Genomic DNA, 57,671 nt, shown 5'->3' with positions numbered 1-57,671 from the left:
TCAATATCTATACCGGTATGCTCGCGACAGAACATACGCATAAAGCCTTCGATATCGATACACTCTGCGGCCAGACCCCATTTCGGTTCAGGACAGGTCAATAACCATTTTGCACAGGCGGCCGTGCAAGCAGCCGTTAACTGAGAGATTCCGGATGCCTTCAAAAGCAGCGTTGACGTTGTTTTCTTTCCCTTACGCATTCCCTCAATTTCAATAAGGAAATTAACCCAGGTTTGACGTCCCGCAACATCCAGCGCCGATCCATCAACTACCGCCTGAATCGCCTGCTCACGTGGGATTCCACGCGCGCACTCCAAGGCTTTTGACAAATGTTCTCCATCAAGGGCCAGATACCATTGGCTGCAATTCAGACCTAGTCGCTCATTTACCTGGCGAGACTCCTCATCCTCGTAGGGCTGTAAAAGAACCGGACGCGGGAAAAATGGGAGGTTCACATTGGTTTGACGTCGAGCAGTTTTATGATGGGGCGGTGGCATATTCAATACGCCATCAAGGTAATCTTCTGCGCCTCCTTGCGAAAAGCGGTCAAAAACACCATAGCAGCATTTAAGCGAATCCACTCGTTCGACATTGCTTGCCAGCCATACAGGTAAAATTCCTGAAAGACCGGGCAGCGCACCAGCAGCAAACAGCATGCTGACTGGGCGCATGTTTTGCCGTGAGGTTAGCTGTTTTGGACAGTCTACTCCTCCGGCATCCACCAGAGGGATACCTGCAGTGTGAAGTAAATCAGCTATTTTTTGTGACAATCGCACAGAGGGCGCCGCGCAGTTAATGATGAGCCTGCAGCCCTCTGCAAACTCCATCAAACTCACTGTGTCACTGACATCTACATAACAGCTTTGTGCCCAGGCCACTGTCTGCGGATGCCGGCCCCCCAGGCGCAGTGAAGTTTCTCCCCAGGACAGTAAAATACGTGCAACCTCACTGCCTACAGAACCAAACCCTCCCAAGATACCGATCACAGAGAACCTCCTTCCATGGTTGAGGCTATAGACAGTTGAATATCGATGGCTTCTGCCATTGCCTGAAGGGTCGGTGCATTGAAAATTTGCCGTAAAGCAATATCGACGCCAAACATTTGCCGGATAGAATTAATAAGGCGCGTTGCCAGCAGGCTGTCGCCACCCAGTTCAAAGAAGCCCTGATGACGGCCAATACCCGATTCAATTCCCAGCAAAGAAGACCATGTCTCAGCCAGCTGCGCTTCGGTATCACTCAGGATCTCGTGATGTTGCTTGAGCTTAGGCAGATTGTCGTACATCGCCTGCAGGCGTTTACGATCGACCTTTCCATTAGCGGTAAGAGGCAGATGCGTCATCAGAATTATTCGTTCTGGCACCATCGTTTTTGGCAGATGCTCACTAAGCTGTGCTTGCCAGGTCACAGGCAGTGCCGTGTTGTGCGGGTTGATCATTTTAAGCATTGAGGCCAGGCCTTTGTTGTTCAACGTGACATCGATGAAGCCCGCGCGCAGCGCGCGCTGCAGCCAGACGTCACCAGGCATTAAAGGATCCTGCCCTGCCCTACCATAGCCTCCGGCTAACTGGCCAGCGCTGATCATGGCAAGCGGCGTTAAACACTGACGTTCCATGATCCAAAGCTCGCCCGTCCCTTTGAGTAACTGACGTGCTGCAATCAGTCCATGCGTAGGCTGTTGATAGCGATGGAGCGCATTGGCGGCAATCACAATATCTGCTGAGTTTATTAATTCATCCGGCAGGCAAAGTTCATTGAGCAAGGTAAAGCTGATGTCGTGACCACAATTGGCCAGACGCGAGCGTGCTTGTTCAAGTGCCAGCGGAGACGACTCAAGCAAAGTGTAACGAATACTGCCCTGCGGCAGCCTTGCAAGCAGTGCAGCACTGTGCTGACCACTTGCGGCATTAATTTCCACAATATGAATGGGATCCCCACGCATATGCTGCAAACTGTGAACATGAAGTGCCAGCTGAGCCAGCCACTGCCGGGTTTCTTCATCCGATGCTGACAAGCTTGCTGGGGCGAAGGTGTCATCTGTCAGGAGTACACTGCTATCCTGATCACCACTGAGCATTGCCCGCCATGAGGCGTAACGGGAGCGCGCCTCCAGCACCAATGGTGTCGGTGGTTGCGTATTGGCGCACGCAGCAGCTAATTTTTCAGTTCCGATGAACCTATTTTTATCCGCCAGAAGTAGTGAGCGTGCCTGGAGCCAGTCCAGCCACAATGTCAGGATATTTTCGCCCGTTTCGTCAGGCTGGAGCTGTTTCATTTCCCACGGCATACCCTCCTGTGCAGGAAGATCCAGTAACTCGATTAAGATCTGTTCCGCTATCGCAGACTCATATTGAAGTGGCCCTCGCTGCAGCTCAGTGGGACTAAATTTTTGGCGCTGTTCGACATCATTTACCAAACGGGGAGCCACCGCTGCCATTAGCCGGGGTGCAACACCGTCATGCCATAGTGACACGGCGGATTGCTCAACTCCCGGCAACGCCAGCAATGCTTGCTCAACTTCGCCAGCCTCAATGCGGTGGCCACGCAGTTTCATCTGAGTATCAATACGCCCCAGGAATTCCAGTGTTCCGTCCGGCCAGTAGCGACCGCGGTCGCCAGTGCGATACCAGCGCTCATCGTTGAGTACAGGGAACCGCGCTTTCGTCAGTTCCGGATCCCCCAAATAACCTTGAGCCAGTCCAGCCCCCCCGATCAGCAACTCACCTTCAACCCAGTCAGGGCAATCGGCATCATTAGTGTTCACCACGCGCCAGCGCTGGTTGCGTAATGGATAGCCATAAGGAATTGAACGCCAGGTAGGCTCTATCGATGTTACCGGGAAAATGTTGGACCAGATTGCCGCCTCAGTCGCGCCACCCAGCGCCAGGAACTGGCAGTCAGGTGCGGATTTATGCAAGCGGTCAGGAAGTGATAAAGCAATCCAGTCGCCCGAAATCAGCACTGTACGTAATGAAGGAATGGCAGTCTCGTTCGCCGATGTCAGTAACATGTCCAAAAGCGCGGGAACTGAGTTCCATACCGAAACGCCATGATGCTTAATCAGACTCAACCAGTGGGCGGCATCACGGCGATAGGCTTCATTAACCATCACGATAGCGGCACCCGAACTGAGAGGCGCAAAAAGGTCAAATATTGAGAGGTCAAAGTCGAGTGCTGACAGAGCCAGCACGCGATCGCCAGATTGCAGATCAAGCTTTTGAAGGAGATCCTGCAGCGTGTTTTCCGTGGCGGCATGGCTCATTTCCACACCTTTTGGCTCCCCTGTGGAGCCAGAAGTGAAAATGGTGTAGGCCAGTGCATTCGGTTCAACATCTACCGGCGTTTGCAGTGGGACCACTTCGTATTGAACCGCTTCTGCCCCGGAAACCGGCGTCCGCTCGTCAATAATCAGACGGGCTCCTGCACGACGTAAAATTGCCTCTTTTCGGCTGTCAGGCTGATCAATGCCAACCGGCACCCAGCTGCCGCCTGCTGCAAGAACGCCTAATACCGCAATCACTTGCTGTGGTCCCTTAGGCAACGATATGACTACCCTATCACCGGTTTGGATCCCTTTATCCATCAGCCAGCGTGACAGTTTGAGAGCTTCGTTTGCCAGTTCACCATACGATAACTGACGGTCTTTTCCTGATTCCTGCCAGATGAGGGCCGCCTGCTGCGAAACCTCCGCTGCTTTAACAAAAAATGCCTGATGAAGTGTTTGCGGTTGCAGGCCCTGCTGCGCATCAGCATTACGGATGTCACGTACCTGTTGTTGTGTAACCGGCAATAAATCAGGAAGGGGTTGCTGCCATTCCTCCAGACATAAATAGTTAATAAGGTGCTGGTAGGCATCAAACATAGCGTCCAGCATGCCCAGGGGGAAAAGTGCTTCAACCGCGTCCCATACCAGTGAAACCTCTCCGGCCTGTTCTGTGATCTGGTGATCAAGCCAGACCTGTGGAGTCTGCGACAGTCCATAAACAGGCTGACCAAACAGCCCATCATTCATCTCAACATCGAGCCCCAATGCGCTGGTGAAAACAACCGGCATGACCAGTTCTGGCTCATGGTGCAACCGTGCCAGCTCACGAAGAACATCAACGGCAGACAGCACACGGTGATCCAGCGCGCCCCACATGTCGCGCTGCACCTGGCGGACTTCATCAAGCCAGATACCTTTTGCCTGACGGCAGGGCACCAGTACCAGCGAGGTAAAATCACCCATCACGCGCGCAATATCTTTGTGTCCGTCTGGACGGTCAAATAGTGTCAGATTCAGTGTAAAATCGGGCTGATTACTCCAGCGTCGCAAAACCGTAGCAAACGCGTTGAGCATTACCGCAGAGGGAGTAACGCCAAACTGTCGCGCTTTTTTCTTCAGCTTTAACCAGAGAGCCGCATTAAGCCGATATTCACGTCGGGTAAACTTTGGCAGATCAATGGAATCGGGTTGCACTGCAATCGGTAGTTGTGGTGCTAGCGGAAGTTCTGGCAGACGCGGATGCCACCATGACCAGGCTGCATCACGTAAAGTTTGGTGTGACTGGCTCGCCAGTAGTGCATCGCGGAACTGAATGGCTGGAGCATCTGGTAACAGGCGTTGATGGTAAAGTGCGTCAAGCTCATGATAAAAATGAAGAATACTTAGTGCATCCAGAATCAAATTATCAATAGCAATAGCAACGCGGCTTGCAGCGCCATCCCGCGCCACACTAACGCTGAACAGCGGCCAGTGCTGCGGGTCAAAACTACGGGAGGCGTATTCTGTCCGTTGCAGCATGACGTTATCAGCATCAGCCATTTGGAAGATCGGAATGGCGTAGTGAGGAACCTGCTTGCTAACTTGTTGATGGCCGTCGTTGAAGACTGCGCGCAGCATGTCATGACGCTTTATTAACGTATTGACAGCCGTCTCCAGACGAACAATATCCAGGTCTACACACTGAAACTCACGATAGAAAGTGCAACCGATCCCACCAAGTGCAAACTCACTTTCCCGTCCAAACAGATAAGCCTGCTGAACATGCGTTAATGGGAAAGCGTCATAACGCCCTGCGGCATTATGCGTGAGTTCCTCCACAGGCGTGACTGATGTTCTCAAATGTAAGGTTTGGCAAAATGCAGCCAGCGTGGGCTGAACAAAAAGCTGAGTGAGTTTGACGTCGGAGAAGCCCTGTCTGCGCAACTCTGCGACAGCACGGGTAGCCAGGAGTGAATCTCCTCCGAGTTCGAAGAAGTCATCATGGCGGTTCGGCGTTTTGCCTAATACGTTCTGCCATATGTCCGCCACCTGTTGCTCCACTCCCGGCAAAGCAGGCTCATTCTGACTAAGGTGGTGAGGAACATTTTCGGCTAAAATCAAACGCAGCGCGGTACGGTCTATCTTACCGTTGCTGCTCAGTGGTAATGCAGGAAGTCCGACTATCTCTTCAGGTATCATTTCCTGTGGCAGATAACGCTGCAAATGACGACGAAGCTCTGCGACATTGACCTGTTGTTTAAGTGAGGTGAAGGCCGCAACCAAGCGGCGATGATCATCAAGCAATACGATGCCGCGAGCAACGCCTGGATGTGCAATCAACGCTGATTCAATCTCTCCAAGCTCAATACGGTAGCCACGGATCTTGACCTGATGATCACGACGGCCCAAAAACTCCAGTGAACCATCTGGATGGTAACGTGCCATGTCACCAGTGCGATACCAGCGCTCACCGTCCTGTGTAACAAAACGATCAGAAGTTCGAACAGCGTCATTACGGTAACCCTGGGCAACACCCGCTCCTCCAATCCATAATTCACCGCTGACCCAGTCAAAACGGTTTCGCCCCTGACTGTCGACTACACGGCAACGTACGTTATTCAGCGGATACCCATATGGAACTGAGCGCCAATTTTCTGGCACCTCCGTAATTTCCTGTATGGTTGAATGGATAGCAGTTTCCGTAGTCCCCCCGAGCGCGATCCCGCGGCACTGAGGTGCAACGGCACGTAACCTTTTCGACAGATCAAGTGGGACCCAGTCTCCGCCAAGCAGCACTATCTGCAGGGGCAGTCTCAGTGCATCTGCCGCTGCACTGATAAATGTCATCTCTGCAATTGCCGGTACGCAGTTAAGTACAGTCACCTTATGCTTTCGTATCAACGCTACCCAACGCTGAGCATCACGCCAGCTTTCATCGTTAATACAGACCACCGCACCGCCTACCGATAACGGAGCAAAGATATCGTAGACGGCCAAATCAAAGCTCAGCGCAGAGATTGCAAGGGTGCGCATCGCATTACCCAGCGGAAACCGACGATTCAGATCGTCTATGGTATTTTTTGCGGCAAGATGACTAATTTCCACGCCTTTGGGCGTTCCGGTTGAGCCGGAGGTATATATTACGTAAGCCAGTTGCTGGTTATCACCGGTGATAACGCGGGCAGGAAGAGGCAACTGCGCATAGTCTGGCACTTGGTCTATTACATGTTTTACGCCGGCGCTTTGAAGAATGGTGGCGATACGCTGTTCCGGCTGCTGGTGGTTCAGCGGCAACCATGCGCCACCACTGGCGAGAATACCCAGCACGGCGACGATTTGATCAGGGCCTTTTGGTAAGGAAACACCAATCGGTTCACCTGGCTTTACTCCTCTATGTTGCAGATCGGCAGCAAGACGGCGTGCCCGCTCAGCAAGTTCGCCGTAACTCAGGCTTTTTTCATCCCAGAAAACCGCTGGAGAATCGGGTTGCTTTTCTGCCAACCGGAAAAAAGCATCATGCAGGCGTTCAACAGGCATCAAAACATCAGTGGCATTCGCTCGCAGGCGAGCTTCACGTTGCGCTAGAGGTAACGCAGCCTCAACAGGCAGCTGCCAACTGCGGTCCGTCTCGGTCAGCTGCTTCAAGAGTGCAATAAACTGATTAAACATCAGGTCGAGCGTCCCTGACGGGAAGCTGGCTTCTCGCGCATCCCAGTTGATCAGAATGCCGTGATTGAGTTCGGTGATTTGCGCATCCAGCCATACCTGGGGGCCCTGCGAAATAATCCAGCCTGGCTGACCAAACGCCTGCTGTACCCGTTCGCTAAAGAGTTCACCCAGTCCCAGGGCGCTGGTAAAAACTACAGGAGCAAATTGCTGTTGCCCCTGAACGCGCGCCGCTTCGCGAAGCACTTCCACGCCTGAAAAATGCGCATGTGATACATCCTGCCGAAATTGCTCTTGCATGCGATGGGCACGTTCAAGAAAGCTGCCCGGGCGACTACCCTGCCAGGCAAGCAACACCGATGAGGTGAAATCACCTACCAAGCCACTCACACTCTGATGTAACATCTGCCGGTTAAAGAGCGGTACATTGAGAATGAAATCTTCTTCATCACTAAACTGGGTAAGGACTTCCGCAAATGAAGCCGCAATCATCATTGGCAATGTCAGATGGTGTTCGCGCGCCCGGGCTTCAAGACGTTGACGCATTTTGGCATCGAACCAGCGATAACGACGTACAACAGTGTGCTCGCCGTTCATCTCCACGCGCCCTGCGCCAGGTAAAACTGGGGCACCAGGCAAATCATCAAGGCGCTGTAACCACCACTTCTTATCTTCTTCAAAACGTAACTTTTGCGGTGTCTCTTCAGACCATTGCGCCCGAAGTTGCTGATAATGTCGGAAGGAAAGCTCAAGGGCAGGTAAAGGATGTTGTGGATCAAGATATAATGAGGCCAGGTCATCAAGCAGTATGCGAAGGCTCATCGCATCCGCCGCAATCATGTCCAGGTTAAAATGAAGCCTGCAGCCTCCACCCATCGCAGCAGGTTTATACGTCAGACGTACGTCAAAAACTTCTCCTTCAGTGATATCCATCTGACGGTGTGACAGTGCTGCACGGATCGCCTCAAGTCGAAGCTCACCCCTTGCTGATTGCTCCTTGCGTAAATCGTATTCTTTTAATCCCGTCCAGCGAGGCTCCGACAAAATTTGCTGTTGCCCATCCTCGAGGATCTTCACCCTCAGCATGCTGTGGCGGGCCAGCAACTTATGCACCGCGGCTTCCAGCCTCGTGGCATTAATATCGGGCACATCAAACTCGTGATAAAAGTGTGCTGCCACCCCTCCCAGGTGCTGACTACCGTCGCGACCCACCCAGTAAGCATGCTGCATTAAAGCCAGGGGAAACGGCTCGTGCTCATTTACAGGATTAATTAAGGGATTCGACTTTTTTTCCTCTTGAGCAACTTCCTTATCTTCCATCATCGTCAGCCACGCCTGAAGGCGTGGTTGCTCAATCAGGCGGGCAAACGACACGTTATATCCCTGCCGTCTCCACATTGCGGCAAGTTTCATCATTGCCAGTGAATCAAGTCCGAGTCCGATCAGGTCGCAGTCATTGGGCATTGGCTCCGGGATGCCGCCAGTGAGAAAAGATGCAATGTCGGCGCAGATTTTATGCTGAAGGGTGCTTGCCATAGTCTGTTTCTTTCCCTCATTTAACATCAAAGCCTTTAAAAAAATTTAAGTCTCAGCGTAGGCTTAACGTATTTGCGTAAAAATTTGTATGTTATAACATAACAATAAAAGGCGATGAATGATAATCATTACCAAAATCTTTTTTGCTTAATCATACTCATGAATACACTGATAAGAGGATTGACCGTATGTCAGAGGACAGGAGCCGCGTTCAAAACCGTAAGTGGACAACACTGGTTGCGGCATTAAGTGCCGCTATTATGACGCTTGATATTACAGTGGTGAATATTGCACTGCCTAAAATAGGAGAAGATTTTCTAACCAATCTTGCACACTTACAGTGGGTAATTAATGGATATACGCTTAGCTTTGCTGCACTATTGTTATTAGCGGGAGCCATGTCAGATAGGTTCGGACGGCGTCATATATTCCTCTACGGAAATGGACTTTTCTTACTAGCGTCACTCGTGTGCGCGTTAGCCCCCTCAATAAATATACTGATTATCGCCCGTATCGTTCAGGGCACCGGCGGCGCGATGGTGCTTGGTACGGCGCTGGCGTTAATTGCCAGTGCATGTGAAGGAGAACCCCCACAGGTCCGCGCGAGCGCGGTAGGGTTGTTTGCCGCAGGTGGAGCTATTTCTGCCGCTAGCGGCCCTCTTGTTGGAGGCGTATTAATCGAATGGGCAAGCTGGCCATGGCTGTTTGCAATTAACATTCCTGTTGGGTTGCTAATTATCTTTTTAACCCTGCGTTTTGTAGTTGAAAAACCCGTTTCGCCTCCGCGCTATCCCCTGGATTTGGCAGGTTCGTTTTTAATAACGCTTTCCTTATTTAGCATGAACTATGCTGCACTGACCTTTTCAAGCGGCGCCTATGTTCTTGCGGAAGTCCAGTTTACGCTGGTTGTAGGATTCATAAGCGCAGCACTTTTTATCTGGCTGGAGGGCCGCCGCGGAGAGAGAGCACTGCTAAATCTTGGTCTTTTTGGTATCCCAACCTTTATCGGAGCAATACTCTTGAGCTTTGCCGGTCGAATTTTCAGTTTCGGCCTGCTTCCATTCATTACGCTGTGGCTAAGTGGAATACTTCATTATTCGGCCTGGCATACGGGGCTGATACTGCTATGCCAGTCTGTCGCCATGGTTATCGCAGCCGGTCTGAGTAGTCCGCTCTCACGACGCATTTCTGTTCGTGTCTTACTGGCCGCTGGCATGTTTATCGTTGCTGCAGGACTTGCGATCAGCAGTCATGTCACTACTGATAGCGACTGGGAGGTTATTCTGCCTTTACTGCTGATGCTTGGAGCGGGTGCCGGTCTGACCATGCCACATCTGATGGATCTTGCCGTCAGCGTCGTTCCTCCTCATCAGGCTGGTGTCGCTTCTGGAACCGCTAATACGTTCTTCCCGTTGGGGACAGCGGTTGGAATCGCCTTTTTTGGTCTCATCCTTAGTCATGTGCTTCATCAGGCATTACCGTACTCTCTACTGAACGCCTCCGGAATCAGCCAACCCGCATCAACATTGCAGGAAGTCAGCAGTGCACAATTTGGTGCCCTGCAGTCAGCGCCTGCGTTGCAATTACAGGCAAAACAGGCTTGGGTCGATGCGCTTAACTTGCTGTTTCGCCTAGCAGCTATGGCGAGCATTTTAGCGGGATTAGCCGCATTCTGGCTTATTCGCCCACCCCCACACCAACCCGAGCAGATTCAGGAAACCGTCTGATACTGGTATAGGCGTTCCCGCAGCCGTTCTATAAGCGGCTGTGGGTTATCACTGAAGTAAAAATGTCCACCATCAAAACGGTCAAGCGTAAAACCCGTAGACGTCCAGCTTGACCATCCTTGTGCGTGCTGCACTGAGAGCTCTGGATCCTCATTACCCACAAACGCTGCAATAGGACATTCTAGCGGCTGAGACGAGCTCAACTGCCACTGTTCAATCATGGCGTAATCACCGCGCATTGTTGGAAGAATAAGTTCTCGTATCTCGGGCATTGCCAGCAGGACAGGATCAGTACCCTTTAGCCGTAACAATTCATTGCAAAGTGCATCGTCGTCCTGCTGGTGCAATATACCCGGCTTATGAAACTGCGGCGCTTCACGCGCTGATACGGCCAAAAGTATTGGTGATGCCCTTCCCCTTCGCTGTAATTCCAACACGGTCTCATGGGCAACTACTGCCCCCATACTGTGCCCCAGTATGGCCCAGTTTTTATTGAGAATGGGGGCGATCGCATCCGCAAGTTCTCGCACAAGTTCACTCATTAACGTGGGCATTCGTTGCTGTAAACGATCTAGGCGCCCCGGATAGCAGATCAGATTCAACTCAATTTCCGGCGGAAGTATTTCTCTCCATCCACGATACAGCGCAGCGTTACCCCCAGCATGCGGCAAACAGAATAATTGTATTTGTGGTGAAGAGTGTCGCGCTAGAGTTTTAATCCAGGAAGAGGTCATAAAGCGATACCTGTTGTCAGTTGTGCTGCCTCCACCAGCAGGCGGGTAATGGGATGCACGGGATGAGCAAGAATTTCTGCAGCGCATCCGCGTTCGACCACCTGACCTTTATCAATAACCATGAGCGCCCCCCCCAGATGTGCGGGCAGCGTTAAATCATGAGTAACTATCAGCAAGGCAATCCCCTGTTGATGTTGTAAACTTTGGAGCAAGCGCAGCAGTTCTGTTCTTACAGCGCCATCGACAGCACTGGTTACCTCATCACACAGCAAGATATTGGGGCGGGTAATCAAAGCCCGAGCTAAGGCTACCCGCTGCTGCTGTCCGCCTGAAAGTGTTGGTGGGCGACATAACAATATTGCCTTTGATAATCCAACCTGCTGCATGACCTCATAAATGCGCTCATTACGCTGTTCAGCATTAAGTTCCGGGCAGCACAGACGAAGAGGACGCTCGAGTAATGAATATACTTTATAAAAGGGATTGAGAGAGCTGGCGGGGTTTTGTGCGACGTATTGCAATTTACGCTTTTGCATAAAATTGCGCGCGCGTGATATCAAAGGAAGTGAGCTCCCCTGTAATTCAAGCGTACCGCTGGCTTTGGAGTGCAAGCCGACCAATGTGCGTAGAAGCGTGGTTTTACCTCCACCAGAGGGGCCCGCAATCGTAAGTGTTTCGCCGCATCCCAGGGTTAAATCTATTGGTTCAAGCGCCACCTTGTTGCCATGCCAGGCTCTGAGTTGTTCACATTTTAATATGGGCTCTGAAATCTGCATGATTGCAGGGTCAGGCGTGACTTGCCTACAGGCTTGAAGTAAAGCCTGCCCCACCCGGCTTTCTGGTGCGCGCACAAAGTCAGCTGTTGCTTGCCGTTCCGCTAACTCACCTTCTGACATTACTGCGATCGTGTCTGCGATTTGACATGCCTGCGGTAAATCATGCGCCACAAACAATACCGTCATCCCCTCTTTACGCGCGGTGACCGAGATCCATTGCATAACAGCACGGGCGCTTATTGCATCGAGAGCACTGGTTGGTTCATCCATCATCAATAATCTGGGATAACCCATAATAGCGGCAATCACCATTACACGCTGACGCTGTCCGCCTGAAATTTCATGTGGATAACGATGCAAGAAATCAGGTTCATCTGGCAGCCCCAACTGTCGGAAATGGGTCTGTATATGATATTCCCGTTGTTTAGCGGAAAGCCCTCGATTTTCTCCCATGACGCGCAGATACGATGCCAGTGTCATTGATGGCACCAAACTTAATCGCGGGTCCTGTGGTACAAACCCCACTGTTTTTGCACGCAAGTTACGCAGGCATGTTGCGCTCAATGGTGACACAGCCTTTCCTGCCAGCCATACTTCGCCACTAGTGCTTACAACATCATCAGAATATTGACCCAAGGCCGCTCGCAGTAATGTGCTTTTACCACTGCCTGATGGACCAACCAGCGCGACGATTTCTCCGTGCCTCAATTTGAGGTTGATGTTATGCAGCAAAACCTGATCTTTTAATCTCAATGTAAGCTGATAAATTTTTAAGATATCAAGTTCAGTAGAATCAGCTTTCATAGAAGGGATTTGGCGTTTTAATTTTTTTCTGAGAACAGGGTGAAACATATTATCAAGGCTAAGATTCAGAGGAATTAACACAAGTAATATGGCGATAACCGGAGCTAGGGTAGCCCAAGGCTGGAATGTTAAGCCCTGCCGGTTTTCCATTATCATTAGTCCCCAGTCAGCCAGAGGCTGCTCGGCACCAAGCCCCAGAAAGCTTGCTGTAGCAAGGATGAATATGGCACTCAACAACCTAATACCAATATCAGCGCCCATTAACGGCAGCAGATTAGGCGCAATTTCACGACAAAGAATTGCCGTGAGCGTCTCTCCTCGGCAACGTGCAAATTCTACATAATCCTGCTGCAGTTGTTGCAGAGTCACCGCTCTCACCAAGCGGAAAATATCTGGCAGCATCACAAGTATTGCGGCAACGACGGCCGCTAAATATCCACGGCCGCTTACGGTCGCCACCAGCGTCAGCAAAAGGAATCCAGGAACGCTCAGCAATATATCTGCACCTGCGAGTAACAGTCTGTCAATCCATCGACCGTATAGCGCAGCAACCATTCCCAGCCCACCACCCAACAGCCATGCAAGCAGCACACTCAAGCAGGCAAGGATCAATATTTGCTGGCCACCACTGAGAACTCGGCTTAATACGTCCGCGCCAAGATAATCCGTACCTGCTATCGCTCCCGCATTCGGCGCTGCAAACGGCATATTGCGGATTTCGTCTACGGCAAAGGGTGCAAGCCATGGGCCTATCAAACTAATTATTGCTGCTAGCAGAAATAGCCCTAACCCAGCAAGTTGCCGTTTACTCATCAGCATGCCTCCTGTTTAAACGCGGGGTTCAGGAGTGCCGTAATACAATCGGCAATTAAATTGAGCACCACGGTAATCGTACAAATCAACATTGCTATACCCATAACTACCGGTGTATCACGTGACAAGGTGGCATTGAGTAATGTTGCAGCCAGGCCAGGCCAGCCAAATAACGTCTCAGCAACTAATGCGCCTCCAAACAGATATGTGATGTAACGTGCCAAAACTGGCAGGCAATGACCCAATGTTGCGGGAAGGATCCAATGCAGCAGAACCTTTGACTCCGGTACTCCGTTGAGCCTTGCATTCTCACAGGCAGGGGACTGCACGGCACGTAATACACCCAAGCGGATCAATTTAATATTCTGCGCGAGGCAAACGCTGAGCAATGTCATAATTGGCAGAACGAATTGAGGCCACTGAGACCATAAAGACCTGGAAGGTGTGATTAAGGAAAGGGCTGGCAGCCAATGAAGGGTCAAAGAAAAAAACACAATAAGTAGTGTACCTGTTACAAACTCAGGCAGCGCCACAAGCATTAATGAAAAAACACTGATTAACCTGTCCAGTAAATTGCCAGGGTTAAGTCCGCAGTAAATGCCTGCCGAAAATGCCAGAACGATCAGCAGTGAGCTGGCACTCGCTCCCAAAGCAAACGAATAGCGTCCGCGCTCCCACAGCAGGGTACTTACCGCTCGGCCATTTATATAGCTGGTCCCCCAGTCACCCTTAGCTACGCCAGATATCCATTTCAAATAGCGAAGGCTGGCTGGTTTGTTAAGACCTAGCTGATTACGTAGCGTGTTCACCTGTTCGCGACTACCGTTTCCAGCAAGCCTTGCCGTAGCAGCGTCCCCTTTTACCAGCGACATAGATGTAAAGATAATCACTGATAATAGCCAGAGCGTGATAATGGCTTGCCCCGACCGTAAGAGTAAAGGTTTACCTTTGCTCACCAAAATCATGAAGGCCGCAACCAGGCATCGCGCAGAAGCGGATAATCAAAGAATCCTGCTGCCCGTACACCTGATACTAAGGGTGTTGAAGCTGCTATAGAGGGTATGCGCGCAAAAATTGCATCTCCACCATGTTGCCACAACCACTGTTGCACCTCGGCTGTACGGGTTCGGAGTTCATCTCCACGGGCTGCTTGCATAGCGTTTATCAGCTTGTCGAGCTGAGGCGAAGCGGGTCCTGTAAATGACCAGGGAGCTTCGGACCCGTAATAAAATGGCAATGCTACGGGTAGAGGCATTGGACGATAGAGATTAGTTTGTAGAGGAGTATTTAATAGCAGGTTAAAGTCACTGTAATAGTCGGCGGCAGGCACGCGATTCAGACTGAGATTGAAGCCCGCCCCTTTGACCTGACGCAACAGCAATGTCGCACTCTCAGCAGTCCCGTATTCATAATCGCTGGTGCGTATAGAAGCATTCACCGAAGCTAAACCGGCTTTTTTCAGGATAGTTTTGGCGCGGTCAACGTCATAATGTCGAACCGGCAATTCAGTGTTGAACCACGGTTGCCCCTCTCCCAGAGCGTCATTAGCCACTTCTCCCAAGCCCATCGTGACAGCACGTACCATTGCCTCACGATCAATGCTGTATTTCAATGCTTCAACCACTTCGGGATTGTTAAAAGGTGCTTTGCTGAGGTTCATGCTGATAGCAAGATTACTCATTTCTGCCTTGGAAGAGTGCCAAAGTTTTAACGCCGGATTAGACTGCTCGGCGCGAGCGGTCAGAAGTGCCATACCGCCGGCATAATCAAACTGGCCTGCTTTAAGCCCATTCAGGCGTGCTGATGTATCACTGATAGCATGCAGGTGGATCTCATCAAGCCACGGACCGCCATTGGCACTGTCCCAGTAATCCCGACGTGCCTGCAGGATACTTTCATCTTGCGACCAAGACTTGAGGCTATAAGGACCGCTGCCAATAGCAGCGCTAAAATCCTGAGTATTTTCAGGAAAGATGAAAATAGACTGGGCCAGTAGTAAATCAAAAGTTCCTACAGGTTTATTGAGCTGCAATGTGAGAGTGCTTTCATCCTCTACACGTGAAGCACTAAGATTCAGCGGTTTTAACCACCCACTCTGGCTACCGGGTTGACTCATCCAGGTTCGTAGACTGAATATGACATCTCTGCTGGTCAGTTTTCGTCCATCACTAAAGGTCACCCCCCGGCGAATTTTAAGGGTCCAGCGCGTAGCATCGCTATTCGGTTCAGCAGACTCCATCAACCGCCAGACAATTTTTTGATCGTCTATTTCAGCGAGGGAATCCCAAATTAATCGGGCTCGGACATAATCTATATTGCTATAGGTGGAACGCAACACATTGGTCGAATCACTGCTGGATCCAGCAAAAGCAGCTTTTAGGACCCCCCCTCTAATCGGTTTGACTTCATCAGCCCAAGCATAAGGGGCAAATGAATTGGTCATCGCTATCCCTGCGGTAATACCCATTGCTTTGATGAGTGTCCGTCTGGTTAATCCTTGGTTCATTCCCCTGCCTCTCCGTTCTAAAACCTTAAATTTCCACTTCATTAACACTTACGTGATATGTTATATCATTACAATATCATGTGCGCTATTGATAATCATTATCAGGATCGTGATGTGATTTTTCTTCCTGCTCACGATCAGAGGAATGCTGAAACTACGTAGCGTGGTTTATTGAGGAGTAATTCAGATAGCGCAACGTAATCAATACTTTACAAGCAATGCCAGTTCGCGATCCAAAATTTGCTATCGATATCCCTTTCGAGGCCCGGGGGATGCAAATCGGTAATCAGGACCACTCAGTGCGATTACGCCCGACGAATTTGATTAAACACCGGAGTCGTAGTTCTCATGACTCAGAGCCGATTCATGAGAAACGCAGTTATCGCCATTATCCATCCAGTCCATATTCAGCAGCACTGCAGTGTGCCGCGACCGCTGCGTCTACAAATCTTTAACTGAGACCTTTTTGTGTCCGTCGACACAGCCACCATACTTTTTTAGGTAAGGAGAAAATCATGAATGAGAGCCTGCGCTATAGCGCCTGGAGCGAGAGTGAAAGACAGTTCTACCGTCAAAAGGGGTATTGGGTAAATCAACCACTAGGGGAGCAGTTGCGACTTTGGGCCAGGCAGCAGCCTGGAAATATCGCTCTTGTCGCCGGACAAAACCACTTGCGTTACGCCGAGCTGGACAGCCTGGCTGATCGACTGGCAAGCGGATTTTTTGCCCGGGGTATCCGTTCCGGGGACAACGTGTTGGTTCAGCTTCCCAATACTATAGGCATGGTTGCTACGCTCTTCGCGATGTTTCGACTGGGTGCGCGCCCAATTCTGGCCATGCCGGGACAAAAGTCAGTGGATATTGATGCATTATGTAAACTGGCAGAACCCGTTGCGTGGCTATACCCGAATCGCTATCTGGGCAATGACTACCAAGCACTGTCAAAGGATATTGCTGCAAAGTATCCTGGTATGCTGTGCTGGCAGATAGATAACAGTGATGAATCTAACCCACTGATGCCTGACTTCCAGCAAAGCGCTGCGAATTTTCCCTTACCTGATTCAGAAGATATTGCACTATTACTGCTTTCAGGAGGCAGCACAGGTACACCTAAGCTTATTCCACGTACTCATGCAGATTACTTCTATAATGCGCGGACCATGGCGGAAATATGTTATCTCTCCCAGAAAAGCGTTTATCTAGCGACACTGGCTGTTGCACATAATTTTACTCTTTCATGTCCTGGGGTCCTTGGTACGCTGCTTTCCGGCGGTAAGGTCGTTCTTGCACAAACATCGGGTTGTGATGAAATCTTTCCGCTTATTGAGAAAGAGAAAGTCACCTTCACCGCACTGGTACCTCCACTGGTAAATCTTTGGCTTGAATGCAAAGAATGGGATGACAGTGACCTGTCCAGCTTGCAGCTGATTCAGGTTGGCGGTGCTCGTCTGGAAAGCACCTTGGCAGCAAAAGTGAAGCCGGCATTTAATTGTCAGTTACAGCAGGTTTTTGGTATGGCTGAAGGCTTAATTTGCTGTACACGTTTAGATGATAGTGATGACGTGATCCTGCATACACAGGGCCGTCCAATTTCAGATGCAGACCAATTACGTATAGTCGATCATAACGGGCAGACAGTACCACCAGAAACATCCGGCGAGTTGCTGACGCATGGACCATATACTATTGGTGGATATTACCGGGCAGAATCTCAAAACATCCAGGCATTCACTCAGGATAAATTTTACCGCTCAGGGGACATAGTGCGTTTCACCGAGGCGGGTAATATCCTGGTGGAGGGGCGGCTCAAGGAACAAGTTAATCGAGCAGGTGAAAAGATTGGTTGTGCAGAAATCGAGTCACTTATTGCCAGTTATCATGGAATAGTCGATTGTGTTGTGGTCGGTGTTGCTGATGAACGTCTGGGCGAACGTATCTGCGCATGTGTTAAGGCTGAGGTGGGTCTTACGCTCAGCGATCTACGTGTTTATCTTCAACAGAAAGGACTGAGCGATCATAAGCTGCCTGACCAGCTTCTCACGGTCAAAAGCTGGCCACTGACTGCCGTAGGCAAAATTGATAAACGTCAGCTCTCTTCTACGGCAGCGCAGCCCGTGGAAGGTGGAGTTTTCACCTCAGAATTAACTTTACAAGCGTCTCCACTTGATGTGCTCTATCACCTGCTTAAAAGCGAAAGTGAGTGTCACATTGCCTACGAGCGGGATGGAACCTGGGATGTGGGTATTGGAAGCCGCGCGCAAATATCACTGTTTCCAGAACGCGCAGTTCTCACCTTACCGGGTGTCGCCCCTCAAATCTGGCATGGCGGCAACTGGCAATCAAATCTTCAACAGTCCCTGGACGCATTACCTTTCAAAGATTGGCAAGCATACGGTGTCAGCCACTTCGAATTGTCCAGATTGATTCACGATGTGTTGCCGAAGCAGCTACCTGACGATACCCCTCTGTTGACACTATTTATTCCACAGATGCAGATAAAGCTGCATCCTAAAAGTGCTGAAATCACCACCCTCTCAGCCAATGCTTTACAACGGCTGGTGGCCCAGATTCATGATGCGGATCGTATAGCTGATATTCAGGCCGGTGAAAAAGAATGGCAGGAATTTGTAACGAAACAGGTCCGCGAGCAGGATGCGCATAATTATTGTATGCGAGTAGCCAATGCTGTGGATGAGATTCAGCAAGGTCTATATCAGAAAGTCATTCTTTCAAGACGTATATCACTGACTGAGCCTATCGACTTATTGAGTAGCTATCACTTGGGCCGTCGGAAGAATACTCCCGCCCGCTCGTTTATAGTCAGCCTTAACGACAATCAGTTTATTGGTTTCAGTCCCGAAACAGTTGTTGAAGTAGCGGAAACAGGTGAGGTAAGCACACAGCCGCTTGCAGGAACACGTGCGCTCAGCAACGATGAGTCAGAGAATAAGCGGTTACGTGAAATTCTTACCAGCGACACCAAAGAGATTGCCGAGCACGCCGTATCTGTGAAACTGGCGGTCGAAGAGCTGGAGCCACTGTGCATTCAGGGAAGTACTCACATTAGTGACTTCATGCATGTTTCCAAACGTGGTAGCGTGCAGCATCTTGCTTCCAGGGTGAGGGGTAAACTCAGTCCAGACTTGAATTGCTGGCATGCATTTGGCGCGCTTTTTCCCGCTGTGACGGCATCCGGCATCCCAAAACGACCAGCAATCGAGGCAATCGAGCGCCTGGAACCTTGCCCACGAGGCGCTTATAGTGGAAGTGTTTTTTTAATCAATAGCCGCGGTGAAAAGGATGCAGCGCTTGTACTGCGATCACTCTATAAACATGATGATAGGTATATCCTTCAGGCTGGTGCAGGAATAATTGATCAGTCATTACCAGAAAGGGAACTGGAAGAGACGATTGAAAAATTGCAATCAATTAGCCGCTTTGTTCTAAAAAAACGTTAAGGTCAAAAGTTAATTGGGTCTGGAGTCAGACCCAAACCCTGCGAACACCAGACAAAATTCATTAAGTGATAGCTTTACCATAAGCAATGCATGCAAACTCACGCTTTACCGGACCTTCTTGTTGGTATTCATCATAGCGGTACTGAGCAATGATCTGATTTTGCTGCTGTGCTATAAAGACTTGCTACCTCAATACTATAAAACTACATCTGATCCATTATCAGTTACAGTAAGACTGTGTAAGTTACTTTCCAAGTAAATTACGATTTCTTGGTCTGACTACTCTTGGTGTCCCTCGTATGGTGTAGCGACGTGACGTACATCTGGACAGGCAAGCGGTGGACGTACCTTGTAGTTGTTCACCACATGTTTGCAAGAAAGCCTGCGGGTTGGGCTGACCTGCACCCCAGTGATATATATAACAATCTGTTAGTAATATTTTTGTGACTCTTACCCCCGAACATGATTCAGGAATAACCGGCTTCAGGTAGATTGCTTATTCTGTCAACCGGCAGATTTTTCGGCGAATTCGGATGGGGTCATCCAGACCAGCGCAGACTGGGAACGACTCTGGTTACAGTGTATGCGCCAGGTTTCGATTTTGCACCAGGCATCCTCCATCGACATAAACCAGTTCACGTTCGGGCATTCCTGCCGCAGCCTGCCGTTGAATGATTCCACCGCGGCATTAACTGTGAGCGTACCCGGTCGTGAGAAGTCATCCGGATATCACGTTTGTCCCAGCATTTTTCTCGCAAATTCAAAACCATCATCTTTTTTCAGGTGCTATGGTAGCGTTCGCCTCAGCGCAATGTTATTCAGCATCTCAGCCACTTCTCAAGACCGCAGGTTCTGGCCCTCGCAGAGCTCCAGACACTCCCGCGTATAGAGATCGATTACCATCAGCAGGCGAAGCCAGCGCCCGTCAAACAACGCATCGGTGACAAAATCCATATGCCATACGTGGTTGGAATACAGCCCCTTCGGCTGAGGTTGGCGTTTATGCGCAGATTTATTGCGACAGGGGCGCTTTAACCGCAACGATAATCCCTGCTCGCGGTAAAGCTGGAAAATGCGCATGTGATTATCGCGCCAGCCTTCCCGTTTCAGAATGACGCGCACCCTGCGGTAGCCGTAGTGGACCCGATTTCGGTTATCTCCCTTATGCGCAGTCTTGGCGCGCTGTCGTCCGGCGCAACGGATCGGTAGCGAAACGAACTCCGGCTGATCTGCAGCGCAAAGCAGACCTGTCTTTTACTGGCACCGTAGCAGGTCTGTAAATCCCTAACCCACTCACACAGGGGTGCCAGCACGTCGTGCAGCATGCCAATGTAGAGACTCAGATCGGAAACCTGCTTTTTGAGGCGAAGATTTTCTTCCTCGAGCTGCCGCATGTGCCTAAGTTATGAATGAGAAATCCCGACGTACTTTTTTTGTCAGGTGAAAAACTTGGCATCGTAGATGCCCAGCTTACGTCAGATTTCAGGCACGGACGTACCCAGCTCAGCCTGATTCAAGGCAATGACAATCAGCTCTTAGATGAATCGTCACTTTTGGTCGGCACAACCTTCTCTCAGGGAAGTAAAAATCATGCCGAAATAGTGCTTGTGAGTGGAACAGGATTTCGGGTCAGGTTCACAACTCATGTAACGACAATATGTTCGAAACAGTGTATGTACCCAATGCAGTCATATGACCCGGTACAGTGGATCGTTTGAAATCATTCGCCCGGTACAGTGGATCATTTACTTTTCACTTTCCCGGCACAATGGATCATGTTCCCTATTTTCACTAACGTAGATGTCACTTTTTAAACCGTTCACCTTGAATTTAAGGCACGGTGAAAGCCATAGACATCTGATGATCCATTGTACCGGGTAAAGTTGTTCACTTAGTGGCCGTCTTGCTCTGCAGCTGAAATTACCCGTTACAGTGGACATAATATTTGTCTGTGGACACCCGCTTCAGTGGATGACACGCTTATACCGCTACCCTGTACAGTGGATCATGTAAAGTATCAAAGGAGTACACATTACCGAGTTGACCATTCCCTATAAAGCCCTTCGAGTTAGCGAGCACCAACTAACATAGTAATCTTACCGGAACTCATTATACGTTGAATGATTGAACAGTCCCTGCAACGCAGACCTGAAAAAAAGATCAACAAAGCTGCTTTCGTAAGATGAACACCTTCAAAGTAACCTAAAGCACCCGTTACAGTGGATCTGCGTGCAAGAAGTCGATCCACTGTAACGGGCAGACAGGCCTATGCTCATACACAGTAAAGGGTAATTAGCATTGATATGAGTGACACTGTGACAAATAAGTCACAAAGATCCACTGTAACGGGCAGGTCAGTTATCAAAATTAGTGGTGGCAGGTGAAAAGCGAGACAGCCCACCGATGACGGCAATCATTAAAGCGGGTAAGGAGACGCTCCACTGGACAGGGTGAATTACCCTTCACAGTGGATATCTACTATGAAGGGTGGATCACAGTTTGGGGTTGCGTTTAAGAATGTTGAGGACGTAGTCGCTGCCCTCTTTTTCGACGGAGTATTCCAGGAAGCCAATGTCATTGAGTTGCTGCAGAGCCTTTTTAATTGTGGCGTTCTGATTGCCCAGATGAGATGTCAGCTGCAGGCGTTCGCGTAAACGGTCAAAACCGATACGGTAAAAGTTCGGTGGCAATTCGGCCAGATACAGGTACAACGCCTGAGCTGATTCCTTACGGGAAAGTACCTGAAGAGCCTTCAGATAGAGCCGAGTTTTGCCATCTACCCGGTACAGTGTATTGAGCTTCTGATTGGGTTTAATAAAGATTTTGCCCGTGCTGCTGTCGTAGTAAGTCGATTCAACAAGGTGCATGTTTATGGTGATACGGTCGCCTGTGCCGGGGACTGCCTTAACAAAGCTTATGTTCGTACGCGCGATACGGGTAAGAGAAGCGTCAAACCGCTCTTTAAGCTGCTTATCAATGCGTTTGGTATCAAAGCCACAGTATTTGGCAAAGTCCGCGAAATTGAGCTCCAAATGATGATCCTTATCCATCTTTTTCGTGGACAAGGCGTAAACGATGCCGACCCAGACCTTAAAATCCGTATCCATATCGAGGCGTGGGCCATAAATCTGAATCTGATTGTATCCCTCACCCTCTACAATGGATAATCTGGAAAGAGAGTCTGTAGCATCTACGCTGTGGTTTTTTCGACCACCCTTCCCAGTGGATTTGAGAGTAGGGACAAAAACACCGAGGCGGAGCAGGACTTTTGGCTGGATCGTCTGACGAAGGTTAGGGATCAGATGTATAACTTCACCTGAATCTTTAACTTCCTCATTGATTACTAGCCCTAAATTACTGTTATCCATAGATATTCTTCATTTGTGACCAGTGGGGATAAGATCCTTATAGTACCCGCCATAGTGGATCAATTCCACCCGTTACAGTGTACTATTTCCCCGGTACAGTGGATCATTTACCCGGCACAGTGTATTCGATCCCCGGTACAGTGTATCTAGATCCTCTTAGAGTCCCGAAAACAGTGAGTTAGCGCGGATCCTATTCTTTATTGATCTCAACTTGATCCTAATATGATCTTATTATTTGATCTAATCGGTGGATAAGTACAAACACGCGCAACAACTAGACATGCTCGATGCGAGTTCACCACTGTTTCCAGAAAGTAGACAGCAGACCGATCTTTGCCATAATGTAAGTTCAAAAAAACACCACACAAAATGATCTTGAAAACAATAAATATTTGTAATAGCAGCAAATAAAAAAAATTTCAGAAAATCATAACATTTACAAAGAAAAGGACATTCGTAGAATGAACGTAATAAAAAAAATCTTTACTGACATTTGTACATTTTTGAATGATAATTTTAAAAAAACAAATTAGAATGAACACAGCGATGAAATTGATGGTAATAATGACAATTATAATACATTAACAGCTAAAATTGTTGACGACCCATCAATGGGAGAATATTTCAGGGCAATTAAATTTGCTCTGTCAAAGAATGAAGTTAAAAATATCGCAGTCACGGGTCCTTATGGAGCGGGGAAAAGCACTGTCATATATTCTTACCTCCGAAATAAGCATTCAGGAAAGTTTATCAATGTCTCACTTGCCAGCTTCGATATGCCTGAAAGCAAAACAAAAGAAGCAAGTTATCAGCAAGTTGAATTAAGCATCCTTCAGCAAATTCTTTATAAAGAAAACAGTGATGTGCTGCCTGATTCAAGAATAGACAGAATACTCAACAGAAATTCCAAGCATATCAGAGGAATTTTTTTCGCAATCATAAAATTCCTTGTACCTTCCGGTGTAGCTATTTCATTGATTTTTCATATGAAGTTAGCAGAATTATTCAGTATTCCTTCCTATATTGGCGAAAGAATCACTGAATACTATTACATTAATATAGGTCTTATATGCGCATTGAGCCTCTTATCGCTATACTATGTTGCCGATTCTGCATCCCGAGCCGGATTCTTTGATAAGAAAATTAAACTGAGCAAAATTGCTTTTTTAAGCGGAGAATTAGAAGGATCACAGGTCGAAAAATCATCGCTGCTGAATAATTGCCTTGATGAAATTGTTTATTTCTTCTCCAAGCTAAGCGAATACAGGGTAGTTGTATTTGAAGATCTTGGTCGCTTAAAAAATCCAGAAATTTTTATTAAATTACGTGAAATCAACAAGATAGTTAACAATAATCTTTCTGAAAATGACACACTAAGATTTGTTTACTCTGTCAGGGATGATGTTTTTTCAGAACCAGAATCAAGAACAAAGTTTTTTGACTTTATCATTCCTGTCATCCCTTACATGGATAACAAAAATGCTTACTCTTTACTTAATGATAAAATGGGACATCTGATTCCAGGCGGAAGACAGTGCCTCAAATTTACAGCCCATTTCATAAAAGATATGCGCTGCCTGCAGAATATTGCTAATGAATATCAAATATTCATTAGCAATGTCGGGCATCTTAACGTCCCTGTTAAGCAATATGCGATGATATTTTACAAGAACACATTCTCTCATGATTACAACCTCGCAGACAGAAAAATGGGTGTTCTGTATTCGCTGATTGAAAACTATAACAGTAAAACCTTGAATGTAGAGTATTTCAAATCTCTCGAAGAAAAGGAAAAAAAACTCATTGATGAAATTAAATCGATCAATGAAGAAAAAGCATCCTTCCCTGAAGATATTCGAAATAACATCATTAACCGTTTTATTCCTGAATCCGTAATGGCACATGTGAGCTTCGGTAGACTTTCTGATAACGGATATGGATCTAATATTCACACTATTTCAACGGAATCTTTAAGGAGTGATGACAAGACATTCATAGATATGCTGAATTACAACAATAAAATTATTATAGGTCAAAGAGATAATCTTACTAGCCATAATCATGAAGTCACTGCGACTGAGAGGAATGATCTGCTAAATGAATATTTGGCGCGTAAAAAAACAATCGGTGATGAAAAAAACAAACGATATATTGCTCTTCAGGCATCATTAAGAGATGCCAGAGAGATAATAAGAAGGCAGAATTCCATTCCTCTTTCTGAAGTAGTTAAATTGATCGGTCGAGAACAGTTTGGCATTCTTGCTGAGCAATATATTAAAGAAGCCTGCGAGCATACCCTGACGGGTAAAGAACAACGTCAGGCATTATTAAATGAAATGTGCAACAGGGGTATAGATGCACTTTATTTCCTAGTGTCTGAAAACTATATTGATCAAGATTTTATGCGTTACCGTTCTATCTTCCAGGAAGGAGGTATTACATCCTATGATAGCCGTTATATCATGAAAGTTGCGCAGGATATGGGTGTTACCGATGCCAACAAGATCAGTAAGCTTGATGGCGTTGAGCTTGTTATAGAGGAGCTTAGAGATTTAAACCTTATATTTAGACCCGGCGCCTTTCACTATCAAATCATCAATGAACTTCTCGAAAAAAAATCACCCGTTTTAGATGAAATGATTTCTTATTTATTTGGGTTGTCTGGCACACAAATTTTGAATGTATTTGACGAACTAAGAAAAAAATTCATCTCAACTGACACATTTAAAAAATTTCTATATGCCTCTCTGGATAAAAATACTTATCTGAGCCAGATACTTGATATTCTAGGTGATGCCGATGAAAACGACAGCCGTACTGGGATTATTGCCGAAATCGTTTCATCCGTCTCACCTGCAAGGGCTGAAGATGAAGTCTGCATTCGCCAGTTTATTGAGGCCGAAGGAAGCAGGATCATCTCTTCTCTTCAGGAAAGACAGGTTCCGGGCTTTCTCAAAAACATCACGAAGCTGGACGTTAAGTTCAGTGAACTTTTCATACCGCTCACAAGCATTGAGTCGGAGTGTATCTCACATGTTGGCAGGCAAAGTCTGTACGCGCTGAACTCACTCAACGTAGGTGTGGCGGTTTCTGCACTGCTGGAGAAAGACAACGTTTCTATTAAGGAAGGTCAGTCATATCCATGGACGCTGGCCAGAGATTATGTACCCGAAATGATGAGTTATTTCAGGCAGCATCCGGATGCCTTTGTATTTCACGTATTCAGCCAGTCTGATGAGAAAGGAGATACCGTCCGCGACGTGCTGTTGCTTGATGGGCTCAGCAACGATGTAAAACTCAGCGTCGTACGAGAAATGCCTTTCACTATAACTACTCTCATCGGCTTGCCTGACGAACCGCGTACCCTGCATGAAGAGCGTGAAATTTCATTCCACGATATGTTTTATCTCTGCGATCGGATTGAGCCCAACTGGGCGACGCTGATGGAATACATATACGAATACTGCGATATGGATATCCTGACCAGTTACCTCTCCCGACACGCTGATGACCTGTCCTCAGGCAGCCCTGGCGTTGTTGACGGAGACAAATACGATCTGCTTCATGTGAAAGTGGTATGCAATGATGCTCTTGATGAATCAATCTATCTTAAACTCATAACTAACATCGAGATTAACGTGTATCATCTTGATGAGCGCATAAGTGCAACCAACCTGAAGCGGCTTATTGATAACAATAAGATCGTGCTCAATGTGGATAATTTCAAACGTGTTTCTGAACTGCCAGTGATTAATATTGAGAATGATATCTCGCTGTTTATTTCCTGGTTCAGCTTCTTTTCAGAAGAGTTCCTGCTTCATACTGAATATTATACTTTGCGTGACGTAAATGATCGCGTCACCGGTCTACTGATGTCGAATATTATGAAGTCACCTTCATTCAGCATTCCGTTCAAAAAATCCCTTGCAGCTATATCTGATGAATATTATGTCGGCCTGCCCGTAATTGACTTAGACTTGCCAGAGGAAGTAAAAATAAATCTTCTTACCGTCACTAATAACCCAGATCTTAAGGATAATTTATTTAAATCACTTGTTCTCGGAGGATTAAAGGACAGAGAACAGCTGCGAGAGTGCAGTAGACAAACATCGGAGCCCGGGCTAGAAAAAATCTTCTACCGATTAACCGAGTCGACGTTCGATGCCGTAGACAGCAGCCGTATGCTCGACTTTTTGACGTTATTATCCGATGCTGGCCTGGTTCAGGATACAGAGCCACGCGGTGATGGTAAGTTTCACGTCAAAATCCCTCGCCATATTGTTGTGCCACCCGGAAAAGAATAAAGGTCGCGTCATCCTCAGTTGTGTATCGTCAGGCCTTTGCGCTTTCGGTCATTTCATGAAAGCCGCGCCAAGCGCCACTGCCGGCGTTTAAACCGGCGGTACTCATCCGACCCACTGGTTCCAGGCTGAGCAGGATCCCGCACGGATCTTTTTCCTACCTGTCCGGCAACTATCTGTTTCCGTTTTCTGGAATATTTGCTGAAAACGGAAAAAATGGATCCCAGCCGCCGCAGTGCGGGTTTTAACGTGGCCTCCGTCACCAAATCCGGCGAAAATAGCTCTATCAAGACGAAACGTCGCTACGTGAATTCTGGAAAAGTTTCCGGACCTTTCCCCTGCAGAATTCATGTAGCGTCGCTAGATAAACACAGAGTTAAATGACGCTTCCCACGCTAAGCACTCTAGCCACTCCAATCGCGCAGCCGGACTTCGAATGGGCGCTGGCACTGCGCGCCATGGCGACGGCCAACGCCGACCTCCCCGCTAACTGCTAACCCCTGAGATAGGCGCCCTGCTCCATCACGTCGCCGACTGGACGTAGCACGCGCTGATTAACACGCTCTGGAACACCGGCGTGCGTATCAACGAGGTGCGGGAGAAAAGCGCCAACTGCGTGGTGCCGCTCTTCGATCTAGCCTACGTTGACGATATGAGAAGGCCGTTTATGAGCTCTAGAGAGGAGTTTCAGTCTAACGCTTAGACAGACGAACGTCGCGCGCTGCCTGTCTAAGCGGATTTAGAACGCACGGTGCGTAACTGGCTGACCCGAGTTGTTGACTACGTAGCATGCGGCGGGTTCCGCCTCACAACCGAGCTGTCGCCACACACCTTCTTCCACAGCTTTGCCATACACATGCTCCACAACCACGCTCACCCCAAGAGCTCCAGGCACTGCTTGACCTCGAGAAATTTGATTCCACTGATGAGTATACGAAAGTGTTTGCGCTGGACATGCCAGCCGGGCAATGGTGTGGTTCAGGGAGCTGCCCTGGAGCTGCTGCGCACGACGACGGCGCCCTAGCGAGGCGGATATATGGCACATTTCTGCGGTGCAGATTTCATAAACTTTGCACTGAATAGCTTCATTTGCAAGTTTGGTGTTGCTTTGCATTAAATATCAAGATTTAATTAGTTTATGCAAAGTCAATAAGGAGAAGTGTGTGGGACTGATGAATACGCTGGACCAGTGCATCGCCGCCGGACATGAAATGACCCGCGCGATTGCCGTAGCGCAGTTTAACGATGACAGCCCAGAGGCACGTAAGATCACGCGACGCTGGCGCGTTGGCGAAGCGGCCGATCTGATTGGCGTTTCGCCTCAGGCTATCCGTGATGCCGAAAAGGTCGGCCGACTCCCCTACCCCGATCTGGAGATGCGCGGACGGGTGGAGCAGCGCGTGGGTTATACCATCGAACAGATCAATCACATGAGAGATGTTTTCGGTACCCGCCTGCGCCGGCCCGATGAAAGTATCCCTCCCGTAATTGGCGTGGCGGCGCACAAAGGAGGTGTCTACAAGACCTCCGTGTCGGTTCACCTAGCGCAGGATTTGGCGCTCAAAGGCCTGCGGGTGCTGCTGGTTGAGGGGAACGATCCTCAGGGGACGGCCTCCATGTATCACGGCTGGGTGCCCGACCTACACATTCATGCCGAAGATACACTACTGCCCTTCTACCTCGGCGAGCGCGATGACGCGTTCTATGCTGTCAGGCCGACCTGCTGGCCGGGGCTGGATATCATCCCGTCCTGCCTGGCACTACACCGTATTGAAACTGAACTCATGGGGCGCTACGATGATGGTAAGCTGCCTACAGAGCCCCACATGATGCTCCGGCTCGCCATCGAGTCGGTGGCACAGGACTATGACGTGGTCGTTATCGACAGCGCGCCAAACCTCGGGATCGGGACCATCAACGTGGTGTGCGCGGCCGACGTGCTGATTGTACCGACGCCGGCAGAGCTCTTTGACTACACCTCAGCTTTGCAGTTCTTTGACATGCTCCGCGACCTGCTGAAGAACGTCGACCTGCAGGGGTTTGAGCCGGACGTCAGGATTCTGCTCACTAAGTACAGCAACAACAACGGCTCGCAGTCGCCGTGGATGGAAGAGCAGATCCGTGATGCCTGGGGCGGCATGGTGCTCAAAAATGTCGTTCGTGAAACCGATGAGGTAGGCAAAGGACAGATAAGGATGCGCACCGTGTTTGAACAAGCCATCGACCAACGTTCTTCGACTGGCGCGTGGAGAAATGCGTTGGCCATCTGGGAGCCCGTCTGCAACGAAATCTTTGATCGCTTGATCAAGCCGCGCTGGGAGATCCGCTGATGAAACGTGCACCTATTATTCCAAAAGCATCGCCCTCTTCTTCTTCGCCAGCTCCTTCCGCTGCGCCTGCTGCCCCGATGGTCGATTCACTGATCGCCCGGGTTGGCAGCATGACCAAAGGGAATTCGATTATCCTCCCCGTGTGCGGACGAGATGTTAAGTTCACGCTAGAAACCGTGCCAGCCGGTCAGGTAGAAAAGTACACCAGCGTCTGGGGCGGCAATGAGCGTGTGCAGGCGTTTCTGACGGAAGAGGCCCTTGACGATCTCATCCCTTCATTCCTGCTGAACGGCCAGCAGAACCCGGCGTTTGGTCGTCTGGTCAAGGACGGGATAGAAGTGGCCGACGGCAGCCGCCGCCGCATGACGGCCATCCTGACGTCATCTGAATATCGCGTACTGACGGGCGATCTGGACGATGAACAGATGGACGCGCTGTGCAAGCTCGGCAATGATTACCGGCCCACCAGCGCATACGAACGCGGCAGGCGCTACGCGATGCGGCTGGAAAAAGAGTTTGCAAATAACATCTCTGCGCTCGCCGATGCAGAAGCCATTTCCCGTAAAGTCATTACGCGCTGCGTCAACACATCGAAGCTGCCACATGACGTGCTCTCGCTCTTCTCACATCCGGGTGAACTTTCGGCCAGGGCGGGTGATCAGTTATTCAAGGCATTTGAGGGCAAAGAAGCTTTGCTGAATGAACAGGCGCAGACCCTGATGGCAGGCCGCAAAAACGGCCTTCTTTATGATTCAGAAGAGATCTTGCAGGACCTGAATAAGGCGCTGACGAAAAGCGCATCTTTAGTCCGGGAGCCTGCCATTAAGAAAGATTTTGCGGCTGGTGCCTCGGTCCAGTATAAGGGCAATAAGGTGTTATTCAGTCTAGATAAAACCAAGGTCCCTGAGTCACTTATTGCCCGGTTTGAAGAACTGTTAACTCAGCTGAAGCACTGAAAATTTAGCTGGGACCACGGTCCCAGCGCTGGAACGTCGTTAACTCCTGGGACCGTGGTCCCAGCCTCCTTCAAGCATACAATCCACTGTACCGATTAATGTACGGCGCTGTACAATCCGTGCAGGTATACCTCTTCTCTCCCTGGGACCGCGGCCCCACTCTGCATTCCTGCCGCCCTTCTTATGCCCCGGCTCCCACTTCAGACTTTCATTTTCATGTTCCTGCCGATGAGCACAAAACGATACTGTTCCGGTCACAACGTCCCTTGTCAGGGCTATCTGCTCTGCTATGAGAACTCCGAATCATAATCGGTCCCAGCCAGGCACCGTGCATTTATTCCTTTAGTGGGGATACCCGGCTTACCTCCGATAAGGATAAGAATCTTGCGCTTGTTTGTGACTTAATCATCACTGCGGCATCAGCATGTTAGTCATGCTTGATTTCTATCTGGGACCGTGGTCCCAGTATCCAGTAAGACCTCATAGGATGTCTTACCGGATATCTAAAAAAGGTTTTTTGGCCGATGGGCCGAGGTATAACTTCTCCCAGCTGCGGCGAATGAGTCCGGGTTTCCACATGCGGACTTTCGATATGTACCATTCAGCATGCATGCTGATCACGGCCGAGGAACGATTCAAAATTCATCAGCCATTACATGTTGCCGTTTATTTGCGACACAAAGCACGACGGATGGTGGCGCCGTCAGTTATACGGTGTCTTAACCATGTCACTGTCAATTAACGCGTCGGCAGTATGCAACGACCCACTAACTGGGACCGCGGTCCCAGCAAGCGGTAAGACCACATTCTTGATTGATGTGCCGACATCGACACGCATCTTTGACTGGCAGACATTCGTTGCGCTTTCCTACCCGTGTGGTAACCGGGACCGCGGTCCCAGATAAAAAAATGCAGATTTCATATTCTAATGCCGTTCTCCAGTTTAACAATTCTGGTGGGAATATATGCTGAATCGTCCTGACACCTGAGGTTTGACCTTGTCGTAAACGGTGGTATAAAGCGGGGACAGCTCGCCTGGGACCGTGGTCCAAGTTACCAGAGCCTAGTAACTTTGATTATTCGATTCTTAGAAGGCCCTCTGCCTAACAGACTTTTGCAACGGGGATCAGCATCCAGTTTGTTGCCCATACCTCACTGAGCATCTCCTGCCTCATCCTCCATTCTGACTGCATACCTTTACCAGCAAACCCAATGTTGTATCCTCCTGTCCTGTTCATTTTATCCATCAGATTCATCAGCGCCTCACTGCCGGGACGCGAAGTTTCTTCATCCAACAGAATGAGTTGCACAATGCCGGTCGGTCTCAGCTCATCAAGCATGATGCCAGCTTTTGCGTAACGGAAGCCGGGCCGCCAGATGGTGTTGAGCGACTTTTGGCGGCCTCATTAATGTCACGGATGTCCTAAGTGCCCGACCCGCAGCCTAACATACGGCGTGCTGCCATAACCGGGCTGACCGGTATAAAAGGGTGACGTGCGGATAAAAACCGACACGTGATGTTAGCACTGCCGATCAGCAATCAGCTTTTCGCCAACGCGTTCTGTGTCGGTACAAATGGCTTGGCGTATCGGATCATAGATTGTAATACGTTCTCCAAAACTGCGGTTGGCAACGATTTGCTGCTTTGGCGGAGGGGCATTCTCCATCTCAATACAGGCTTCGCCGTTGAGCTCCCGCACAGTCCGTACCAGCGGGACGCTAAAATTTTTAAGGATTAAAATAGGGGAGGTGCGGGCAAGATCGAGCGTGGTTTAATGCCAAGAAGATTAAGTCGTTTGCCTATCCTTGAGCGAACACCCCAGATTTTCTCAACAGACTGTCTGGAAAGCATCGCCTCAATGCGACCGGGGTTATCAGGCGTTAATGCCAGCACGCGTGAAATTAAGGGCCATTCTTTGCCCGTTCACTGGGCAGATTTTGCGAGCGTTGTCGTTGTTGCCAGCCCTCAGCCCACAGCCAGGCCGGTGCACTGTAGGACGTGAGGAAGGATCATTCTGCCAAAGTTTTCATAGGTCATTGTCGTATCCATCCCCCGACAGTCACAGAACCCTTCGTCGACGGGGTAAACCACCAGCCGGGGAACCATCTCCTCATTGCAGGACATCATGCGTTTACTCATGGAATAATAATTCGCATAAATTGATGGAGATAAAGAGGATCTTAACGGGGTACTGCTGATGTTTAATCTTGGAGCAGGTTTCACCTATCTTAATGTATTTCTTAGCCTCTTTACTGCAAGCGATCACGCTGCCTTCTTTATTTGTAAGAATGTAGGCACGTGCATTACTCAGTGAAGGCTGGAAGGCATTCTTAACGCTTGCGTGAAACGAGTTCATACCGGTCAAGCCAAACACCTCAGTTTCTCCGTCGGGTGTATGAACAAAAAGGATCACGACGCCAACAATTTGCAGGGACTCTGGATCGGTCGTTATGATCAGATAGGCAGGATTTAGGGCTGAAGAACCGGACCGTGTGGCTTTATGAGCAGGCGCTTGAAGGTAAACTCACCAAAGCCCTCTGCAATATCAACGTCGGCGTACTCTGGTTTCCATAACCGAGCAACGATAAGCAGATCGCCCTCGTGAAGTCCGATATCCTGCATGCTGTTACTCTCAGCTTAAGGAGGAAGATGCTTGAACGAGGGGCTAGAAGATGTTCATTAAGATCCAGCTCCTGTTCGACATAGTCCTGCAAGATGGATGGGGACCAGCAGGGTACGCGCTTCAAAAAAAAGTGGCCTAAATCCGTGGAAAATTTTGAGGCGGATTGATTAGCCTGAGGGTGTGAAACATGATCACATCTCCTGTCAGTGTGCTGTATATAATTACAGTATCATTAACTGACTTTTACCACGCCGCAAGATGCTGGAGCGTAGGGGAGGGGGGATGTTAATTTTCACTAGCTCTGAAACGTCTCATATTATTTCGCAATGATTATTCAAAAAATAACCATTACGCATCGACCTTCCGCTGGCGGGCGGTGCAGCAGATTATCCACAGCTTTATTTGCCGGATGTGCAGCGCAGATGTGGATAATCCACATCACTGTTTTGTCTCAGGGTTAATTAGCCCTTTTAACCGGTAGCAGAATCGCAGAACTTTGGTGACGTATTCTGGGTGGTATCAGCACATCTGTGATTGCCATCAAGCGTCAGGAAACTTTGCAGGCGTACTGGCGATTCTCTGAAATGCATGTCGTGGGGTTTTTACCATTATGCTCATCAGTATGATTAGCTTTCGTTCTATGGAAGGTTTTGAATAAGAGACAGGTTATGGAGCCCACCTCTCCATTATCTTCTATGCCGAAGCTCTGTCTGGCGCCCCTTGGTGCATATGAACCTGAATCCTGACGGCTGACTTTACTCACAGTTGGCCGGAGGCGCGCACGCCTTTCCGGTTCTCTACCGCGTCACCCCGGCAATCAGATAACCGCGGCGGCCAGACTGCCCGCCGTTCTGAGGTGCAACGCCGTTTCGCTGCCGCTCAGCCACAGTTGCCGCTGCATCATGCTGTCCATTCCTTCAGTCATCACCGTTTAAGTCCTTTCTCCGGGGCTGAGACAAGCACAGGCGACCTGGTCGTCCAGGATGGGATGAACGCCGGGAAAATTTTTGTCCGGCCACTGCGTTAGACCAGAAAAAAATGTCCCCGGCGCCCCGGACGCCTGCCATCCCCCGCGCTGGTTGACGCCCTCGCGGCGAAGGATCTCAAACGGGTGAAGTGAATACCGGAGGATTGAACCAGCCGAGTTCCACAAAAACGTCAACACCGCGGCTCCCGAAACTCAACGGGTGATGGGGTGAACAACTCAGTTAGAGAGGAGAAGAAGTATGGCAGCACGAGGCGTCAATAAAGTCATTCTGGTCGGCAATCTGGGGCAGGATCCTGAGGTGCGCTACATGCCAGACGGCGGTGCGGTGGCAAACATCACGCTGGCAACGTCAGAAAACTGGCGGGATAAGCATACCGGTGAAAATAAGGAGTTCACAGAATGGCACCGCGTGGTGCTGTTCGGAAAGCTCGCCGAAGTTGCAGGGGAATATCTGCGCAAAGGCGCGCAGGTCTACATTGAGGGGCAGCTGCGCACCCGTAAATGGCAGGGCACTGACGGACAGGATAAATACACCACGGAAGTGGTCGTCAATGCCGGCGGTACGATGCAGATGCTGGGTGGGCGCGCCGGTCACACTGGTTCAACGGAAATGCCGGGAAATCAGGTTCCGCCATCGGACGCGGTTCAGAATCATACTGCGACTCGGGATAGCGCCAGCGGTAAAGGTGGCAAAGGAGGAAAGGGCTCGACCTGCCCGGCACAGCCGCAGTCAGCACCGCAGCCGCAATGGCCAGAGCCCGGAAACTATCCGCCACCGCCGCAAGACTTTGAAGATCCGATCCCATTTTAATTAAGACAGGTTCCGCGGAAGCGGAACCGTTAAGAGCCGCGACTACTCGAAGCGAGTGCCCTGGCGGAGCTGCAACTCCGCACAGGGTGTGACAATCAAATTATAACGAATCCGATATGTCAGTTATTCAGTCTAAAGATAATATTTGTGGCGGCAAGCTATCCCGCTATTACGGTCGGCTGGCTGGCGGTTATATGAGCAGCCACAGTGGTGAGATGACACGCTATGAGAGCGTGACGCTGCAATGCTTAATTACGTCTAGTCCGGGTGACTTTGAGCCCTGAAGCGCACGTGGCGAAGAGTTCCACCGGCGATTGTGTGGTGCCGTGCTGAATGCCCTGCAGCTCAGCAAAGTTTGGGTGATTGATTGCGAGTGCAGGGGGGAGTGGGGCGGCTTATTACCGGTAAGTCAGGGCCTGACGCACCGGAAAAACTGCGCGTCACAATCGATATAATGAGCCCGGAGAGCGATTCGCCTCTCTGGCATGGGCTTATATGGGCAATACCAGATCACACCAGACTCTACATCCTGAACATCGAATGTTTCGAGCTGCATAGGATTGGTGAGTTGCTGGTGCGGGTTGAAGAAATGGTGTCTGCACGTATCGCACCGGCGGAAATTGTGGCTGTATTGGGCAGAAAAGGAGGTCATGAATGCTCCCATCAATGATGATACCTGCAATGGCACCATGCATCCCCTGCAATGGCAAAAGGTATGTAGCCTGCAGAACGTAGCGGCAAATCCTTCGAAAGCCTTCAAAGCCGCTGGCCTCCAAAAAAAATCTGACAGCGCTCCCGCAACGGTTTCAGCATTACTGATGCTACTGAAGTTGTTTTACTGTCCAAAATCGCTGCGCGGGAACGTTCCGTGCAGGCGATGCAAAAACCTGGCGAACGCCTAGGAAAAGCTTATCTGCGAAGCAAAAACAGAGCTGGCCAGCCAGACTGCCTACACGTTACGGCAATCGTATTTGCACTGGCGTCGTTGTGGTGCACGGGTGAACGATCTCCCGGACATGACGTGGGTCTGGCGTCAGCTTACGCGGAGGTTCTGAGTAGAAAGAAGTTTCTGACATCTGAATCTCTACGTCTGTCCACAGACAGAATCATCAAACCGGTCAGACCTGTTAATTTTTTAGGACAGTTTGCCGATAGTGTTCAGGTCCTTCACGAGGGATATACATTGATGGCAAATTCGTATTGACGATGCTTAGCGGCATCGTCTTTTTTTAACAAAGAGCCCGCCTGTGCGGGTTTTAAACGCAATGCAACCCCGGGTGGCGAGGAAGGACAGGATTGTTACCCCCTAAAGGGGCTTAAAAATCTTCGCGAAGTTAATGTGTTAAGTTGGAACATACTTGTTGCTGAGGGACAATCAGGAATAACACGCATAGCCTGAGTACTATTTTAAACATAGGTTTACTGTAACGAGCCACCTTATATGAAGTCTTGACTGAGACTCACCCCGTGAGAGTTAAGTGGGTGCGTATTGAAAATACTGTTTAAATATCCATACTAAAAGTTTCCCTCTGGGTCATATGAGTGATAAAGTTTCACCCATAAGACCCTATGGAGGCGACATGTCTGAATTTGAATTACTGGCTCAGGATTTGCTTGAGAAGGCAGCAGCTGAAGAACAACAGCGTCAGGAAAATGATAAAAAACTCATCGGGCAGGTTCTGGAAATCTATGACCAGAAATATGTGGCTGAGCTGCTCAGAAAAGTCGGTAAAAACGAATGGAGTCGCGAGACGCTAAATCGCTGGATCAACGGCAAGTGCCCGCCGAAGTCGCTGACGTCAGCCGAAGAAGCGCTTCTGCGAAAAATGCTGCCGGAAGCGCCTGCGCATCACCCGGATTACGCTTTCCGGTTCATTGACCTGTTTGCCGGCATTGGCGGTATACGAAAAGGCTTTGAAGCTATTGGTGGCCAGTGCGTGTTTACCAGCGAATGGAATAAAGAGGCTGTACGCACATACAAAGCCAACTGGTTTAACGATGAGCAGGCACATACGTTTAATCTCGACATCCGGGAAGTGACGCTCAGTGATAAACCTGAAGTGCCCGAAACCGAGGCTTATGCCTACATTGACGAGCATGTCCCTGATCATGATGTACTTCTGGCAGGTTTTCCCTGTCAGCCGTTCAGCTTGGCTGGCGTGAGTAAGAAAAACTCGCTCGGACGGGCGCACGGTTTCGAATGTGAAGCGCAGGGAACGCTTTTCTTTGATGTGGCGCGCATTATTCGCGCCAAAAAACCGGCTGTTTTTGTGCTGGAAAACGTCAAAAACCTGAAGAGTCATGACAAGGGTAAAACCTTCAAAGTCATCATGGAGACCCTGGACGAGCTGGGCTATGAAGTATCGGATGCCGCAGTCATGGGCAAAAGCGATCCTAAAGTCATCGACGGAAAGCACTTCCTGCCTCAGCACCGTGAACGTATCGTTCTGGTCGGCTTTCGCCGCGACCGGAATATTCACAAGGGCTTTACCCTGTGCGACGTCAGTCGTTTTTATCCGGAACAGCGTCCGTCATTTGGCGAGCTGCTGGAGCCTGTGGTAGACAGCAAATATATCCTGACGCCAAAGCTCTGGGAATATCTCTATAACTACGCCAAAAAGCACGCGGCTAAGGGCAACGGTTTCGGTTTTGGCCTCGTCAATCCTGCGAACAAGGAAAGCGTTGCCCGCACGCTCTCTGCCCGCTATCACAAAGACGGTTCTGAAATTCTGATAGATCGTGGCTGGGATATGGCCACAGGTGAAACAGACTTTGCGAACGAAGAAAATCAGATGAACCGTCCCCGCAGGCTGACGCCGCGTGAATGCGCGCGCCTCATGGGCTTCGAAAAGCCTGACGGGAAGCCTTTCCGCATTCCGGTGTCTGACACACAGTCTTACCGGCAATTTGGTAATTCCGTTGTGGTACCAGTGTTTGAAGCGGTAGCAAGACTGCTGGAACCTTACATTCTGAAAGCCGTTTCAGCCGATGCTGCTAAGGCAGAAGACATTTGAGTGAATCTCCCGGCATGCTATGCCGGGAGATTAGTTAATTAAGGAAGAGCGGCGTAAAGACCTGTCAGCTCGGCAATAAATGCACCCAGCGTTATTAGTTCCTCCCTTACCGCTTCCGGATATTTTTTGTGTAATGAAGACGGCACGACCAGCCTGACTCCCTCCGCCTGCATTTCCCTGTACTGCGTCTGTGACACTCCCTCCTGCAGCGTAAACAGGTGAACCGGGGAAATTCTGTTGGCTTCATTCAGTATCTGGCGCCAGCGGTCTTTACAGGTGGTCTTGACTGCCAGCATACGCAGATCTTGTGCAGGAAACTCGTCATCGTGGTAGGCCTCAGCGGAGGGGAACAGAAAGTCCGGCTTTTTATTGCCCTCCGTGACAGCCTGCGTGGCAAAGTGTCGCAGCCCGTGCTCAATAAAAAGATGCTCCAGGTGCAGCTCAAGTGACTTTCCAGCCCGGGATTTGCGGCGATTACTGACTGAGTTGGCCAGCGCAATGAATTCATCCACTGTGCCAGATCCTTTCCGGATGATGTCCAGAACGTGGAGTTCCTCAACCAGCAGAAAAATGTCGTACTCGACGCGCCGGCGGTCAATAAGCTGCTCATCCGGATCATCGGAATGCTTCACATAATGGCCGGCGGCATACTCAATAATTTCATTTCCAGACGGAAAGCGCTGCTCCCAGCCCTCCGGGATAATGTATTTATGATTAACAGGTGCTTGCCGGAGAGACAGGCCGCCCAGTATTTGATCGGCAGGCCCGGATATAAGCGTGCCGGGGATGACTTCACCGATAGCAGTCTCGATAAGGTCCTCTTCGTCAGGGTTGACGCAGACCCAGATATCTACGGCGGTACTGTCTACACGGTGCTCATCAAGACTGAAAGCCAGAAGCGTCAGGGCTCCGGTATTTTCAGGGTCCTGAAGTGGGCTGCCTCTTCCCCAGCGAGTGATTCTTTTCTCATTCCGGGTTTTGCCAAAATGGCGATTATTGTAATAAATTGCTCTGGCTTCGCTGTCCGGGCAGTCATGCGATGACACATGTGCAGTGAGAAAGACTGAAGGGTTCAGTTCGCGCGTATGGTTGATAGACGGAAACAGTTTTTCAACCATACCGGAAGGGATATAAAGCCCGACCTGATGACCTCCTGTTGCGCCGGTGTCATTGGCGGAAAGGCGTTTTATATAAAGAAAGTAATTCCCGCCTGCGATCTCATGTAGCCAGTTATGAAAAGTTGACATACACATCCCTCTGTTGTCCTGAAATTCAATTCGCCATTTTTTCATAGTCAGACAAAAGCAGCCAGCAAGGCTTAAAGGGATTATTACTGTGCAACTTAAACCGACAGTTGTCAGGAAGCAGTAACGCTGCCCAGGCGGCCGCATCCTGTTCTCCGGCAAAGATCCACTCCGTTAACCAGCAAGCCGGCAAGCTCCGCCCAATCGTTAGAAGACGCGTTTCGGGTCTGATGGCAACTGCGAGCGCATTCAGGAAGCTGACTTCTTCATCAGCTAAAACACCTCCGTCGGTAGGTTGAAGGTAAGGCTGTTCTTATGAATGAAGCGTTAGAAGAGAGAGGGACGTCGCTGGATCATTAGTACAAATTACAAAAATGACTTTCAAATCTAAAGTAAAGTTGTGGTATTAAACTTTGTTACGCAGATGGAACAGGATGTTTCTGTAATTTATTTTCGATGAGAATGGCTGAAATCAGACTTAATCCTTAAGTTGATCATTAATCAGCTGATTGATTTAAATAAGAAAAAACTGGATTAGGGAGAGACATGAAGCTTGCAACAATTCGTATATGTGGCTTTCAGTCGTTTGGTCAGGAGGTCACAGAGCTGAGCCTCGAAGATATCACATATATCATCGGTCCAAATGGTTCCGGAAAAACCGCCGCACTTCAGGCTTTATGTCGACTTTTTGCGTTTGACCCTTCGCTACGGCGAGTTCAGCGTTCAGATTTCCACATCCCGTTTGACGAAGAGACAGCCCCCGCCGAGCGCCAGTTGTGGATAGAGGCAGATTTTCTATTTCCTGAACTTGAACAGGACCAGGACAACAGCACTGTAGCACCTCATTTTAGTCATATGCGTCTGGACGAGCCAGAAGGTGTAGCGCGCATTCGTTTTCGCCTTACTGCGACCATGGGGCTGGATGGCGACATTGAAGAGGCTTTGGTGTATGTCCTGGATATTGATGCCGATGGCTCCCCTCTGAATGTGGCTCAGGTGCCCAGAGCTGAGCGTAATCATATACAGGTGCATTATCTGCCTGCCAGACGCGATCCCGCGGACCATATAACTTATGGTGCGAACGCGCTACTCGGGCGTTTACTCCGCGCTGTCCGCTGGGATGCTGAGCGCGATACGATTAAAGGGCTGACTGACCAGATAAGCGAAAGCCTTGCAGCAAACCCCTCAGTCAATGCTTTCAGTGAAAGTTTAAAAACAACATGGGCAACACTGCATAAAGGTAAGTTTTTTGCTGATCCTAAAATTACTTTCGTCGCGTCAGAGATTGAATCGCTGTTACGGCATTTATCGGTTTCATTTACGCCGGGCCACGATGGGTCATTTGTCGATTTCTCCCGCCTGAGCGATGGCCAAAAGTCAATGCTTTACCTTTCTCTTGTTTTATCATCTCAGGCGATAGGAAGAGCTGTTCTTGCTGAGGAAGATGTATCCTTTGACCCTGACAAATTACGCCCGCCGGTCTTTACATTAGTAGCCCTAGAGGAGCCAGAAAACAGTCTTTCTCCACATTTTCTGGGACGCATAGTGAGTTCCCTTAATGCCATGACAAAACATCCGGATGCGCAAGCACTGATTGCCACGCATGCACCCACTATGCTGCGCCGGGTTGATCCTGAGCGAATTCGTTATCTTCGACTGGATGAGTCACGAGAGACGCGGGTCACTTGTATTAAGCTGCCTGAGACAACTGATGAGGCACATAAATTTGTTCGGGAAGCCGTGCAGGCGTTTCCTGAAATCTATTTTTCGCGGCTGGTAGTGCTTGGCGAAGGTGACAGTGAAGAGATTGTGTTACCGCGTTTGCTTCAGGCCAAAGGTGCCCCCGTTGACGAGTCAGCCATCACGATAGCGCCGTTGGGGGGACGGCATGTTAACCATTTCTGGCGTTTGCTTGCGGCCTTAAAGATTCCTTATTTTACCCTGCTTGATTTTGATTTAGCCCGCTATGCGGCAGGCTGGGGGCGAATCAAGTACGTCAACGATCAGTTTTCATTACATCAGCCGGGTAAGAAACTGCCTGAAAATTACGGAATTCCACATTGGAATGATGGAAAACAGAAATTTCGTAACTTCGAATATTATCTCGACATGCTTGAAGAGCGAGGCGTGTTTTTCTCCTACCCGATGGATTTAGACTTTTCAATGCTATTCGCTTATCCAGATGCGTATGGCGTTGATAAAGAAGAGCCTGACGAGGCAACGATTAAAGCTGTGCTCGGAAAAAGTCACTACGATTCTACGCAATACAGGGATGACGAATTAGCGCTGTTTAATACCTATCACCAACGCTTCAAGCTTGGCAGCAAACCCGCAGCACACATTGAGGCGTTGACTCAGCTAACAGATGCAGAACTGCTTAAAGGCATGCCGGAATCTCTGGACAACCTGGCAGAAGCCGTTATTGCTAGACTCGCGGAGCTGCCAGAATGATTACTGTTGAAGAATGGCAACCCGCCGATGGATTGACGCTGGAACCCAATGCTGAACGAGCAGCAAAAGCGCGTAAGCATTGCCTGGCGCTGACTGCCGGCCCGGGCGCGGGAAAGACTGAAATGCTCGCGCAGCGAGCAGACTTCCTTTTGCGCACAGGAACATGCCGGTACCCCAAGAGAATTCTGGCCATCTCATTTAAGGTCGATGCCAGCAGAAACCTGAAGGAACGCGTAGAACGCAGATGTGGATTAGAATTGGCCTCACGCTTCGACAGCTATACATTTCATGCGTTTGCCAAACGGATTATTGACCGGTTCAGACCGGTTCTTTCGGGAGAATATGCGCTCGATGCCGGGTACACAATTGTCGAGAAAAAAAATGGCCCGTCTCGCACTGAAATAGAATTCGGCGATCTCGTTCCACTCGCTATTCAGATATTGAAAAGCTCAAAGATTGCCCGAAATGCGATTCGACAAACTTACAGTGATATTTTTCTCGATGAATTCCAGGACTGTACGAACTTACAGTATGACTTGGTTAAACTGGCGTTTCAGGGGACGAAAATTCGCCTGACTGCTGTTGGTGATACAAAGCAGAAAATTATGGCATGGGCAGGTGCGCTGGACGGTATTTTTCAAAGCTTTGTTAAAGACTTCAATGCGGTACCACTCAATATGTATCGTAATTTTCGGTCTAAGCCCCAGTTGCTGCGGGTTCAAAATGAAATTATTCGCAAGTTAGATCCTGCATCAGTCATGCCTTACGAACAATTGAAAGGTAATGAGGGTGAGGTATATGCCTGGAGGTTTGACGACAGCCTGATTGAAGCCCGTTATCTGGCTAATTTGATAAGTGGCTGGATAAATAATGAGGGCCTACCGCCAGCGGAAATTGCAATTCTGGTCTCTAAGCAGTTGGATTTGTATGCAGACCATCTCATGTCGGAGTTACATGAACGTGGGATCCCATACCGGAATGAACAGCAGTTACAAGATATCACGGTTGAACCCGTCGCATGTTTAGTCGTTGATTATCTGTCTTGTCTTTATGGTCAACGGGAACCTAAGGCTTGGATAAGGCTGATGAATCAGTTAGTCCCTTTTGCAGACGAAGAAGTCCAGGCAAGTGCACGAAAAGACCTCGATCAGTTGATAAGAAAGCAACGTAAGAAAGTCTCTGACGCCAGGAAAACGGATTCTCCATTTTCCGGTATGTGGAGTTTTGTAGGGGCTTTCCTGAAGCACGTTGGCATGCAAACGCTTGTAGCATTATCGCCTGAGTATGAATCTCATGAACGGCTGAAGCAGGTTGTTCGGGATACCAGGGCAAAAATCGAGAACTTGATGGGGGCAGATTCAGATTTATCGGGCGCATTGAAACGGTTTGCGAATGATCAGTCTGTTCGCATTCTGACTATCCATAAAAGTAAAGGCCTGGAGTTTGATTCGGTTGTAATGATGGCAATTGAAAATGAGATTTTTTTTGGTGACGAAGCTGAGAATCGTTGCGCATTTTTCGTCGGTGTTTCTCGCGCAAAGAGACGTCTGGTTTTAACTCATGCCGATAAGCGAGAACAGCCAGCTAACGCCAAGCGTTGGAAGGCTGTCAGAACGCCTCAATCCGAGTATTTTGGATACGTGATCCCATTTGTCCGGTAGCAATAAGCAAAATTAATTAGCTGAATGACACAAATTATTCATTCCAGAATGAGGGACAGAATTGATATCAATTCTGTCCCTCTTTTTTGCAGCAATTTTGGTTGGTACAGGCATGAGTTGACCGCACAGCTTCTGACTCTTATTTGATTTTTTCAACCGAATGACTCGACAGCTTCGGATCCCCGGTATGACGGGTCGTCAGCCCGACTGCGCTAACTGGCAAAGCCGGCCCGCCCCTGCGGCTTGGGCCTGATGGCAACGTCCATATCTGCAGCTGGCTGACCGCCAGCGCTTTCGCTGGCCACATACTGATGTGGCCGCTGAGGACCGGACCGGCGAAACGTCGTGCCGTCCGGGGCTGTATCCTGCTCATCGCCTGCTGTTCTGTTTCGTTTCCCTACGTCCTTTGCCGTGCTGAAACCTGGCAAACAGGCGTCCTCACGCAAGGGTCGCTCACCAAACGGCTACTCCCGGTCCCTCCGGGCTGCGGCCTTGCCGTTTCTCCTGCGTTCAGCCTGATGCCCGGGCGCCGGTTTTGCGCTTACGGCTACGGAACTCGGAGAAACATCACATGAAACTGAACGGGAAAAACAGCATGTCACAGCAGAACGTCAACACCTCGGCTCCAGAATCTGAAGAATCATCACTGGAACATGTCACTGAGAACATGCGCTTTTTTAGTCGCCTTCACGTGCGCGATACGCAGGGTAATTACGTGATGGCACCGGACACCCAAATCCTGGCCGAAGCAGACTCTAATTGCTGACAGAAGCTCACTCGTTTAAAGGATTTCTTAGAAAATTTGCACAAAAAGATGATGCAGATTTTACGTAAAAGCGCAGGCAACAGCCTTATTTCCGTTCATGTCTCAAGCTTAAACTGTTCTCATACAGCCCAGGAACAGAGCGGGCATTGATTGAAATGTAGGTAAGAAATGTACCATTTGTAAGCGGAAGACGTCTGCGTATTATGAAAGACAGTTTAGGTAAGCTGAGCGGTGTTAATGATGTGTGCACCCTAGCGAGAGTTTACTCCCTCTCGAATTTATTCCATTCAGGCATGCGATCCTCCGGTGTGTCTTTGCTCGGAATGAGAATGGGATTCCGCCGGGTTGTGGGGACCGAATCTTTCGGAAGAAATTGTTTTCAGTAGGCGAAACGGTTCTTCATTCAGTCGGAATACAAGGGACGTAAAGGTGGGGAGCAGATGTTCCATTCCTCATAAATCTTTTCCTGTCAGCAGTTACGCCTCGAAACAGGGGGTCATCAACAACTCGCTGTAGTACTTTATCGCAGATGTGGATATGAGGATCTGTGTTGCTTTCCTCTGCATTACAGATCCTTTACGTTTAGGCAAAAATATTAAAGTAACTCTATGAATATCTGTCATATTTATGACTGTATTGCGAAGATTACGAATCAGTTTATATGTTACTCTGAGGTACTAAGTAGCCTTCTGGCGGATTCATTTGCCCTTCTTTTAAGCAAGCCTTCATCCTGAATCTGCATACGTCCGTCTTGTTTAACGATGCTCCCATCGACGATAACCGTCGTGACATTTTCAGGTCGTGCGGAGTAGACAATCAACGCTGCCGGATCACCTCCGCCAAAACCACTCATATTCAGCGCATCCGGATCAATAATCTGTATATCTGCCCGCTTGCCCTGCTCCAGAGAACCGGTTACGGCAGATAGTCCCAGCGTATCGGCGCCGTGCCAGGTAGCCAGCTCCAGCAGCTGGCGTGCATCCGGCTGCGTTTCGTCTTTCGTTGCTCCGCTCAGAGTTAGCGCTATAAGCCGTAACGTAGCAAACATATCCCCGCTACCTGCAAGTGAATTACCGTCAATACCCAGTCCTTTGCGCGTTAACGTTGAAAAGTGATCTAGACGGGTTAATCCGTAGCCGACACGCTGTTCGCTGATAGGTGTGAGTGCCAGACTTCCACCCGATTTTTTAAGTGCCATAAGTTGTTGCTTTGTAGCATCTGTGGTGTGAACTACAGTTAACGAAGAATTAAGAAAGTTACGTTTTATCAGTGCATTGAACATTGCATCAGCGTCTCCGCTGACATGTACCTGAACAGGGAGATTATGCTTTTTCGCGAGACTGAACTCTTTCTCTCGCATTGCCCAGTTTTGTTCATCATTTAAATCACGAGGCAGACGCCATCCCAGGCCGAGCTTAATCCTGTCATCAGGCGTCTGAGCTAGGCTTAGCAAATGATCCATATCAATAGGACTTTTCGTTGATTTATCCGGTCCACCGTAATACATCACGGCACGAATTCCAGCGTCCTTCAGCGCTTTCAGCCCGGCATCCCCCCAAGCTGGACCTTTGATGTTATCGAAGAAGTCCCCGCTACTGGTGATCCCGCCTGAAAGCAACTCCACTGCGCCAATGTACATCGAGATGTAGATATCATCAGGCTGCATGCGCGCCCCGAGCTGGTTACTGACGGGAAAAAACTTGCCATCATTGTTGCGGAATTGTCCCCGCATGGTGGTTACCCACAGGTGAGAGTGAGTATCAACAAAGCCGGGTAACACGAATTTTCCGTGAGCGTTAATTACTTTTCGCCCTGTCACTGACAGATTAGTACCGACTGCGGCAATCTGACCTTTGTGAATTAAAATATCATGGTCTGGCAAATCTTCACTGCCCGGTTTAAGCGGCATGACATAGCCATTTTTAATCAGGATATCTGTGGACACCTGCGCGGCGAGAGAAGTACTTACCGCTGACATCATTAATGCAGTGATCAAACAGGTCGTTTTCATCATTTCTCCTGAAGCGGTTGAACTTAAAATGAAAAATAAATTTCATTTTAGCCCACGATAAGGATTATGCATTTCATCAACATTAAGATACTTTCCGTGGTTGCCTGCTTACTTAAGTAACGATGCCTCACTGAAAAAAATGAGCGATAACGCCTGACGACGAAAAACCGCGCCTGTTGGCTTATACAAGGATGCGATGACTCAGCTGAATGGGGATTTAACACCAGCAAGTACAGCTAGAATCCTTACCGGCCATCGGACACTGTTGGAGAGCTTGGAACAATTCTTTTACGGTCCTGCAAAGCTTACGGTTATGGACTCTGCCGGTTAGCGCAGTAATACAAGCAACCTGGCAGCGCCGGGAAGCCGGAGGGGCTAATATCATGAGACGGATGTTTGCTTTGTATCAGAAGCCGACATAGTCATGGTCCGGAACTTTAAAATAATCTATCTCAAAAGCCGCAGCCCTCTAAGTACAATTTTTTGGAATTCTTCACATTCGGAATGCTCTTTCTTCGTACAACATGCAACATGTTTCAGTCCCCGGCTTAGCAATTGGAGTTTGCGGATAGTGCCGTCAATCACCTTTGCTCTATGAAGAAGTTGAACTCTGTCTAATGCGAGTTTGTTCTCTGTATCAAACATCATAGCTATTTCATCTAGAGAAAACCCTGCAGCCTGCCCAAGCGCAATTAATTGCAGCTTATTGATCACATTCTCGTTGTACTGCCTTCTAAGGCCATTACGGCCAATGGGTTTGATTAGTTCTTTCTTTTCGTAATATCTCAACGCTGATGGGGTAACTCCTGTAAGGTCAGCGATTTCTCGGATATCAAGTTCTTTCATTATTGACTTAAACCTCACTTTAAGTTGCACACTGGTCATTATGTCATTACAAAGAAGGAATGCATGTTGGATACCATCATTTTTTACAAAACTGTCATAACGGGCATTGGCGCAACACTGGTCATGGATTCGTGGTCATTATGTCAAAGACTGATTTTAAAAATTCCACCGTTGAATTATGCATTGGTAGGTCGCTGGATTTTATGGCTTCCACAAGGAAAATTCAGGCATCGCACCATTCTTTCAGCGTCACAGATACGTGGGGAAAATCTTATTGGCTGGCTATTCCATTATCTGACCGGGATACTTTTTGCGGTTATCCCGCTTTTGCTTAACGGAAGGGTTTGGTTTTATGAACCTTCCCTCTTCATGGGCGTGTTGACTGGTTTGTTAACGTTACTTGCTCCATTCTTAATTCTGCAACCCGCATTTGGCTTTGGTATCGCTGCCTCGCTTACACCTCGCCCATGGGTAGCGCGTTTATTAAGCCTGATTACGCACATTGCGTATGGTGTCGGCTTATATGGCATTACCGCTGTTATGGCATCATCATCGTAGTGCCATTGAGCGGTACAAGTGTTATCACACCCACATTTACTACCTGGCACTGACCCCGTTGCGGTATTGATAAGCCTTGTGACACCGGAGTATTTAAAAGGTGGACATTTTAATGTCCGCTTAATGCCCTGATACATCTGACAAAATTTGTATGGCTTCAATAAGGGCGAGATCGATGCTTTTCAGAGCGAACTGTATCCTGCAGAACGTAATCACTGCTGGAGCTGTCAACAGTTACTGTAGAGCAACTCCGGTGCGTTATCGTACTTAATGGCTCATCTCAAGGTTGTGCTGCTTTGCTATTGCAGGAAAATGGCTCTGCTGAGATTAAGCAGCAGCACACTGGTATCGAGTGCAACGTTGTAGCGCTGATGGGTTCCGGATCGTGAACGTAATCGCAGCCGGCAACGGCGAGTTTATCAAAGTAAGCGTCCCGGCTCAGGTACTGAGTAAATCGTCCGTACATACATTTTCCGCCTCTTTAAGCATAGTGTTCTCTGCCGTTGCTCTGCGTGAACGCCATTCAAAAGGGAAATCGGGACCTCTTGGCCTCTCCCGACTGACCGGATCATCAGCCCCATACGCTAACGGAAGGGGATGCAATTCCGTGCCTGACCGCTAGGCCGATGGTGGACGGTTATAGCAGTCATAAAGATCAATGCGTTGAAGCGGATGGTAAATCACGCCCTCATAATTATCTTACCGCTTATGTATGGTACTCCCTGTAGAACTTGCTAAAGCTCAACGCCGATTTTCATAACCTTCCTATACTTTGGTTAATGAAAAAATCCACTTAACTAAGGCCCGAAAAGATCTCCGTAAATGAGGTTAATCATGATCACGCTTCACCACGCTATTAAAATCGTCGCCCCGCGCCATGAGGTTTATAAGGCGCTCACTGATACTAAGCAGATGGCCGCCTGGCATGCTGGGATAGTTGAGGGCGAGATTGCTCCCGGAAAGGTACTTACGCTCCGACCAAAAAAAGAGACGCACTTCAGCTGGCGTACAGAAATACTGGAGGCTGATGTGCGTATCGTACAGACCTCGCTTCTCGAATCAGACAGCCATGCAGGCAAGACCCTGACCTTTGCCCTCTCCGACCTGAACGATGGACGCACGCTGGTGGAGTTATCCCACGGCGAATGGATACCAGACGATGTCCACCTGCCGTTTTGCAACACATACTGGGGCGAAGTGCTATTCCAGCTGAAATCTTATGTAGAAAAGGTTTGAGGAGAAACCGTAATGTCGCAAAAAAAACCTGGTAGTTATCGCTTGGTTAAACCCGGTGAACCGCATCCTCAGGGCTGGGAGGTACCACCGGTTAATGACCTCCGTTCTGCCATAGAATTGCTTAAAAACCTGCCCGGACACTATGTTGAAACCAACCGTGAGGTAGACCCTAAAGCCGAACTGGCTGGCGTCTATCGCTATGTCGGGGCGGGCGGTACAGTCATGCGTCCGACCCGGGTCGGACCGGCGATGACCTTCAATGCTATCAAGGGCTTTACCAATGCGCGTGTGCTGGTGGGGCTGATGGCGAGCCGCGAGCGTGTCAGCGCGCTGCTTGGCGCTCCGGTAAAAGAGCTGGGTATTCAGATGGCAGAAGCGCGCAGGAATGTCACCCCCCCCGTGATGGTAAAGGGGACGGAGGCACCTTGCCAGGAAGTGGTTTATCGCGCGGAAGATGAGGATTTTGACCTGCGTAAGATCCTGCCAGCGCCCACCAACACCGTCGAAGATGCAGGCCCTTACTTCTGCCTCGGTCTGGTGCTCGGTAGTGATCCAGACGATCGCGATAACGCAGATGTGACAATTCATCGTCTATGTGTGCAGAGTAAAGATGAGCTTTCTATCTTCTTTGCGCCCGGGCGCCATATTGACGCGTTCCGACAGAAAGCAGAGGCCGCTGGCAAGCCGTTGCCTGTGTCGATCAATATGGGACTGGATCCTGCTATCTATATTGGTGCAGAGTTTGAAGCACCCACAACACCGTTTGGCTTTAACGAACTGTGCGTGGCGGGTGGTCTGCGTGGCAAGCCGGTCGAGCTAGTGGAATGTCTGAGCGTTAATCAGCGCGCTATCGCGCGCGCCGAGATCGTTATCGAAGGCGAGATTCTGCCTGAAGTGCGCGTTGAAGAGGATCAGAACACGCATACAGGCAAAGCCATGCCAGAATTCCCCGGCTACACAGGAGAAGCCAATCCTTCTCTGCCGGTGATTAAGGTCAAAGCCATAACAACGCGCCACAATCCTATCCTGCAAACGCTCGTGGGGCCGGGTGAAGAACATGTCAGTCTGGCGGGGATTCCGACAGAGGCGAGCATACATCTTGAGTGTGAAGATGCACTCCCCGGGTTAGTGAAGAACGTATACGCGCACAGTGCAGGCGGTGGAAAATTTCTGGTAATACTTCAGGTCAGTAAACGTAACGCCGGTGATGACGGTATGACGCGTCAGGCTGCACTCATTGCGCTGGCGGTTTATCGCGAGCTGAAGAATGTCATTCTGGTCGATGAAGATGTTGATATTTTCGATTCCGACGACGTGCTATGGGCAATGCAGACACGCTATGTAGGCGATCTTGATACCCTTTTTGTACCGGGCGTTGCAGGACACGTGCTTGACCCGTCACAGCAGCCGTTCTACGATTCGCGCCTGACGATTAAAGGCACTACCAGTAAAACTATTTTTGACTGTACAGTCCCTTATCACCTGAAAGAGCATTTTATTCGTGCGCAGTTCAAAGAGGTTGATCCCAGTCTATGGGTACCCGAGTTGTTTGCCAAAAAAGACGTGTAGGGCGTGCCACAAACCGATAACCAGTGTTATCGGTTTTAAAATATCCTATTACAATAATGAATTATTTATACACGCAGGTTCCTTGAGAAAAGCGCTCTTTGCATGCGTAAAAGTTTATCTACACATACAAACTTGAGCAAGTGCTGTTAAGAGCGAACATCAAATGTTTTCTACTTAAAAAACGTACCGCCCTTAAATTATCCATTAAAGATGTAAGGGGCGGTTTTAAAAATTTCCAACCCTGACTTTGTTGATTGTGTTAGGGTTTGACAGGGTGTAAGTATTTTCATTTTTATTTTTTTTGGTGGCTGAAATACACACCTCCGGCAAATTGCATTGACCAACCTTTAACTCTATCCTTAGTGCCTGTAATCTTGAGAGCCCCGACCTTTGCATGATTTGCAACATTAAGCATACCAACCCACTTCATATACTTTTCGTCGACATGATCACTATTCAATTTTAGTATTTCAGTCTCATTGATGAATGATATATTTGAGAATAACAGGCAAAACTTTAACCTGAATTTTTTGTTATTAATTGAGAACTCACAATCGTTATATGAAATGGACTGCCAGATGCCTCGACTGGCTTTATGTGCGAAATCTTTTTCTTGATTCAAATATTTCACTTCAATCCCGAACGGCGCAGGTTCAAACCCATGATTAAGGAGATGAGCTTTAGGGTAAATAACGTAATCAATCCTAACTTTCAGCCCCTCCGTTACATGCGTTCCAACAACTTCCTGATAAATATGAAAATCATTCTTCAGTGTGTTAATCATCCATGTTTTCAGGTCATCTTCACTAGAAAACACAGGGGCAAGATTTTCTGAGAGCTCTTTTCTTTCTTTTTTAATTCGTTTGATCTGTTGGTTTAACGCCAGAAGTGTTTTATCCACACCAAGTAAATCAATGATATTATCAATGTCTTCTGATAGTGATCGATAAGCTTCGCGGTATTTTTCTATGTTTTGTGAGTGTAAGGCTGTGCTTACACCGTATAAAAGATGAGACCTTTTACGATGTAGAAGTGAAAATCTTTGGCTTCTTTTTTGTGATTCGTCGATGTATCTTTCTTCAATGGTAGGGTCAAATGTGTTCGGGATTCTTCCGTTTAGTTCACTTGAAGCATCTGCGAATTTCAATGCGCCACCTTTCTGTCTGCCGCAGTTGTTGCATTGGCGAACATAGTGTTCACCGCCACCAAATGCAAGGATTTTTATTTCAAGATTTAAGTCACAGTTACATGGATTGTAAATCAGTAACTCCAGCTCTTCATCAATTTCTATTATTCTTTTTGTAACAAATTCGTTATTCACTAGGATTTGATCTCTAATAAATGGTTATAAATGTCCAGTCGCGATTTTATAGTATTTAAGCTATTTAGCTAGCTGAATGAAGTCAATTATTCCAAATCAAATGGATGAGTCAATGACAACTATAAAGTTGTCAGAGCATATTGTCTCTTAATGCCCATTCTTGGCGTGCAGTAGTCATAATTCTCGTCCTATAAAAAACTACCTTCGGCTCCCCGGCAGACCGGGTTGTCAGCCCGACTGTGCTAACCGGCACAGCCGACGAGCTTCGCCGGACCGCTTGGCGTTTCGGGCCGTCGGCTAGGATCTAATGGCAACGTCAGAATCAACCCCTGCAACGAACTTACGACAGTGCGTTCACTTGCCATAGACTAACATGGTCGCTAAGGAACGGAGCGGTATACAGCTGCCGTCCGGGTCAGTGCCCCGTTGATTACCTGCCTTCATGTTTCGTTCTCTTAGCCCCTTTGCTGTACAGAAACCTGCTAAATAGGCGGCCTCACACAAAGGGTGCCTTGCTAAACGTCTACACCAGGTCCCTCCTGGCTGCGGCTTTATCTTTTCCCCCACGTTTTGCTTAATATCCGAGTGCCTGTTTTGCCCACACGGCGAGAAACTTAGAGAAGCATCACTTAATCGCAAACAAGAGACACAGCATGTCACAGCAAAACGTCAACATCCAAGCTTCAGAATCTAAAGATTCATCGATTTTTAAAGGCAATGGCGACTTGAGTCAGGCGGGTGAGGGGCTGGGGGAGGGCCTTTTGCGCAGGTTGAGTCCGATTTGATGGATTACCTTCTTGGGCGTTACCAGCAAACACGACAGAAGATCAAAGAGATTACCTGCACGGTTAGCTATGCGGACAACTTTCCGCCAGTTTCGCACTTTATCAGCGGCAATCTGAGCGATCGTCGCGGTAATTACGGTTGAGCCAACGCAGATCGGGTCTATTGAGAGTTTTAACGGACGGTTTTGGGACGGATGTCTGAATGAGCGCTGGTTCAGGGATGTCTTCATGCCCGGAAAATTATTAATGACTGGCTGCAGGGCTAAAAACGAGTCCAGACCTCATTCATCGCTGAATTACCAGACGCCTGCTGAATTTGTAGCAAGCTGGAGAAATGTAAAAATTAGAAGGTTCACAAGCCGGTATGACTAACTGATCGCTGTATTTGATTTTGGGGACGGGGCAGTAAGTGATGAGTCAACAAATTTCAGAATTGTGAGGTGCTATACAACTTTCGCAACAATCCCCAGACGCAGGATTGTTGTGGTTGAAAACTCAACATGAATAATCAACTATAAGGTGACTAGACAACTTATGACATTATTTTTACCAGTGATTTAATGTCAATGCAGAGTTTTCAAATCAGAAAGAGTCAGTTCCTAATAATTCGCCCAGGATTAACCTCATGAAAAATATATCTATAAGAGCAAGAATGCAGAGCTTTGGCGGTTTTCTCACCGCAATGGTCATCCCTAATATTGGTGCTTTTATGGCTTGGGGATTCATCACTGCTCTTTTTATACCGGCAGGGTGGTTCCCCAATAAAGAATTTGGATCGCTGGTCGAGCCTATGATTCGCTATATGTTACCGATGCTTGTGGGGTATACAGGCGGGAACATGGTCGGCGGTAAAAGGGGGGCCGTCATAGGAACTGTGGGCACCATGGGCGTTATAGTCGGTACTAACGTGCCTATGTTACTGGGTGCTATGGCCATGGGGCCACTGGGCGGTCTGGTAAGTAAACAGATTGATCGTCTGCTAGAAGACCGCATCCCCGCAGGGCTGGAGAATGTTGTTCAGAATTTTGCGCTTGGGATAGCCGGGATGGTGCTGGCATTACTGGGCTATGAATTTATTGGCCCGTTTATGCTGACCATTACTAATGGCATTGCCTTTGCCATTGATGGGTTACTCAAAACAGGGTATCTGCCTACACTGGCGCTGTTGATTGAACCGACCCGTGTGCTGTTCCTTAACAACGCCATTGATCAGGCAATTTTCTACCAATTGGGAATGAAAGATGCGGCTATCAACGGTAGTTCCATCTTCTTCATGGTATTTGCCAGCCCCGGTCCGGGTCTTGGACTGTTGCTTGCGTTTTGTCTATTCGGGAAAGGGATGGCAAAAAAATCTGCACCAGCGGCAACCATCATTCACATTTTTGGTGGTATCCATGAAATGTATTTCCCATATGTTTATATGAAACCGTTGATGATTTTGCCATTGATGGTGGGGTCAGCCGTCGGGATTGAAGTATTTTCATTAATGCACGCCGGGCTTGTCGCTGGTGCAACACCTGGTTCCATTTTCGCATTTATGGCTCTGACACCCCCAGGTAAGTTTATGGCAACCCTAAGTGGAATTGGTGCTGCCGCAGTGGTTACATTTGTTGGTGCCAGCATAATTTTGAAATTTGATCGCTCAATTGAAAAAGATGAAAGCTTTATCGCTTCTCAAAACACCATGAAAATCACGAAAGAAGCCGGTATGAGCGAGGTATATGCAGCTGCTAAACGTGATTCTCAAGGAAAAGCGATTGCGCAAAACTATAAGAATGGAGAAATAAAATTTATAGCGTTCGCTTGTGATGCCGGCGCTGGTTCGAGTGCTATGGGCGCGTCAACGTTCCGTAAAAAATTACAGAAAGCAGGTATAGGTCATGCAATAACCGTTAAGCATTTTGCAATCGAAAGCATCCCGGCTGAAGCTGACCTTGTAGTGGTTCACCAGAATCTGGCTGATCGCGTAAGAATGAGTAAAAATATTCCAGTGATTGAGATTAAGAATTATTTAGGTGACTCAAAACTTGAAGATTTGCTTCATGAACTTAGCGAAAGAGAGGCAGCAAAATCGTCAACTCAACTTTCAGATGTGTAACTGAGTCGCCTTCCACTGCTGGAGATAATAATGAAATACGTTGAAATCACGGGTGTTAAAGAGATTACAGTCGGTGAAATAGGTGCGCCGGAGCTTTCTGAAGGTGAAGTCCTGGTTGACGTCAAATATAGCGGCATATGCGGTTCAGATATGCATTTTTATCTTGGACACCACCCTTCGCTTAAGCCTCCAACAGGATTCATCCAGGGGCATGAGGCGGTAGGTGTGATCACCGCTGTTAAAGGGGACGTGAAAAACTATAGCGTTGGTGACACTGTCGCTATCAATCCGTTAGTAGGTTGTGGGAAATGTTTCAATTGTCTGGATAACCTTCCTAATATATGTAGAGTAAGCCGTAAAGTTATGGGGTTCCGTTTAAATGGAACCATGTGCGAGCAGATGGCCTTGGCTCCTGAGCAGTTGATAAAGCTTCACCCTCAAGCTGATCTCAGAATAGCAGCAATGATTGAACCTTTTGCAGTCGGACATCATGCCGTATCGTTATTAAAGGGTGTTGATTTACGTTCCGTTCCGGTTATTGTAACGGGAGGCGGTACCATCGGTTTAGTGACAGCCTTAGTCATTAAATATCTTTACCAGGCAGAACCTTTGATTGTTGAGAAGGATCCACAGCGTATCTTACAACTTCAGGCAATGGGTTTTAGCGTCTATGCTTCTGTTTCAGAAGTTGATGATCTGCAACTAAGACAACGTCCGATTGCCTTCGAATGTACTGGATATTATCCAGTGTTTGAAGCACTGATTGCAGCGCAACGTAAACCTCAGCAAATTGTTATAATTGGCCAGTATCAACCGGGCTCTGCTGTCGGATTGCATGAGATCATGTCTTCGGAAATAGCAATCTTATCAAGCCATATGTACACCAGTGATGATTTGCGGGCAAGTGCAGAGGCTATAACTCACCCTAAAATTAATAAGGCGCTAAGTAGCATTCTATACCCCAAAGTTTTTTCACTTGAAGATGCAGCAGAAGCTTTTGCTGTAGCCACTTCAGGTAAACTTGATGGAAAGCTCAAGGTTTTGATAGGGAATGAATGAGGTACTAAAGTTTCCTGCCATTTTTAAGGGCGGCTGACCGATCATTTGTCTGACTTATAAGGGTTCATGCCTGACATGAACCCTTATTATTGATATCATCAAAATTAAAACCTGACTTTCTGATATAACGCGTTTTACATCAGGATTAATGCTGGCTTGTTATACAGCTTCAGACTTATGTTTACTCTGCTATTCATCTTTTAAGTGAATTTCGATGTTAACGATTAAATGGTCCATGATGAGAGATGAAATAAATAATCGCCCATGACAGCGATTATGCGGCCATTAATTATCATCACTGGAGTAATCACTCCAATTAAATAAATAGAATCCTTATTTTATAACGTCAGGTGCAGGCTTACCTTTCTCAGTAGTGGTTTGTCAGCATCTAGTGGAAACTCCGTATCTGTAAAATTTAGATATTATAATGATGATGGCATCTCAATTTTTTAACTAACTAGGGTTGTTATCCTTTGATAGCCACTTTTAACAATTTAATTATCAGTGGTAATTAAAGAGCGGATATCCTTAAACTGAGTTAGACAGGGATTTATATCTTAGATTTAACATGTTATATAAAAAAGCGAAAGGTATGAAAGTGACACTACGTTGAGTTCGAGGGGGGCCGCGTGACGTTAATGTTATAGAGTGTTAAGGACGATAAAGAATGGCAGTCACCTGCGGTGACCAGCCAGCGATTTTTATTCAATCTCTGCGGTCAGCTATCTGACGAAGATGAAGAATATTTGTATTTACAATAGCAATATTCACTTCAAAAGGCGTACCATCATCCAGGTATACAACCTCATGTAACTCCATGAGCGCGTCATGAGGCGCAACGTTCAGCAAGCGGATTTGGTCTTCATCTGACACATTAAACGCTCTTACATTTTGTGCCCTTCTTTGGACGCCTTTTCCGGTAAGGCTCTCTATGTACGAGTACTTTGATATTTCAAGCTGATTGAACTCCATAGTGCTGAACATGTTGACAGGGAAATGGATATATTCAAGCGAAACGGGAATATCATCAAATGACATAAGGCGCAGGATTTTATACACCTGATCAGTGGATTTTATCCGGAGTTCCTGCGCCATGGCTGTGCTAGGTACTTTGGTTATGCTGGCTGAAATTACTTTTCTTATTCCTTTATGACCGCTCTTTTGTGCTTGGTAATCAAAAGGCGATAGAGCGTGAAACTTACCCGCATGATTACTGTAAGCAGTCGAACCAACGTAAATCCCAGAACCTTTAACTCGGTATATTTTTGACTGTTCAATAAGGATCCGTGTTGCCTCACGCACTGTCGCACGCGTAATGCTTAACGCTTTGGAAATCGCAATTTCAGTATCGAGCTTATCTCCCGACGTCAGTCCATCCTCATTGATTTTATTTAGGATGAAATCAATCACCTCTTTTTGCTTCTCAGTGACGTTATCTGACATTTTTATCCCTTATTTCATGCGCTTAGCGTGTAGGGTAACAGTGGGCGGTCTAATGCGCTCATCCGAAACTTATTAAACTGTGATCAAACTAACAGGCTAGGCACAAAAACATCCTGTCTGGTCATCTTTTTCAGTTTACCTCTTGTGTACGGCTGAGTCGAGATGCATTCTAAAGATGACTATACATCTTTAAGGTGTGTGTACTTGTGGTGTTTTAACACTGTCAGCCTTATTTCAAGCAATCATCAGGAGTGTAAATTGGACAATAGACAACTGGCTAATGCTATTCGATTCCTCAGCATTGATGCTGTACAGCAAGCGAATTCGGGCCATCCAGGCGCACCGATGGGTATGGCAGAAATGGCTACCGTGCTTTGGCGCGACTTTTTACGGCATAACCCCAAGGACCCTAACTGGATTGATCGCGACCGTTTTGTGCTATCAAATGGGCACAGCTCGATGCTGCTTTATTCAGTTCTGCATTTGACGGGCTATGACCTAAGCATTGATGACCTCAAACAGTTTCGTAAACTTCATTCCAAAACGCCTGGTCACCCTGAATATGGTTACACACCGGGTGTTGAAACTACATCTGGACCCTTAGGGCAGGGCATTGCTAATGCCGTAGGCATGGCTATTGCAGAAAGGACTCTTGCAGCAGAGTTCAACCGTGACAGTTTCAATATCGTTGATCACTTTACCTATGCCTTCCTCGGCGATGGATGCTTAATGGAAGGTGTTTCCCATGAAGCCTGCTCACTGGCTGGTACATTAGGTTTAGGAAAACTTATCGCCTTGTGGGATGACAACAATATTTCAATTGATGGCCATGTGGATGGCTGGTTTGCTGTAGATACAGCCGCTCGTTATAAAGCGTATGGTTGGCAGGTCATTGAAAGGATTGATGGGCACAATCCGCAACAGATTGAAGCTGCACTCAACGAAGCACGTAAGGATCTTTCCCGCC

34 protein-coding genes and 4 pseudogenes (1 of these 38 running past the window's edge) are annotated in these 57,671 nt (G+C 48.4%); 22 read left to right on the top strand and 16 right to left on the bottom strand.

The annotated features are described in order from the left end of the window. A protein-coding gene (locus KVT28_RS24280; protein ID WP_217550674.1) for a hypothetical protein crosses the window boundary here: on the bottom strand, positions 1-986 show its 5' portion. Its footprint begins 55 nt before the window's first position; only the first 986 of its 1,041 coding nucleotides appear in the window; the start codon lies at positions 984-986; the stop codon falls past the left edge of the window. Beyond that, positions 983-8,446: a non-ribosomal peptide synthetase gene (locus tag KVT28_RS24275; RefSeq protein ID WP_217550672.1), complete on the bottom strand. Its 7,464-nt coding sequence runs from the start codon at positions 8,444-8,446 to the stop codon at positions 983-985. Before KVT28_RS24275 ends, KVT28_RS24280 begins: the two co-directional genes overlap by 4 nt. Before the next feature lie 188 nt (positions 8,447-8,634). On the opposite strand from KVT28_RS24275, the gene KVT28_RS24270 reads away from it, so the two are divergent. Further along, on the top strand, positions 8,635-10,173 hold the full coding sequence (locus KVT28_RS24270) for an MFS transporter (protein ID WP_217550670.1): 1,539 nt from the start codon (positions 8,635-8,637) through the stop codon (positions 10,171-10,173). Here KVT28_RS24270 and KVT28_RS24265 read toward each other — a convergent pair. The 4 genes from KVT28_RS24265 to KVT28_RS24250 are packed head-to-tail and all read right to left on the bottom strand — an operon-like array spanning position 10,158 to position 15,806. Then, the gene (locus KVT28_RS24265; RefSeq protein WP_217550668.1) at positions 10,158-10,907 is read right to left on the bottom strand and encodes a thioesterase II family protein; all 750 of its coding nucleotides are present in this window, start codon (positions 10,905-10,907) and stop codon (positions 10,158-10,160) included. The genes KVT28_RS24270 and KVT28_RS24265 overlap by 16 nt on opposite strands. Then, the gene (locus tag KVT28_RS24260; RefSeq protein ID WP_217550666.1) at positions 10,904-13,300 is read right to left on the bottom strand and encodes an ATP-binding cassette domain-containing protein; all 2,397 of its coding nucleotides are present in this window, start codon (positions 13,298-13,300) and stop codon (positions 10,904-10,906) included. Before KVT28_RS24260 ends, KVT28_RS24265 begins: the two co-directional genes overlap by 4 nt. After that, on the bottom strand, positions 13,300-14,265 hold the full coding sequence (locus KVT28_RS24255) for an ABC transporter permease (protein WP_217550664.1): 966 nt from the start codon (positions 14,263-14,265) through the stop codon (positions 13,300-13,302). The genes KVT28_RS24260 and KVT28_RS24255 overlap by 1 nt, the downstream gene beginning before the upstream one ends. Continuing rightward, the gene (locus KVT28_RS24250; protein ID WP_217550662.1) at positions 14,262-15,806 is read right to left on the bottom strand and encodes an ABC transporter substrate-binding protein; all 1,545 of its coding nucleotides are present in this window, start codon (positions 15,804-15,806) and stop codon (positions 14,262-14,264) included. Before KVT28_RS24250 ends, KVT28_RS24255 begins: the two co-directional genes overlap by 4 nt. 611 nt (positions 15,807-16,417) lie before the next feature. Between KVT28_RS24250 and KVT28_RS28170 the strand changes: the two are divergent. Then, positions 16,418-17,911 (top strand): annotated as a pseudogene (locus KVT28_RS28170) ((2,3-dihydroxybenzoyl)adenylate synthase); the annotation flags it as partial. A 9-nt stretch (positions 17,912-17,920) separates the two neighbouring features. Beyond that, positions 17,921-19,264 (top strand): salicylate synthase, encoded by a 1,344-nt coding sequence (locus KVT28_RS28165; RefSeq protein ID WP_368734939.1) that lies wholly within the window; start codon positions 17,921-17,923, stop codon positions 19,262-19,264. Between the two features lie 504 nt (positions 19,265-19,768). Here KVT28_RS28165 and KVT28_RS24240 read toward each other — a convergent pair. Together KVT28_RS24240 and KVT28_RS24235 are read right to left on the bottom strand one after the other, a co-directional pair. Next, positions 19,769-20,805: pseudogene (locus KVT28_RS24240) on the bottom strand (IS3 family transposase). A gap of 951 nt (positions 20,806-21,756) precedes the next feature. Then, entirely contained in the window at positions 21,757-22,632 is an 876-nt protein-coding gene (locus KVT28_RS24235) for a RepB family plasmid replication initiator protein (RefSeq protein ID WP_254633640.1), read from the bottom strand. Positions 22,633-23,243: 611 nt separating this feature from the next. On the opposite strand from KVT28_RS24235, the gene KVT28_RS24230 reads away from it, so the two are divergent. The 3 genes from KVT28_RS24230 (at position 23,244) to KVT28_RS24220 (ending at position 30,219) form a co-directional block, all read left to right on the top strand. Beyond that, positions 23,244-26,936, top strand: a complete 3,693-nt coding sequence (locus tag KVT28_RS24230; RefSeq protein ID WP_217550658.1) for a hypothetical protein — start codon at positions 23,244-23,246, stop codon at positions 26,934-26,936. 1,160 nt (positions 26,937-28,096) lie between these two features. Beyond that, entirely contained in the window at positions 28,097-29,263 is a 1,167-nt protein-coding gene (gene sopA, locus KVT28_RS24225; protein ID WP_217550656.1) for a plasmid-partitioning protein SopA, read from the top strand. Then, on the top strand, positions 29,263-30,219 hold the full coding sequence (locus KVT28_RS24220) for a ParB/RepB/Spo0J family plasmid partition protein (RefSeq protein WP_217550653.1): 957 nt from the start codon (positions 29,263-29,265) through the stop codon (positions 30,217-30,219). Before sopA ends, KVT28_RS24220 begins: the two co-directional genes overlap by 1 nt. Before the next feature lie 1,103 nt (positions 30,220-31,322). Here the strand turns inward: KVT28_RS24220 and KVT28_RS24215 are convergent. From KVT28_RS24215 to KVT28_RS27890, 3 genes are all read right to left on the bottom strand, one after another. Further along, complete coding sequence (locus KVT28_RS24215; RefSeq protein ID WP_217550651.1) at positions 31,323-31,559, bottom strand: DUF4113 domain-containing protein; 237 nt, start codon at positions 31,557-31,559, stop codon at positions 31,323-31,325. A 792-nt stretch (positions 31,560-32,351) separates the two neighbouring features. Then, the gene (locus KVT28_RS28245) at positions 32,352-32,576 is read right to left on the bottom strand and encodes a hypothetical protein (RefSeq protein ID WP_368734938.1); all 225 of its coding nucleotides are present in this window, start codon (positions 32,574-32,576) and stop codon (positions 32,352-32,354) included. 113 nt (positions 32,577-32,689) lie between these two features. Then, entirely contained in the window at positions 32,690-32,842 is a 153-nt protein-coding gene (locus tag KVT28_RS27890) for a hypothetical protein (RefSeq protein ID WP_254633639.1), read from the bottom strand. 1,227 nt (positions 32,843-34,069) lie between these two features. Between KVT28_RS27890 and ssb the strand changes: the two genes are divergently transcribed. From ssb to KVT28_RS24190, 4 genes and pseudogenes are all read left to right on the top strand, one after another. After that, positions 34,070-34,642 carry a single-stranded DNA-binding protein gene (gene ssb / locus KVT28_RS24205; protein ID WP_217550649.1) on the top strand — a complete coding sequence of 191 codons (573 nt, stop codon included), beginning with the start codon at positions 34,070-34,072 and terminating at the stop codon, positions 34,640-34,642. Between the two features lie 299 nt (positions 34,643-34,941). Next, positions 34,942-35,097: pseudogene (locus KVT28_RS28240) on the top strand (conjugation system SOS inhibitor PsiB family protein); the annotation flags it as partial. Then, entirely contained in the window at positions 35,028-35,312 is a 285-nt protein-coding gene (locus KVT28_RS28235) for a conjugation system SOS inhibitor PsiB family protein (RefSeq protein WP_368734937.1), read from the top strand. The pseudogene KVT28_RS28240 and the gene KVT28_RS28235, both read left to right, overlap by 70 nt. A gap of 910 nt (positions 35,313-36,222) precedes the next feature. Beyond that, a complete protein-coding gene (locus KVT28_RS24190; RefSeq protein ID WP_217550643.1) occupies positions 36,223-37,656 on the top strand; it encodes a DNA cytosine methyltransferase in 1,434 nt (477 codons plus the stop codon). Positions 37,657-37,694: 38 nt separating this feature from the next. On the opposite strand, the gene KVT28_RS24185 is transcribed toward KVT28_RS24190, so the two are convergent. Continuing rightward, positions 37,695-38,903: a type II restriction endonuclease gene (locus KVT28_RS24185; RefSeq protein WP_305801782.1), complete on the bottom strand. Its 1,209-nt coding sequence runs from the start codon at positions 38,901-38,903 to the stop codon at positions 37,695-37,697. A 543-nt stretch (positions 38,904-39,446) separates the two neighbouring features. Here KVT28_RS24185 and KVT28_RS24180 point away from each other — a divergent pair. The 3 genes from KVT28_RS24180 to KVT28_RS24170 all read left to right on the top strand — a co-directional run bounded on the left by KVT28_RS24180 (position 39,447) and on the right by KVT28_RS24170 (position 43,778). Further along, on the top strand, positions 39,447-41,351 hold the full coding sequence (locus KVT28_RS24180) for an ATP-dependent endonuclease (protein ID WP_217550640.1): 1,905 nt from the start codon (positions 39,447-39,449) through the stop codon (positions 41,349-41,351). Next, on the top strand, positions 41,348-43,012 hold the full coding sequence (locus KVT28_RS24175; RefSeq protein ID WP_217550638.1) for a UvrD-helicase domain-containing protein: 1,665 nt from the start codon (positions 41,348-41,350) through the stop codon (positions 43,010-43,012). Before KVT28_RS24180 ends, KVT28_RS24175 begins: the two co-directional genes overlap by 4 nt. Positions 43,013-43,607: 595 nt before the next feature. After that, positions 43,608-43,778 (top strand): hypothetical protein, encoded by a 171-nt coding sequence (locus tag KVT28_RS24170; protein WP_217550637.1) that lies wholly within the window; start codon positions 43,608-43,610, stop codon positions 43,776-43,778. A 664-nt stretch (positions 43,779-44,442) separates the two neighbouring features. Here the strand turns inward: KVT28_RS24170 and KVT28_RS24165 are convergent. Both KVT28_RS24165 and KVT28_RS24160 read right to left on the bottom strand, forming a co-directional pair. Further along, positions 44,443-45,792, bottom strand: a complete 1,350-nt coding sequence (locus tag KVT28_RS24165) for an amidohydrolase family protein (protein WP_254633638.1) — start codon at positions 45,790-45,792, stop codon at positions 44,443-44,445. A 444-nt stretch (positions 45,793-46,236) separates the two neighbouring features. After that, positions 46,237-46,635 (bottom strand): MerR family transcriptional regulator, encoded by a 399-nt coding sequence (locus tag KVT28_RS24160; protein WP_217550635.1) that lies wholly within the window; start codon positions 46,633-46,635, stop codon positions 46,237-46,239. 63 nt (positions 46,636-46,698) lie between these two features. On the opposite strand from KVT28_RS24160, the gene KVT28_RS24155 reads away from it, so the two are divergent. The 3 genes from KVT28_RS24155 to KVT28_RS24145 all read left to right on the top strand — a co-directional run bounded on the left by KVT28_RS24155 (position 46,699) and on the right by KVT28_RS24145 (position 49,998). Next, the gene (locus KVT28_RS24155) at positions 46,699-47,193 is read left to right on the top strand and encodes a DUF2938 domain-containing protein (RefSeq protein WP_217550633.1); all 495 of its coding nucleotides are present in this window, start codon (positions 46,699-46,701) and stop codon (positions 47,191-47,193) included. Positions 47,194-48,027: 834 nt separating this feature from the next. Then, positions 48,028-48,429 (top strand): SRPBCC domain-containing protein, encoded by a 402-nt coding sequence (locus KVT28_RS24150; protein ID WP_217550631.1) that lies wholly within the window; start codon positions 48,028-48,030, stop codon positions 48,427-48,429. Positions 48,430-48,441: 12 nt separating this feature from the next. Next, positions 48,442-49,998 carry a UbiD family decarboxylase gene (locus tag KVT28_RS24145; protein ID WP_217550629.1) on the top strand — a complete coding sequence of 519 codons (1,557 nt, stop codon included), beginning with the start codon at positions 48,442-48,444 and terminating at the stop codon, positions 49,996-49,998. Positions 49,999-50,290: 292 nt separating this feature from the next. Here KVT28_RS24145 and KVT28_RS24140 read toward each other — a convergent pair whose 3' ends face one another. Next, on the bottom strand, positions 50,291-51,319 hold the full coding sequence (locus tag KVT28_RS24140) for a hypothetical protein (protein WP_217550627.1): 1,029 nt from the start codon (positions 51,317-51,319) through the stop codon (positions 50,291-50,293). A gap of 653 nt (positions 51,320-51,972) precedes the next feature. On the opposite strand from KVT28_RS24140, the gene KVT28_RS28150 reads away from it, so the two are divergent. The 5 genes and pseudogenes from KVT28_RS28150 (at position 51,973) to KVT28_RS24120 (ending at position 55,261) form a co-directional block, all read left to right on the top strand. Then, the gene (locus KVT28_RS28150) at positions 51,973-52,104 is read left to right on the top strand and encodes a hypothetical protein (RefSeq protein ID WP_256448505.1); all 132 of its coding nucleotides are present in this window, start codon (positions 51,973-51,975) and stop codon (positions 52,102-52,104) included. Continuing rightward, positions 52,104-52,247 (top strand): hypothetical protein, encoded by a 144-nt coding sequence (locus tag KVT28_RS24135; RefSeq protein ID WP_217550625.1) that lies wholly within the window; start codon positions 52,104-52,106, stop codon positions 52,245-52,247. Before KVT28_RS28150 ends, KVT28_RS24135 begins: the two co-directional genes overlap by 1 nt. Next, positions 52,246-52,476 (top strand): annotated as a pseudogene (locus KVT28_RS24130) (integrase core domain-containing protein); the annotation flags it as partial. The gene KVT28_RS24135 and the pseudogene KVT28_RS24130, both read left to right, overlap by 2 nt. Before the next feature lie 253 nt (positions 52,477-52,729). Then, complete coding sequence (locus KVT28_RS24125; protein ID WP_217550623.1) at positions 52,730-54,202, top strand: PTS mannitol transporter subunit IICB; 1,473 nt, start codon at positions 52,730-52,732, stop codon at positions 54,200-54,202. Between the two features lie 30 nt (positions 54,203-54,232). Next, positions 54,233-55,261 (top strand): zinc-binding dehydrogenase, encoded by a 1,029-nt coding sequence (locus KVT28_RS24120; protein ID WP_217550621.1) that lies wholly within the window; start codon positions 54,233-54,235, stop codon positions 55,259-55,261. A gap of 705 nt (positions 55,262-55,966) precedes the next feature. On the opposite strand, the gene KVT28_RS24115 is transcribed toward KVT28_RS24120, so the two are convergent. Further along, positions 55,967-56,704 carry a GntR family transcriptional regulator gene (locus tag KVT28_RS24115; protein ID WP_217550619.1) on the bottom strand — a complete coding sequence of 246 codons (738 nt, stop codon included), beginning with the start codon at positions 56,702-56,704 and terminating at the stop codon, positions 55,967-55,969. Positions 56,705-56,962: 258 nt separating this feature from the next. Between KVT28_RS24115 and KVT28_RS24110 the strand changes: the two genes are divergently transcribed. Next, positions 56,963-57,671 (top strand): transketolase family protein (locus KVT28_RS24110; protein ID WP_305801779.1); only part of this gene is annotated, 709 nt, incomplete at its 3' end.

Source organism: Pantoea sp. GbtcB22 (genome assembly GCF_019091025.1).
Taxonomy (GTDB): domain Bacteria; phylum Pseudomonadota; class Gammaproteobacteria; order Enterobacterales; family Enterobacteriaceae; genus Pantoea; species Pantoea leporis.
Note: the sequence above shows the minus strand (reverse complement) of the source record. Positions and strands in the feature narration are given on the sequence as shown.

Bases quoted from the DNA above. Each gene is read 5' to 3' on its own strand.
- KVT28_RS24275 (WP_217550672.1), bottom strand. From the start codon at position 8,446: ATGGCAAGCACCCTTCAGCATAAAATCTGCGCCGACATTGCATCTTTT.
- KVT28_RS24270 (WP_217550670.1), top strand. From the start codon at position 8,635: ATGTCAGAGGACAGGAGCCGCGTTCAAAACCGTAAGTGGACAACACTG.
- KVT28_RS24265 (WP_217550668.1), bottom strand. From the start codon at position 10,907: ATGACCTCTTCCTGGATTAAAACTCTAGCGCGACACTCTTCACCACAA.
- KVT28_RS24260 (WP_217550666.1), bottom strand. From the start codon at position 13,300: ATGAGTAAACGGCAACTTGCTGGGTTAGGGCTATTTCTGCTAGCAGCA.
- KVT28_RS24255 (WP_217550664.1), bottom strand. From the start codon at position 14,265: ATGATTTTGGTGAGCAAAGGTAAACCTTTACTCTTACGGTCGGGGCAA.
- KVT28_RS24250 (WP_217550662.1), bottom strand. From the start codon at position 15,806: ATGAACCAAGGATTAACCAGACGGACACTCATCAAAGCAATGGGTATT.
- KVT28_RS24235 (WP_254633640.1), bottom strand. From the start codon at position 22,632: ATGGATAACAGTAATTTAGGGCTAGTAATCAATGAGGAAGTTAAAGAT.
- KVT28_RS24230 (WP_217550658.1), top strand. From the start codon at position 23,244: ATGGGAGAATATTTCAGGGCAATTAAATTTGCTCTGTCAAAGAATGAA.
- KVT28_RS24220 (WP_217550653.1), top strand. From the start codon at position 29,263: ATGAAACGTGCACCTATTATTCCAAAAGCATCGCCCTCTTCTTCTTCG.
- KVT28_RS24215 (WP_217550651.1), bottom strand. From the start codon at position 31,559: ATGCTTGATGAGCTGAGACCGACCGGCATTGTGCAACTCATTCTGTTG.
- KVT28_RS28245 (WP_368734938.1), bottom strand. From the start codon at position 32,576: ATGAACTCGTTTCACGCAAGCGTTAAGAATGCCTTCCAGCCTTCACTG.
- KVT28_RS27890 (WP_254633639.1), bottom strand. From the start codon at position 32,842: ATGCAGGATATCGGACTTCACGAGGGCGATCTGCTTATCGTTGCTCGG.
- ssb (WP_217550649.1), top strand. From the start codon at position 34,070: ATGGCAGCACGAGGCGTCAATAAAGTCATTCTGGTCGGCAATCTGGGG.
- KVT28_RS24190 (WP_217550643.1), top strand. From the start codon at position 36,223: ATGTCTGAATTTGAATTACTGGCTCAGGATTTGCTTGAGAAGGCAGCA.
- KVT28_RS24185 (WP_305801782.1), bottom strand. From the start codon at position 38,903: ATGTCAACTTTTCATAACTGGCTACATGAGATCGCAGGCGGGAATTAC.
- KVT28_RS24180 (WP_217550640.1), top strand. From the start codon at position 39,447: ATGAAGCTTGCAACAATTCGTATATGTGGCTTTCAGTCGTTTGGTCAG.
- KVT28_RS24175 (WP_217550638.1), top strand. From the start codon at position 41,348: ATGATTACTGTTGAAGAATGGCAACCCGCCGATGGATTGACGCTGGAA.
- KVT28_RS24170 (WP_217550637.1), top strand. From the start codon at position 43,608: ATGTCACAGCAGAACGTCAACACCTCGGCTCCAGAATCTGAAGAATCA.
- KVT28_RS24165 (WP_254633638.1), bottom strand. From the start codon at position 45,792: ATGATGAAAACGACCTGTTTGATCACTGCATTAATGATGTCAGCGGTA.
- KVT28_RS24160 (WP_217550635.1), bottom strand. From the start codon at position 46,635: ATGAAAGAACTTGATATCCGAGAAATCGCTGACCTTACAGGAGTTACC.
- KVT28_RS24155 (WP_217550633.1), top strand. From the start codon at position 46,699: ATGTTGGATACCATCATTTTTTACAAAACTGTCATAACGGGCATTGGC.
- KVT28_RS24150 (WP_217550631.1), top strand. From the start codon at position 48,028: ATGATCACGCTTCACCACGCTATTAAAATCGTCGCCCCGCGCCATGAG.
- KVT28_RS24145 (WP_217550629.1), top strand. From the start codon at position 48,442: ATGTCGCAAAAAAAACCTGGTAGTTATCGCTTGGTTAAACCCGGTGAA.
- KVT28_RS28150 (WP_256448505.1), top strand. From the start codon at position 51,973: ATGTCACAGCAAAACGTCAACATCCAAGCTTCAGAATCTAAAGATTCA.
- KVT28_RS24135 (WP_217550625.1), top strand. From the start codon at position 52,104: ATGGATTACCTTCTTGGGCGTTACCAGCAAACACGACAGAAGATCAAA.
- KVT28_RS24125 (WP_217550623.1), top strand. From the start codon at position 52,730: ATGAAAAATATATCTATAAGAGCAAGAATGCAGAGCTTTGGCGGTTTT.
- KVT28_RS24120 (WP_217550621.1), top strand. From the start codon at position 54,233: ATGAAATACGTTGAAATCACGGGTGTTAAAGAGATTACAGTCGGTGAA.
- KVT28_RS24115 (WP_217550619.1), bottom strand. From the start codon at position 56,704: ATGTCAGATAACGTCACTGAGAAGCAAAAAGAGGTGATTGATTTCATC.